Origin of the sequence: Anaerostipes sp. 494a (assembly GCF_001940315.1) — a bacterium.
Taxonomy (GTDB): domain Bacteria; phylum Bacillota; class Clostridia; order Lachnospirales; family Lachnospiraceae; genus Anaerostipes; species Anaerostipes faecalis.
Window position 1 is genome coordinate 2,068,034 of the sequence record NZ_MJIF01000001.1, and the last position, 46,967, is coordinate 2,115,000.

The window sequence follows — 46,967 nt, forward strand, 5'->3', positions numbered from 1 at the left end:
TATAGGAAATATTGCGGAGAATATAAAAGATGTATCTCGTTCATATAAAGAGGCGCAGATTGCATTGGAAGTTAGTAAGATTTTCTATGAGGATGCTACAGTTATTGCATATAATCAGCTGGGAATCGGACGTTTAATCTATCAGCTGCCGCTGCCATTATGCAAGATGTTTATCAGAGAGGTATTTGGAGATTATTCTCCGGATTCAATTGACGAGGAAACTTTATCTACCATTGATAAATTTTTTGAAAATAATCTTAATGTTTCAGAGACATCAAGGCAGTTGTTTATACATCGAAATACGTTGGTATATCGCCTGGATAAAATTCAGAAAAATACCAATCTGGATCTCAGAAATTTTGAAGATGCAATTGCTTTTAAAATCGCACTGATGGTAGTAAAATATATGAAATATATGGATACGATGGATTAATATTATGATAACGTTAAATCAGGTGACAAAAGAGTATAAAAAGGGAAATGTTGGTCTGGAAGATGTATCGCTTCATGTTGATAAGGGTGAGTTTGTCTTTGTTGTAGGTAAAAGCGGATCGGGGAAGACAACACTGGTGAAACTGCTCTTAAAGGAGTTAGAGCCTACCAAAGGTGAAATTATAGTAAATGGATATCATTATAATAAAATGAGACGGCGGGAGTTACCATACTTGCGCCGTCAAATGGGTGTGGTCTTTCAGAATTTCCGTCTGTTAAAGGACCGGAATATTTTTGAAAACGTTGCTTTTGCACAAAAGGTCGTAGAGGCACCAAACCGCCATATCAGACGTCAGGTTCAAAGTGTTCTGGACCTGGTTGGTTTAGGAGATAGACTTAAGGCGTTTCCAGGGGAATTGTCAGGTGGAGAACAGCAAAGAGTAGCAATTGCAAGAGCACTGGTAAATCACCCTGTTGTTTTACTTGCTGATGAACCTACAGGAAATCTGGATCCGGTCAATGCGAAGGAAATTATGGCGCTTCTTGAGGATATTCAGCATAGAGGAACCACAGTTATGGTAGTAACACACAATAAAGATATGGTAAATAAAATGGGAAAAAGAGTAATCTCCTTGAATCAGGGTCATGTAGAACAGGATGAAGCAAGGGGGTATTATGAGATTATTTAGAAGATTTGTTTATGGAGTTAAAGAAGGGATTCGAAATATTTTTCGTAATAAGATATTTTCTCTGGCATCAATTGGAACCATTGCGGCATGTGTATTTCTCATTGGAGTGTCTTTGGCTGTTATTTTAAATGTTCAGTCCACCATGAGACAGATGGAAAATTCTGTTGGTGTTTCAGTTTTCTTTCAGTCAGGAATTTCAGAAGAACGAAAGAATCAGATTGGAGAAGAAATTAAGGCAAAGAAGGAAGTAGATCAGATTCGATATGTTTCTGCGGAGGAAGCATGGGCAAAGTACAAGAAAGATGTATTTAAAAACAACCAGGAGCTTTTGGAGGGATTTGAAGGGAGCAATCCTCTTAAGGAATCGGATTCTTATGAGGTAACCCTGAGAGAAATCAGCAACTATCAACAGCTTGTTAAAGAGCTGGAGAAAATCCATGGAGTTCGAAAGGTCAGGTATTCAAAAGTTGCGGCAGAAGGCGTATCTAAAATGAATGTTCTAGGTACTTATATGGCGGGAGGTTTGATTCTTATCCTGCTTCTTGTATCAGTATTTCTGGTAAGCAATACGGTTTCTCTTGGAATTTCTGTGCGAAAAGATGAAATTGCAATTATGAAATTTATTGGCGCGGCAAATGGATTTATTAAAGCACCATTTCGAATGGAAGGAATCCTTATTGGAATTATAGGATCAGCACTTCCTATTACAGTGATTTATTTTGGTTATCACAAAATTATTTTATGGATGACGGAGCGATTTCACGTGATTACAGCATTTATGAAGTTTGTATCAGTAGAGAAGATTATGTTGTATCTGATCCCGATGGCATTGATTGTAGGACTGTTTATTGGTCTTATGGGAAGTTTTATAACGATTAGGAAATATTTGAGAGTATAAGGGGGAAGAATCATGCCTGAAAGATGTATATGGAAAAAGGTATTGATTTTTGCGGCAGCTTTATTTTTGATGACAGGATCTTATCATCAGGTTATTGATGCGAAGACCAGTAAAAAACAGATAAAAGAAGAAAATCAGAAATTAGATAAACTGAATCAGCAGATGCAGGCAGAGATTGAGCAGCTGGATAAAAAAATGGTGAAAAGTGATATAAAATATGAAAAGTATTCTCAGAGACTTGAGACGTTACAAAAGAAAGTCCAGAAGACGGAAAGGAAACTAAAAGAAGCCAGAGAATCCAGAGTTAATCAGTATAAGATTATGGATAAAAGGATTAAATTCCTCTATGAAAATGGAAATACGGCATATTTAGAAATAATTTTTGAAGCAAAATCATTTCAGGAATTTCTTACAAGAGCTGAATATATTTCAAAGATTTCCCAATATGATAGTACTATGTTCCAAAAGCTGAAAAATACAGAAAAGAAAATTGAGCTGTCGTCTAAACAATTGAAAAAAGAATATAAAAATGTTCAGACAGTAACTATTCAGGCAAAAAAAGAAAAAGAGCAGCTTAATAAGATGGCATTGGCGAAAAAACAAAAGCTGGCTCAGTACCGAAAGAAACTGGCCGCAAATAAAGTATTACTGGCACAATATGAGGTAGAAGAAAAACGTCAGCAGGAGACTGCAGGTGCAAAGAATGAAATATCTTCAGGAAACGGGGCATCCTCAGGAAGTGGGTATTCTTCAGCAGGTACTTCATTTTCAGGAAATAGTTCATCTGGGGGACAGAGCAGTATGGTGGGGAGCGGAAATCTCATATGGCCGGTTCCATCTTGTCATTCAATTTCTTCAGGATATGGATACCGTATCCATCCTGTAACCGGAGAAAGAAAATTACATGCGGGTATCGATATCCCATGTTCTACCGGTTCCACTATTGTGGCATCAGATAGTGGGACAGTCATTGCGGCAGGGTATAATGCATATAATGGAAACTACATAAAGATTAGCCATGGAAATGGAATTGCTACCATGTATCTTCATTGTTCAAGACTTCTTGTATCTTCTGGAAGTCATGTGAGCAAAGGACAGATAATTGCAAAATCAGGAGCAACAGGAATGGTTTCCGGTGCTCATTTACATTTTGTTGTACAAAAAAACGGGAATTATGTTAATCCAGTAAATTATTTATAAAAAATTTTTATATCTAACTCTTAGGAAATACAATATCTTATGTTATTGACAATTTTTTTTCAACGTGAAATAATATCATTATTTTGAAATATATTAATTTACTAGGAAAAGTAGAAAATACCAAGCGGAGGATATTAGTATGGATGAGAAGAAAAAAGAAGGAATATCTGATGAAATTCTTATTCAGATTAAGAATGAATTAGAAGCATTAAGATACGGATCGTTAACAGTTATTGTTCAGGATGGACGAGTGGTTCAGATTGAAAAAAATGAAAAAATCAGATGTCGATAAATGGAAAAATTGTTACACCAATGTGTTAAGAGGACAAGTTCCCCTATTGATGAGGGACTTGTCCTCTTTGTTTTTGGAAAGTAATAAAAAAATTAAAAAAGTTACTTGACAAAGCGGGTTCTTACCAGTATAATCTAATTCATATAAAACCTAGCAGTTAAGTATGATATTAAAGAAAGGATATAAAATTATGAGCAAGATTACAGAAAGTGCATTAGAATTAATCGGAAATACACCATTATTAAAATTAAACCGCTATGCAGGTGATGCAGAGGCTACAATTCTTGGAAAACTGGAATATCTGAATCCGGCAGGATCTGTGAAAGATCGTATTGCATTAGCTATGATCAAAGATGCAGAAGAAAAGGGAATCTTAAAACCGGGGGCTACTATTATTGAACCTACATCAGGAAATACAGGAATCGGTCTTGCAGCAGTTGCAGCGGCAAAAGGATATAAAGCGATACTTACACTTCCAGATACAATGAGTGTGGAGAGAAGAAATCTTTTAAAAGCTTATGGAGCTGAGCTGGTATTGACAGAAGGTGCAAAAGGTATGAAAGGTGCCATTGCTAAAGCAGAAGAATTAAATAAATCTATTGAAGGATCTGTGATTCTTGGACAGTTTGTTAACCCGGCAAACCCTGAAGTTCACAAAGCAACAACAGGACCTGAAATCTGGGATCAGACAGAAGGAAAAGTTGATATCTTTGTTGCAGGTGTAGGTACAGGCGGAACAGTAACAGGTGTCGGAGAATATTTAAAATCTCAGAATCCTGATGTAAAAGTAGTGGCAGTAGAACCTGCAAGCAGTCCGGTATTATCAAAAGGAACACCAGGACCACATAAGATTCAGGGAATCGGTGCCGGATTTGTACCAGATGTGTTAAATACAAAGGTTTATGATGAAGTTATTACTGTAGAAAATGAGGATGCATTTGCAGAAGGTAAAGCATTTGCAGTAAGTGAGGGAATTCTGGTTGGAATTTCTTCTGGTGCAGCATTAAAGGCAGCAAAAGAACTGGCAGCAAGACCGGAAAACAAAGGTAAAACAATTGTAGCACTGCTTCCAGATTCTGGAGACCGCTATTTATCTACCCCACTGTTTGCTGATAATTAGAACATGGTAATGTCGTGAAACTCCTTAAATAAATATAGTATAGCTGACTGAACGACCGGAGATTCGCATGAATATTAGCTTATTCTGCGAACTCTGACCGTTCTTTTTTATACATTTGTCGATGCTGTAGCCAGATGGGAAAAGGCAAAGGTCTGCAAAACCTCAGAATGTTGGTTCGAATCCAATCAGCATCGTTTATATATCAGATGAGGGATGACTCCCGCCTCTGTAGGCGGTGAGCAACAATTATGTATCAGTGGCGGGTTTCAATCCCCCATCTGATACACGCTCCGCGAGGATGCGCAGGAATTCGGATTGGAAGTATGTCTGCTATGCAGACCCGAATTCCGCGCCAAAACTCGCGAGCGAGTCTTGAACTATTATTGTGTTTACTAAAGAAAGTTTAATTGCAAGGAGGAAGAAATGAAATACGATTTCCATACTATTCCAAATCGAAAAGGAACCATGTGCCTGAAATATGATTTTGCAAAACGCAAGGGGAAACCGGAAAATATACTGCCTTTATGGGTGGCAGATATGGATTTTGTGACTGCTCCGGAAATATTAAAAAGGCTGGAAGAAAGAGTCCAGAATGGAATTTTTGGATATACAGAAGCGACGGAAGAATATTTGAATGCTGTTTCAAAATGGTATCAGGAACATTTTCAATGGGAGATTAAAGCTAATTGGGTGATTAAGACTCCGGGAGTTGTGTTTGCACTGGCAGCAGCAGTTCGGGCATTTACGGAAAAAGGAGATGGTGTACTGATTCAACGGCCGGTATATTATCCTTTTTCTAAAATTATTGAAAGTAATAACAGAGTTGTTATTAATAGTTCCTTAAAACTGGTAGCAGATCATTATGAAATTGACTTTGATGATCTGGAAAAAAAGATGGCGGATCATAAGGTTAAACTGTTCTTATTCTGCAGTCCGCAGAATCCTACAGGAAGAGTCTGGAGAGAGTGGGAATTAAGAAAAATAGGGGATTTATGTGAAAAATATGGTGTATTAATCGTCAGTGATGAAATACATAATGATTTTGTAAATGAGGGATATACTCATCATATCTTTGCCAATCTGGATAAGAAGTATGCAGATATGATAATCACCTGTACTGCCCCCACCAAGACCTTTAATCTGGCTGGATTACAGATTTCGAATATCGTTATTTCTAATACCAGGCTGCGCAGAATATTTCGAAAGGAAGTAAATGCCATGGGATACGGCCAGCAAAACACAATGGGGGTGGTTGCATGTCAGGCTGCATATGAAGAAGGAGAAGAATGGTATCGGCAATTAAAACAATATTTAAAAGGAAATCTTGATTTTCTGAGAGAATATCTGCAGGAAAAAATTCCGGAAATTCATTTAATTGAACCTGAGGGAACTTATTTAATATGGATTGATTTCCGACAACTGGGATTGACAGAAAAAGAAAGAGAAGAACTCATTGTTAAAAAAGCAAATTTGTGGTTGGACAGTGGTGTGATTTTTGGACCGGAGGGAGAAGGTTTTGAAAGAATTAATATTGCCTGTCCGAGAAAAATATTGAAACAGGCATTAACACAGCTGGAACAGGCAATTCATCAAAGTTAATAAAACGAAAAAAGCTCTTGACAAAATATGAACATGCCAGTATAATCTAATTCATATAAAACCTAGTAGATAAGTATGAATATAAAATTAAACCGATATACAGGTAATGAAAAGAATGGGTGGAAGAATTTATGAAATTTTCAAAAAAATGCAGATATGGGTTAAAAGCTTTGATTGATTTAGCTGCCAATTTTAAAAATACTCAGGTATCACTGGGAAGTTTAGCAAAAAGAAACGGAATTCCCTGTCAATATCTGGAGCAGATATTTGGAAGTCTTCGAAGAGTAGGAATTATAAAAGGAATGAAAGGACCTCAGGGAGGCTATTCCCTGAATGTTGATCCTGCCAGAGTAACAGTATCAGAAATCCTGGTAGCTTTGGAAGGTCCTTATCAGATCGAAGATGAAGAAACTTTCAATGAAAATGATGAAAACAAAATCTCAATGGTTATACAGCACAGCATCATTGATAAAATCAATGAACAGTTGGATGAAACGTTAAACTATTTAACATTGGAAGATCTGGAAAAAAGTTATTTTGAATATACGCAGGATGGGCTGAATATGTATTATATCTAATAACTTGTCTGTATATCACAAGAAACATAAGAACAATAAAAAATAGAAAAAAAACTGACTGGAAAACCAGAGGTTGCAATAAGAAAGCAGTATCGCTTTGAAGTGTTGTAATCTCTGTTTTTTTTATAAATTTTAGGAGGAAAGAAAATGAGTAAAGTAAAATCACCGCAGGAACAGCGGATTCAATATGAAATTGCACATAAAATACCACCATTTGTGCATAGAAATCGTGCAACAAAGATATTAAATGAAATTAGAGGACAGAAGCCTCAGATTGATATTGAAAGAGGACGGTATTTTACACAGTCATTTCGAGAAACAGAAGGGGAGCCTTTAATTTTAAGATGGGCGAAAGCCTTATTACATTATGCAGAACATGCAACGGTCTATATTGATAAGGACCAGCTTTTGGTCGGAAGAAGCGGAAAACAAGGACGCTATGGAATTCTTTATCCTGAACTGGATGGAGACACATTAAAAGAAGCAATTGAAACACTTCCAACCAGAACGGTTTCTCCTTTTAGCATTTCAGAGGAAGATGCGAATCTTCTCTTCAATGGGTACATGACTATGAAGTAGTACTGGAAAAAGGTTTCCAGAAAATTAAAGAAGAAGCAGAGGAAAGAATTGCACAGTTAGATGAATACAGCCCTATTGATTATACAGAGAAACTTCCGTTTTTGCAGGCAGTTGTTTTAACCAGTGATGCCATTATTTTATGGGCAGAACGACATGGAGATTTGGCAGAAGAACTTGCAAAAGAGGAAAATGATCCAGTACGGAAAGCAGAATTACTAAAAATTGCAGATACATGCCGATATGTTCCCAAATATCCGGCAAGGACATTCTATGAAGCAATGCAGGCACAATGGTTTACTCAGATGTTTTCCAGAATCGAGCAAAAGACAGGAACCATCATTTCCAATGGAAGAATGGATCAGTACTTGTATCCATTCTATCAGCATGATATAGAAGCAGGCATTATTACAGATGAAGAAGTGCAGGAATTATTTGAATGCATGTGGGTTTCCATGGCCCAGTTTGTAGATTTATATCTTTCTGAGGCGGGAGGTTCTTTTAACGAAGGATATGCCCACTGGGAAGCAGTTACCATTGGAGGAGTAACGAAAAAGGGATATGACGCAGTTAATGAATTAACATATATTCTTTTGAAATCCAAAAGGGAATTTCCATTAAATTATCCTGATCTGGCAGCAAGGATCCATACGGGAAGTCCGAAACGTTATTTGTATGAAGTGGCAGAAACCATTAAAGATGGAGCGGGATTTCCGAAATTAATTAATGATGAAGAAGTTGTACCGCTGCTGTTATCCAAAGGTGCATCCTTTGAGGAAGCATATGATTATAGTGTATCTGGGTGTGCGGAATGTAGAATGCCAAATCGGGATACTTATACGAGTCCAAACGCGTACATTAATTTTGCTGCAGCATTGGAAATGGTAATTTACAACGGAAAAATGCAGAAATATGGTGATGAGGTTATTGGCCTTCAGACAGGGAAATTTGAGGATTTTCAGTCCTTTGATGAAGTCTTGGAAGCTTACTTAAAACAACAGAGATATTTTATTAAACATGCATTTATTCAGCAGCATGAAATTATCCGTCTTCGTGGAGAACATTTTGCAACGCCGCTGGGTTCAGCTCTGCATAAGCTTTGCCAGGAGACTTGCACAGATTTGCATCAGCCGAAGATTGAGGGTGGTATTGATTTAGGATACTTTGAATTTATTGGATATGCGACGGTGGTTGATTCATTAGCAGTATAAAGTTATACTTAAGTATGTACAATAAATATTAAATAAGAATGTACAAATGTTATGATATATGAGTTACAAGGAGGAACTCATAATGATATTAAAGAATCAGATCATAACAAACATAAAAATAGAAAGTGTCAATGACCTGTACAAACTAAAACCATTTTTGGAGGATGGGACATTGAAAATCAATAAAAGTCAAATAGCAAGAGAATTGGAGGTAGACAGACGTACAGTAGATAAATATATAAACGGATATACGAAACCAGAAACAAGGAACTGTAATGATTGCATTACACCATTTTATGATATTATTGCTGAATTGTTATCAGACAGAAACCAACAGGTATTTTACTACAGAAAAGTTTTATGGCAGTATCTTGTAGATAACCATGGCTTTACAGGTGTTTACTGCAACTTCTGCCATTACCTTAGAAAATATCCTGAATTCGATTCATATTTCAGAAAAGGCAGACCTTCCAACACTAATCAGGTAACCGTTCGATATGAAACGCCTATGGGTAAGCAGGCTCAGCTAGATTGGAAAGAGTCGATTCCGTTTACTCTTTCTTCTGGAGAAACTATAGATGTAAATGTTTTTGTTTTATTGCTTTCATATTCAAGATTCAGGGTATACAGAGTATCACTTTCCAAGACGCAGGATATACTCTTCTCGTTTCTTGATGATGCATTTGAAACATTTGGTGGTGTACCGGCTGAAATAGTTACAGATAATATGAAAACTGTTATGGATGAAGCAAGAACAGAATATTCTGCCGGCAAAGTAAATAATAAGTTTCAGCAATTCGCTGATGATTATGGTTTTAAAGTTCAGCCGTGCATTGCAGGGCATCCCCATACGAAGGCCAAGGTTGAGGCTCCTATGAAGATACTTGATGAAATAAGGGCTTATAATGGAAAGTTAAATTACCAAGAACTGGTTGAACTAGTAACAAGAATTAACAATCGTGTGAATGCACAGGTGAACCAGGGAACCGGAAGAATTCCGCTGATGTATTTTAACAGAGAAAAGGCTTTCCTAAACAGCCTACCCGCTGATACCATAAGAAAGCCTTATCAAATCACCACAAATACCGTAAAAGTCAATCATTCAAGCATGTTTTATTACAAAGGATGCCAGTACTCTGTCCCACCAGAGTACGTAGGAAAGATTGTTTCTTTACAGGTATATGATGGTTATATACATGTGTATTGTAACACAGAATTAATAACCATTCATCAATTAAGTTCAAAAAAATTGAATTATATTTCTGAACATTATGCTGCAATTGCTAGAAAATCCCATATTTTCAAAGATGAACACATAATGGACAGAGCAAAAGAAAATCTTGAGATAATAGGAAAGGTTTATGATTATGAGTAATAGTACATACAATCAGTTAACAGCAAATCTGGAATTGTTAAAGTTAACCCAGATGAAACTTCATCTTGATGAAATAAGAGATTTTGTAACAACAAACGGATTATCATTTACGGAGGGTCTGTTAAAGCTCAGTAATTATGAAGTGGATTTTAAAGAACAGAATGCTTCACGGTCTATGATAAAGGCCGCAGCATTTCCATTTGTAAAAGAGCTTAAAGATTACGACTTTGGATTTCAGCCAAGTGTGAATGAACAGGAAATGAGGGAGCTTGCAAGTCTTGGCTTCCTCGAAAAGAATGAAAATATAGTATTTCTTGGACCGAGTGGAGTCGGAAAGACACATCTTGCAACTTCTATCGGTATTGCAGCCGCAAAAAAGCGAGTAAGCACATATTTTATAAAGTGCAATGATCTGCTCCAACAGCTAAAGCGGGCAAAACTGGAAAACAGGCTTGATGCAAGATTAAAGCATTTTTGTCATTACCGCCTGCTTATCATTGACGAGCTTGGATATCTGCCTATTGATAAAGAGGATTCAAATCTATTCTTTCAGCTTATAGATATGCGATATGAAAAGAAAAGCACTATATTAACAACAAATATGAACTTTAATGAGTGGGATGGAATATTTTATGATGCGGTTGTTGCAAATGCCATTATGGACAGAGTTTTGCATCATGCACATGTAATACCAATATCAGGAAAGTCATACAGGTTAAAAGACCACTTAAAACAAACAGACTAATTGTACATTTTTATATAATATTTTTTGTACATTAGGTCTTGACATTTTATAATTAGCAGCTATCAAGAAACTGGTATTTGAAGATAAAAGAATTACTGCAGCTCAGTTAAAAGAGGCTTTAGAACATAACTTTGAGGGTTATGAGGCAATTCGTCAAATGCTTGTCAATGCACCGGCCTATGGAAATGATGATGATTATACGGATGAAATAGGAAAACTGCTTGATTTTGAAGCTCAGGAATTTACCGCACGTTACGGAAAAGAACTGGATGTACATATGGATTTACGACTGGTACCATTTACATCTCATGTGCCATTTGGAAAAGTTGTCAGTGCTACACCAAATGGAAGACTTGCTTATACACCATTGTCTGATGGATCTAGTGCATCTCAGGGAGCAGATAAAAACGGACCAACAGCTGTATTACTTTCCAATTATAAAACGAAGAATTTTGATCGAAGAGATCATGCAGCAAGGCTTCTAAATGTAAAATTAAGTCCTTCTTGTGTTAAGGGAGAAGAGGGAACAGAAAAATTGGTACATTTCATAGAAAGCTGGAGAGATTTAAAACTTTGGCATTTACAATTTAATGTATTGAATACGGATACCTTAAGGGAAGCGCAGAAACATCCTGAATTGTATGGCAATCTTTTGGTTCGCATTGCAGGATACAGTGCATACTTTACAGAATTATCGAAGGATCTTCAGGATGATATTATTGCAAGAACAGAACATGAGGCAGTATAGGTATGGAACAATCAGCTTTGGTATTTAATATACAGAATTATTCACTACATGACGGTCCGGGTATTAGAACTATTGTGTTTTTAAAGGGATGCCCATTGCGATGTCGCTGGTGCTGTAATCCGGAATCTCAGGATGTGCGGGCTGAAATTTCTTATGTGGAACAGAAATGTATAGGGAAAACAGAGTGTACTTTTTGCCAGAATATTTGTGGAGAAAATGCAATTAAATTTGAAGCATCAGGGAAAGCTTTCATTGAACGAAGCAAATGCAGCAGATGTCTTGCCTGCGCCGGAGTTTGTCCATCTAAAGCAATAAAGGTGGAAGGAAAAGCAAAAAGCATATCATCCATTTTAAATCAGGTAGAAAGAGAGTCTGCTTTTTACCGTCATGGAAGTGGAGGATTGACAATTAGCGGTGGAGAACCTTTGATTCATAGAGACTGGCTGCTGTCGCTTTTAAAAGAAGCGAAAAGAAGAAGAATCCATACAGCAATAGAAACCTGTGGCTATGCAGATTACGGGGTTATGAAGGAAGCAGCAAAATATCTGGATGTGATTTTGTTTGATATCAAGTCAATAAATGAAGAAAAACATATCGAATATACAGGAAAGTCCAATCAAAATTTTCAAAGATTATGTGAAGACTTTCCTGATTTGCAAAAATGGGTGAGGACCCCGGTAATTCCTGGGTTTAATGATACGTTGAAAGAATTAAACGAAATTCAGATTTTTTTAAAAGGTAAGACCAATGTTACTTATGAAATGCTTCCATATCATCGATTTGGAGAGGGAAAATATAAGATGCTTGGACTAAATTATGAAATGGGCAGTCAGATTCTTTCAGATGAAATGAAAAATTATATAGAAAATCAAAAGAAAATCGGAGGAAAAAATAATGTCAAATTTGAATAGAGAGTTAACCGTTGCTTACGATCAGAAATATAATCAGCATCCATGGCTTCCAGGAAATGTTGATGCGATTCCCATTGAGCGGGCAGAAGGAATTTATTTTTATGATTTTAATGGAAAAAAATATTTCGATATGTCTAGTCAGCTTTCTTGTGTAAACATTGGATATGGAAATAAAGATGTTATTGAAGCAATACAGAAACAGGTAGAAATTCTTCCATATATCGCACCTGCTTATGCATCTGCACCAAGATCTGAATTGGCGAAAATGCTGGTGGATCTGGCACCAGATAATATGAAAAAAGTATTTTTTACCTGTGGAGGATCTGATGCCAATGAAGCAGCAATTAATATGGCAAGAACAGTCACAGGAAGAAGTAAGATATTTTCCAGATATCGAAGTTATCATGGTTCAACGCTTGGTTCCGGAAATTTATCAGGGGATCCTAGAAGATTTTCGCTGGAAAATCCATCTGCCACCGGATTTATAAAATTTAAAGATCCATATGTATATAGAAGTACTGTGAAATTTGCAAATGATCAGGAAGCATCAGAATACTATCTTCAGAAAATAGAAGAACAGCTTGCCTATGAGGGACCGGAAAATGTTGCAGCCATTTTTGTGGAATCTATTACAGGAGCCAATGGAGTAATCATTCCTCCAGATGGATATCTGCAGGGACTGCGTAAGATTTGTGATAAGTATGAAATTCTTCTTGTTTGTGATGAAGTTATGGCCGGATTTGGAAGAACCGGAAAAATGTTTGCTTTTGAAAACTGGGATGTAAAGCCGGACATGATTACTTTTGCAAAAGGGGTTACAAGTTCTTATGTTCAGCTTGGAGGAGTAATTATTTCTGATAAAGTTGCCGAGTACTATAGTGATAAAGTTTTCCAGTATGGATTGACTTACAGCGGACACTCTCTTGCATGCGCAGCGGGCGTTGCCTGTGTAAATTACTATAAAAAAGCTAATCTTCTGGAAAATTCTAGAAAAGTTGGGAAAGTATTAGGAGAGATTCTGGAGGAAATAAAACAGAAACATGCCTGTGTTGGGGATGTACGCTATATAGGTCTGTTCGCAGCAGTAGAGTTTGTGAAGGATAAAGAGACGAAAGAACCATTGGTGCCTTATGCAGATAAATCAGGAACCATGGGCAAAATAGTAGGACTTTTAAAGGAACGTGGTTTTGCAACTTTTGGCAGAGAAAATAATATAAATATTGCTCCACCATTGATTATTACCGAAGAGGAACTTCGGACAGCAATGACGATTTTTGATGAAGTTCTGGATATTGTTGATAAAGAGTTTTTGTAGGAATCCATTCCTGCAGTAATAGTTTTTACTTGAAAAGATGGGAGGAAATATATGATGGTGAAAAGCAAAACTGGAGTATTAGAAACAGCCATAAGCTTTGGTGTTGTTGCAGTATTTCTAATTGCATGGTTTGCTGTTACTTCTGCAGGAATTGTATCGGAAACTTTGATACCAACTCCGCAAAGTGTATGGGAAAGTTGTGTAACAATTGTGAAAGAAGGGTATAAAGGTTCCACACTGCTGGAACATCTTGGAGCCAGTATGAGTCGTCTGATCAAAGCATATCTGATTGCGATTGTGACAGCGGTACCACTTGGCCTTCTCAGTGGATATAATTCTAAGATAAAGGCTTTAATTGAACCTATCGTGGAGTTTTACAGACCTCTGCCACCATTAGCATATTATACACTGTTGGTATTATGGATGGGTATTGGTGACGGTTCTAAAATTATGCTTTTGTTTCTTGCAGGATTTGCACCAATTTATATTGCATGTGTTTCTGGAGTAAATCGAATTAAAGAAGATTATATTTTAGGAGCTAAGACATTGGGGGCTGACAGTCGTCAGGTATTCTTTTTCGTAATATTCCCTGCGGTGCTTCCGGATATTTTTACAGGTCTGAGGACATCCCTTGGAGTGGAATACACAACATTGGTGGCAGCAGAAATGGTAGCAGCAGTTAGCGGAATTGGATGGTTAGTTTTGGATGCAAGTAATTATTTAAGAAGCGACATTATGTTTTTTGGAATTATCTTAATGGGAATTACCGGTATTTTGCTAGATCAGATTATTCGCTTATTAGAAAAAAGAATAATTCACTGGAAAGGAAAAAATTAAAGGGAGGGATATAAAATGAGAATAATTAGGAAGAAATGGATTGCAGGAGTATTGGCAGTTATGGTGATTACAACACTGGGATTTACCGGATGTGGTTCATCTAAAAAAGAAGAAAAATCTGCAAAGACAACAGAAATTAAGATTGGAACCATGGATCTGGTAAATGGAGATCTGGTAGCACGTGCAGAAAAATATTATGAAGAAGAGCTGGGAGTTGATGTAAAAATTGTAAATTTTGATTCAGGAAAAGACGTGAATACAGCGTTGGCGGCAGGAAGTATTGATGTATCGGAGCTTGGATCAAATCCAACGGCTTTGGGTATTTCTAACGGTTTAAAATATGATGTGATTTATATTGGAGATATTATTGGATCTGCCGAATCACTGGTTGTAAAAAACAGTGCAAATGTAAAATCAGTCAAAGATCTTAAAGGTAAAAAAATAGCAACACCGTTTGCCTCTACTGCACATTATAGTCTGTTAAACGCTTTGAAATTTGAAGGAGTAAAAGAAACAGATGTAAAACTGCTGGATATGGAACCAGATGATATTAATGCAGCATGGAGTCGCGGAGATATTGATGCAGCTTATGTGTGGTATCCGGTTTTAAACAATCTGTTAAAAGATGGAACCATTCTTACAGGAAGTGACAAGATTGCTAAAAAGGGAGCAGTTACAGCTGACTTGGTTGTAGCAAGACAGGATTTCGAGAAACAAAATCCAGAGCTGGTTACAAAATATGTGAAGGCTTTAAACAAAGCTAATGATCTGGATCAAAGTAATCCTGAAAAAGTGGTCAGTGATATTGCAGATGTATTAAAAATCAGTAAAGACGATGCAGAATTCCAGAGAAAAGGCTTTGAATGGATACAGGGAGAAGATCAGCTGAAAGAAGAATATCTAGGAGGAAATATTGCAAAAGTACTGAAGAACACAGCTGATTTTCTGGCAGAACAGGGAAGTATTAAAAAAGCACCAGACCTGCAGACATTTAAAGATCATGTGAATACAACTTATCTTGAAGAGGCACTGGGAAAATAGGAGGTTCTTATGGGAAAGAAAAAGGGAGATTGGAAGGAACAACTGTATGAACCTGCCAATGAACTACTAAGTGTTTCTGGAATTAATTTTCATGGAGAAGAACCAGAAGTTCCTGAAGAAGGCGGGGATCCTTTGATTCATGTGAAAAATGTAAATTTGGATTATTCTGCAGCCAATGGTCCTGTGAGAGCATTGGAAAATATTAATTTTAACATTTACAGGGGAGAATTTATTTGTGTATTAGGTCCCAGCGGCTGTGGAAAATCTACTTTGCTAAAAATTCTGGCAGGATTTATTCCACCATCTGGTGGTGAAGTGCGATTGGAAGGACAATTAATCCATGGAATTGACTGGCAACGAGGTGTTGTTTTTCAAAATCCTCCATTGTATGAATGGTATTCTGTAAGAGATAATGTCAGCTTCGGACCTAAGATGCGAAAAGTACCGAAAAAAGAATATGAAGCATTGACAGATACATACCTCAAAAAAGTTGGTCTGCAGGAATTTGCAGATAAAAAAGTATATGAGCTGTCAGGAGGAATGCGTCAGAGAGTGTCAATTGCCAGAGCACTGATTAATAATCCGGAAATTCTTCTTATGGATGAACCTTTTGGGGCACTGGATGCCTTTACAAGAGAAACCATGCAGGGATTGATTCGAAAAATCTGGTGGGATACTGGAAAAACGATATTTTTTATTACTCATGATGTAGAGGAAGCATTGTTGCTTGGAAGTAGGGTTTTAGTTTTAAGCAGACATCCAGGGAAAATTGTAGATGACGTACCGGTTCGGTTTTCTAGACAGATTGTAGAAGAAGGAATTGAAGATATACAGTTTACAGAAGATTTTTATAAATACAGAGAAAGACTTCTGAAGCTGATTCATAGTCAGCATGACAAATAAAATTGAAATTCTCTGTTGCAGCAGGAAAGGAGATAATATGAACTGGAAATATTCACAGCCGGTATCCATTTACTTTGGAAATGGAGCATTGGGAGAATTATCTCAAAGAATAGCAGAAAGAGGCTATCAAAGAGGAGTGCTTATTACCACGACCCATTTTTTGAAAAATGGAACAGCTAAGAAGTTGTTATCAAATTCAGAAAATCATCTAATCAACAGTTTTACTGGATTTTCGCAAAATCCGGATGTATCAGAAGTTGATGGCTGTGCACAACTTTTAAGAAAAGAAAAAGCAGATTTTATTGTTGCACTGGGAGGCGGAAGTGTTATGGATGGGGCGAAAGCAGCTTCAGCCATGGCGTTAACCGGAAATTCTATCAAAACATACTATGGAAGCCAAATTCCAGTACCGGAAGAACATCTTCCGGTGATTGCGGTTCCAACTACAGCAGGAACAGGCAGTGAAGTAACGAGTGTGGCGGTTTTGACAAATCGAGAAAAGGGTACAAAAGCACCAATGTCATCCAATAGTTTTTATCCGGAATGTGCTGTGATTGATCCTAGACTTACCTGGTCAATGTCTCCGTATTTAACAGCGTGTACTGGAATTGATGTATTGTCTCATGCAATTGAAGGATATTGGAGCAAAGGACATCAGCCAATTTGTGATGCTTTGGCAATTCATGCAGCAAAACTTGTTTTTGAAAATCTGAGAGTTGCATATAAAGATGGGACCAATGTGACAGCAAGGGAGAAAATGTCAGAAGCATCCGTAATTGCCGGATTAGCATTTGGATTGCCTAAAACAACATCCTCCCATGCATGTTCATTTCCGTTGACGAATTTATATGGAATTCCCCACGGGGAAGCCTGTGGACTGACTTTAGATTTTTTTATTCAAATCAATGGGAAAAAAGATGTACGGACGCAGGAATTGTCAAAAATACTTGGATTTAAAAATAGTGAGGAAATGGCCATGGAAGTTAAAAATTTGAAAAAAGAGTTAGGACTTCGCATGGACTTAAAAGACAAAAATCTGACAAAAAAAGAGAAAAATCAATTGATTGCTTTAAGTCATTATCCTAATCTCTGCAATAATCCGGTAGAAATTACAGATAGAGTTTTAAGAAAACTATATGATTATCTGTGTGGTGAATGGCAATAAAGAGGAGTAGGATAAAAAAGTTAACAGAATGGTAAAGCAAGGAGTTGGAATATGAAATTTAATACACAATTGCTACATGGTGAAGGAAACCATGCAGGATATCATCAAGCCACACTTCCGCCGATTTTCCAGTCAAATGCATTTGAACACTCATCAGCAGAAAAACTGGAAAAGATATTTCAGAACAAAGCACCAGGATTTTCTTATTCCAGGATTAATAATCCTACGGTAGATGCTTTTGAAAAAAGAGTGACAATTTTAGAGGGTGGAATTGGAAGTGTTGCCTGTTCTTCTGGCATGGCGGCTATTTTTAATGCCATTGTAAATATTTTGGAGACAGGAGACGAAATTTTGTCTTCTGCCAGTATTTTTGGAGGAACTATAGGTCTGTTTCAGGACTTACAGGCATTGGGCATAAAGATTACATACATAGAACATTTGTCCAAAGAAACAATTGATGCAAACGTAAATAAGCATACAAAAGTTATTTTTGGAGAAGTCATCGGAAATCCTAAATTGGATGTACTGAACATTAAAGAAGTTGCAGATGCAGCTCATGAACATGGAATTGTCTGTATCATAGATAATACGGTGACCACACCGTTTATCGTACAGCCATTATCTTTGGGAGCTGATATTGTAATTCAGTCTTCCAGTAAATATATCAATGGAAGCAGCAATTCCATTAGTGGAATTATTACTGATGGTGGAAAATTTGACTGGAATACAGATAAATATCCTCAGATGAAAGAATATAAAAAGATGGGGCCTTACGGATATATTGCAAAATTAAGAAATACCCTGTTTCGTAATACCGGAGCCTGTTTATCTCCAACCAATGCTTTTTTGAATTATATCGGTTTGGAAACTTTAGGAGTTAGAATGGAAAAAATCTGCAGCAATGCAGAAACATTGGTAGAATGGCTCAATCAAAATGAAAAAATTATAAAGGTACAGTATCCGGGCCTTCCGGATAATCCATGTTATGAAATTGCAAAACAGCAGTTCCGGAATGGATTTGGCGGCTTGATCACGATTCGGTTAGGAACCAAAGAAAAAGCATTTACTGTGTTTAATGCTTTGAAAATACCATTAAAAGTATCGAATATCGGGGATACAAAAACTTTAGTGATTCATCCTTCTTCTACGATTTATGCACACAGTACAGAAGAAGAAAGAATAAGTGCAGGAGTATATGATGATTTAATTCGAATCAGTGTAGGGCTTGAGGATGTGGATGATTTAATAGAAGATTTTGCACAGGCGTTAAACCAGATAGAAAAGGAGAATTAATATGGCAGTAGACTATGCAGCATTAAAAAAAGGCGGATTTATGCGCCAGAAACAAAAAAATCATTTTTCTTTGAGATTGAAAAGCACTGGTGGTCACGTGACAGCCAAACAGCTGGCAAAGATTGCAGAAGTTGCAGAAAAGTATGGAGAAGGATATATTCATCTAACTTCCAGGCAGGGAGTGGAAATACCTTTTATTAAACTGGATCAGATTGATGAAGTGAAAGAAGAACTGGCATTGGGAGATGTGACGCCAGGTGTTTGTGGACCAAGAGTTAGAACTGTTACAGCCTGTCAGGGACAGGAAATCTGTCCAAGCGGTTGTATTGATACATATACATTGGCAAAAGAACTGGATGAGAGATATTTTGGACGAGAACTTCCTCATAAATTCAAATTTGGTATCACAGGTTGTCAAAATAACTGTTTAAAAGCGGAAGAAAATGACCTTGGTGTAAAAGGTGGAATTAAAGTTGAGTGGAAAGAAGATGCCTGTATTCAGTGTGGAGTATGTGAAAAGGCATGCCGAACCAATGCTATTTCCATTGAAGATGGAAAAATCAAGGTAAATGACGATCTTTGTAACTTCTGTGGAAGATGCTCAAAATCATGTCCAACAGATGCATGGGAAGAGACTCATGGATATATAGTTTCCTTTGGAGGATTATTTGGAAACAGTATTAATAAGGGAGAAGCAGTAATTCCGTTTATTGAAGATCATGAAAAATTGCTGAAGGTCAGTGATGCAGCCATTAAATTTTTTGAAAATCATGCAAAACCAGGGGAGCGGTTTAAATTTACCATTGATCGGATTGGAAAAGAAAAATTCGAACAGGTGATAAAGGAGGCATATGAAAATGACTGATTTTAAAATAGATGACACAGTAGATATCACGGACGTTGTATGTCCAGTAACATTTGTAAAGGCAAAAGTTGCATTGGAAGAATTGGATGAAGGAGAGATTTTGTCTATTCACTTGAATGATGGAGAACCAGTCCAGAATGTACCAAGAAGTATTAAGGAAGAAGGACATAAGATCTTAAAACTTTTAAATAATGAAGATGGAACATACGATTTAATTGTTGAGAAAGTTGGTGAATAAAATGAGTGTGAAGCTTGGAAAAGACAATTTTGAGACCAATGTGCTTAAGGAAGAAAAACCGGTTTTGGTTGATTTCTATTCTGACAGCTGCATACCATGTAAAAGACTTTCTCCGATTTTAGCAGATTTGGAAGATACTTATGGAGACAAGATTATCGTTGGAAAAGTGAATGTTTTATTTGAGCAGGAACTGGTAGAGAAATATGACATTATTAGTTCTCCAACAGTTTTACTTTTCAAACAGGGAGAAATAAAAGAAAAATTTGTTGGGAAAATCCAGAAAGATGATTTAGTTGAAATAATAGAAAAAAATATTTAGAAAGAGGAAATAAAAATGAAAATTGTAGTAGCAGGAGAATCAAAAGAAGTAGCAGAAACAACAACAGTAGAACAGTTAATTGTCCAGGAAAATGTTGAAACACCAGAGTATGTTACAGTATCAATTAACGATGAGTTCATTGACCGTGCAGATTTTGCTTCTCATGTTTTAAAAGAAGGGGATAATGTAGAATTTCTTTACTTCATGGGAGGTGGAATGTAATGGCATTTACCAATGAACAGCTGGAGAGATACTCCAGACACATTATTTTAAAGGAGGTTGGTGCCAAAGGACAGAAAAAGCTTCTAAATGCTAAGGTATTGATTATCGGGGCAGGTGGACTTGGAGCACCGGCAGCCATGTACCTGGCAGCAGCTGGTGTTGGAACCATCGGGATTGCCGATGCAGATGAGGTGGATTTATCCAATCTCCAGCGTCAGATTATCCATGAAACAGGTGATGTAGGAAAGGCAAAGGTATTGTCTGCCAAAGAGACAATGAATCAAATGAATCCGGATGTGACAGTGAATACATATCGTACCTTTGTTACATCAGAAAATATTATGGATCTGATTGCCGATTATGATTTCATTATTGATGGAACGGATAATTTTCCGGCAAAATTTTTAATCAATGACGCCTGTGTTATGGCAAAAAAACCATTTTCACATGCAGGTATCATTCGCTTTCAGGGCCAGTTAATGACATATGTTCCTGGAGAAGGCCCATGTTATCGTTGTGTATTTCAGGATCCGCCTCCAAAAGATGCAGTGCCAACCTGTAAACAGGCTGGTGTCATTGGTGCCATGGGTGGAGTTATTGGAAGTCTTCAGGCAATGGAAGCAGTTAAATATATTCTTGGAGTTGGCGATTTGCTGACAGGATATCTTTTAACTTATGATGCACTGAAAATGGAATTTCGAAAAATAAAGTTACCGAAAGAAGTTAAGAATTGTAAAGTATGTGGAGAGCATCCAACAATTACAAAACTGATTGATTATGAAATTGCCCAGTGTGATGGAATATAGGAGCAGATATGAAAATAACAATAAAAAAAGCAGATTATGAGAAGCTGGTCGCATATGCCAGAGAGCATCTTCCAGAAGAAGCATGTGGATTGATCGCAGGACAGATTACAGAAGGTAAAAAGTCCATTGAAAAAGTTTATTTTCTTACAAACATCGACCATTCCAGAGAACATTTTTCACTGGATCCTAAGGAACAGCTGACAGCAATCAAGGATATGCGCAGTCTTGGAATTGTACCCCTTGGAAACTGGCATTCTCATCCGGAATCTCCTTCCAGACCATCACAGGAAGACAAAAGGCTTGCTTACGACAGCAGTGCCAGTTATTTGATTTTATCTTTGATAGAGAAAGAGCCTGTATTGAATTCTTTCCATATTCAGGGAGAAATTACGGAGAAAGAAGAACTTAGTATTATATAAATATAGCTGATGAAAACAAGAGTCGCTGGTTCATAGATGAATATTTATCTATGAGCCAGCGGCTTTTATTTCATATGAGGAAAGATACGGTTACACATAGGTATGAAATCTGCTATAATGGAGGAAACTTTTATTTGATAACGTGATAACGACTGGGAGGGAATCATTCATGAAGAAATTATCAAAGATTATTGTTGGTATCCTGGTAGTTACTTGTATTGCAGAAGGATTTTTCCTGTATCGAGCTTATGCGATACCAAGTGACACTTTAAAAACGGCACAGAAAATCAATAAGATTGAAAAAACCATTGAAAAATATTACAAAGGAAAGATTAATAAAGAACAATTAGAAGATTATACTTATAAAGGACTGGTCGCAGGACTTGAAGATCCTTATTCTGATTATTATTCCAAAGAAGATTTTGAGGATTTGATGGAAAGTACCAATGGGGTTTATTCTGGTGTGGGAATTTATATGACACAGAATCTTACAAGTGGAATCATTACGGTTGTGAAGACTATCAAAGGAAGTCCTTCTGATGGAAGTGGATTGAAAAAAGGTGACATTTTAACGAAAGTAGATGACCATGATGTAACAGCGGATGAGGAATTAAGTGAAGTCGTGGACCGGATCAAAGGAAAAGAAGGAACGGAAGTTACTCTTTATTTTCTTCGTGGAAGCAAAACCATGAAATATACTTTTACAAGAAAATCCATCGAGACTCCAACAGTTGAAACAAGGATGCTTGACAATGGAATAGGATATCTGTCCATTTCAGAGTTCGATGAAGTAACAGTGAAACAGTTTGAAGATGGAATGAAGAAGCTGAAAAAACAGGGAATGAAATCTCTGATTATTGACCTGAGAGATAATCCAGGCGGATTGCTGAATGCAGTTGTGGATATTGCAGATGATCTGCTTCCGAAAGGAAAGATTGTCTATACAGAAGATAAAAACGGGAAGAAAAAAACATATAATGCTGAGGATGACGATCAGCTAAATATGCCACTGTGTCTGCTGGTAAATGAAAATAGTGCCAGTGCATCAGAAATTCTGGCTGGAGCAATCAAGGATCGTAATGCAGGGACTCTGGTTGGAGAGAAAACCTTTGGAAAAGGAATTGTGCAGGGATTCTTTGATCTGGGGGATGATTCATATGTTAAACTGACATATTCATCTTACTATACCCCTGCTGGACATAATATCCATAAAAAAGGAATTCAGCCAAATGTTTCAGTGAAGGATAACGAGAAAACCAAACAGGATGAACAGCTTCAAAAGGCTGTAGATATTTTGAGTAAAAAGTAGGAGGAGAAAAGCGATGAATCAAGAGTGGAAAAAAGAAATACCGGAATTTAAAGAAAAGACATTACAATTTTACAATGGAGAAATGAAAAAGGCCGATTATAAAGGTTTTTCCGGTAAATTTGGAAGTTATGCACAAAAAGATGGAAAATCAAGTATGCTTAGGCTTCGTATGGCAGGCGGACGACTGACAAAAACAAAATTAAAGTTTATTGCAGAAAAGATAGAAAAACATCAGGTGAATAAGGCTCATCTGACAACATGTCAGACAGTGCAGCTGCATAATCTTCAGCCGGAAGCTATTTTTGATATTATGGAAGATGCATTGGACGTAGGAATTGTTACCATGGGAGGTGGTGGAGATTTTCCACGAAATACAATGGTATCCCCTTTATCAGGTGTTGAAAAAGGAGAATATTTTGATGTTCTGCCATATGCGGAGGCTACAGCAGATTATCTGCTTGGATTTATCAATGCAGAAAAAATGCCAAGAAAATTGAAAGTATGTTTTTCCAGCAGCCCTTCTAATGTACCACATGCCACATTCCGTGATCTGGGGTTTGTAGCTCGTCCGGATGGTAAATTTGATGTATATAGTGCCGGAGGACTGGGAAATAATCCTAGATTTGGATTAAAAGTAGCAGAGGCGATTGATCCTGAGAAAGTTCTTTATTATATTTGCGCCATGAGAAATACTTTTATTTCATATGGAAATTACGAGCAGAGAGGAAAAGCACGTACAAGATATATGCAGGAAACACTTGGTGAAGAAGGTTATATTAAAGCTTATCAGGAAAAACTGGAAGAAGTTTTTGCATCAGGAGAGAATCTTGATCTGAATGTTTCTCCACAGATTATAGAGAAAAAAGGTGATGGAACCACTGCAGAAGGCAGAAGAATTATTTCCCAGAAGCAGGATGGTTTATATGCAGTAAAATATCATCCGATCGGAGGATGCCCTGCTCCTGAAAAATTTGCACAGCTTTATGATGTAATAAAGGATATAGAGGAAGCTGAAATTCGATTAAGCCCTGATGAAAGCATGTACATCATTAATCTTACAGGTCAGGAAGCTGATAAAGTACTGGAAGCAACAGAGGATGGAGCCAAAACAGTATTTGAAACTTCTGTTTCCTGTATCGGAGCATCTATCTGTCAGGTAGGATTGAGAGATTCTCAGGCTTTGCTTCATAAGGTAATTGAGGAAGTCAGAAAAGCAGGATTAAAAGATGGAGCTTTGCCACAGATTCATATTTCAGGATGTCCTTCTTCTTGTGGAACCCATCAGACAGGAGCTATAGGTTTCCACGGTGCGGTAAAAGTCATCGATAAAATAGCAAATCCTGCATTTACTTTGCATGTAAATGGATGTGATCTGCAGGGGCAGGAGAAAATGGGAGAACAGATTGGTGTCATTTTGGAAAAAGATATTCCGGCATTCCTGGTAGAATTGGGACAGACGGTGGAAACAGCTGGGATGACATATGACCAGTGGATGAAAGACCATGCAGAAAGTCTAAAGGAGATTGCAGAGAAATATATCGTAAAATAGAGTTAAAATAAGGCTGTCATAAGTGCAAGGTAAGAACCTTGCATTTATGATAACTCTATTTCATACTAAATAAGTAGAAATAATATGAATAAAAATGGTATCAAGTGAACTTATTGTGAATCTGTCTGAAGTGAGATATAATATGCAAAAGAAAAGCAGAAAGGAGTATTATGTCATATTTTCCAATGTTTATTGATCTAGGGGGCAGAAAATGTCTGGTCATCGGTGGAGGAAAAGTTGCCAGCCGGAAAATACGGGTATTAAAAGATTTTGGTGCGGATGTTTTTGTTGTGGCACCTGATATTATAGATGAGATAAAAGAAATTCCCCATATTCAATGGGAGGAAAGGGAATTTCAGGAAAAAGATCTGGAGGCAGCCACACTGGCAGTTGCAGCTACGGGAGATTCCAATCTGAATCATAAGATCAGTATTTTGTGTCAGAATATGAATATTCCGGTAAATGCTGTTGACCAGATTGAGGATTGTGATTTTATTTTTCCATCCTATGTAAAATGCGGAGAGGTAACAGGAGCTTTCACCAGTGGAGGACAAAGTCCTGTCATAACCCAGTATTTAAAACAGCAGACACAGACATACCTGACAGAATTTATTGGAGAACTTGCAGAAAGCCTTGGAGATATTCGACCAGTGGTTAAAAAAAGAACAAAATCAGAAGGTCAGCGTAAGAAAATCTATCAGGAAATCCTGCAGAAAGGACTGGAAGAAGTCCGGTTGTTGAAAATGGAAGAAATTGATAAAATCATAGAAAAATATAGTCAGGAATCAGAGGAGGAAACATGGACAGAACAAGGAGACTAAGAAAAAATGCCATTATCCGTAAAATGGTAAGGGAAGAACATGTCAGGGTAGATGAATTGATTTATCCGATTTTTGTTATAGAAGGAGAAAATATTTGTGAACCGGTGGAATCTATGCCAGGAATTAATCAGTATTCCATGGATCGGATTGGAGAGGAACTGGATCGTGTTGTAGAAGCAGGAATTCCGGCAATTCTTATATTCGGGATTCCGGCGCATAAAGATGAAGTGGGAAGCGGTGCTTATGATGATCATGGCATTGTACAGGAGGCCATTCGATACATAAAAAAAGAATATCGTGATTTGCTGGTCATTGCAGATGTCTGTCTGTGTGAATATACTTCTCATGGTCACTGCGGCTTAGTAAAAGACGGAGAGATTTTAAATGATGAAACATTGCCGCTACTGGCGAAAACAGCAGTTAGCTATGGAAAGGCAGGTGCAGATATTATTGCACCAAGTGATATGATGGATAAACGTGTAGAGACAATTCGAAATGCTTTGGATCAGGCTGGTCTCATAAATACACCGATTATGTCCTATAGTGCCAAGTTTGCATCTGCATATTATGGACCGTTTCGAGATGCTGCTCATTCTGCTCCAGGATTTGGAGACAGAAAAACATATCAGATGGATCCGGCAAATGGACAGGAGGCTCTCAGGGAAGTTGAGGAGGATATTCTGGAAGGTGCAGATATGATTATTGCAAAACCGGCCATGGCTTATATGGATATTATTAAGGAAATTTCACTGAATTATAATATTCCTGTTGTTGCCTATAATGTCAGCGGAGAGTATGCAATGGTCAAAGCAGCTGCTGCCAATGGATGGATTGATGAAAAGAAAATCGTCATGGAAAATTTAACAGGAATGAAACGTGCGGGAGCAAAAATGATTATTACTTATCATGCACTGGATGCAGCCAGATGGATCAGGGAAGAGGAATTATAATGGAAACAAAATCAAGAGAATTATTTGAACGTGCTAGAAAACATATGCCAGGAGGGGTTAACAGCCCTGTCAGAGCCTTTGGTGCTGTTGGCGGGACTCCTAGATTTATTGCATCTGCCAGCAAAGACAGAGTGGTGGATGTGGATGGAAATGAATATATCGACTATGTATGTTCATGGGGACCTGGAATTCTGGGACATGCACATCCTCGTGTTATCGAAAAAGTTCAGGAAGCCTGTGAAAAAGGGCTGACATTTGGAGCCCCTACAGAAAGAGAAGTAATCCTTGCAGAAATGATTTCTGAATTGATGCCATCTATGGAAGTCAGCCGTCTGGTCAATTCAGGAACAGAAGCGGTCATGAGTGCTATTCGTGCAGCCAGAGGATATACAAAAAGAGATAAAATTATCAAATTTAAAGGATGTTATCATGGTCATTCCGATGGACTTTTAGTAAAAGCAGGATCAGCAGCATTAACAACATCAGTACCGGACAGTGCAGGTGTTCCTGCAGATTATACGAAAAATACTCTGGTGGCAGCCTATAATGATCGCAGATCTGTAGAAGAATTGTTTGAAGCAAATCCAGAAGAAATTGCGGCTGTTATTGTAGAACCAGTGGCAGCAAATATGGGAGTGGTACTTCCGGAAGATGGGTTTTTACAGTTTTTAAGAGATATAACAGAAAAATATGGATCATTGCTGATATTTGATGAGGTCATTACAGGATTTCGTCTGGCCTTAGGCGGTGCCCAGGAATATTATCAGGTAACTCCTGATTTAACAACTTTAGGAAAGATTGTCGGTGGTGGAATGCCGATGGGCGCCTATGGTGGAAAACGGGAAATTATGCGGATGGTGTCTCCAGATGGTCCGGTATATCAGGCAGGAACTTTATCCGGAAATCCGGTAGCAACGGCAGCAGGAATTGAGACATTGAAGATTTTAAAAGAAGATCCAGCTATTTATCAGCGGCTGGAGATTAAGACAAAAAAACTTGCTCAGGCAGTAAAAGAAGCAGCAGGAGACAAAGTTTATGTAAATCAGATCGGTTCTCTCATGAGTGTTTTCTTTACTTCCAGAGAAGTGAAGAATTATGAAGATGCAGTTTCTTCTGATACTGAAAAATATGCAAGATATTTTCAGGATATGCTTGAAAGAGGAATTTATCTTGCACCAGCACAATTTGAGGCAATGTTTGTTTCAGATGCTCATACTGAAGATGATATTGAAAAAACATGTCATATGATGAAGGAAAGTTTATGCAGTTTGGATTTATAGGAATCAATTATGAAAAAGCAGATTTAAATATTCGTGATAAGGTTGCTTTTACCGATCAAAAAAAAATAGATTTTCTCAAACAGGCAGATCAGGCAGGAATTGAACAGTGTATGGTGCTGTCCACCTGTAATCGCAGTGAAGTGTATTATTTCTATGAAGAAGATGCCCAGATAGAAGTGATCGGTCATTTATATCAGGAAATGTTTCCGGATATTGATCTGACTGAATATATGATGACTAAAACTGGGGAGTCTGCGGTACATTATTTAATGAGGATCGCAGCAGGACTGGAATCTATGGTGCTGGGAGAAGATCAAATCCTTGGACAGGTAAAAGATGCATTGGATTTTTCCAGGACCATGGGAAGCTGCGGGAAACAGCTCAATAAGGTGGTTCGGGATGCAGTGACCTGTGCAAAGAAAATTAAAACACAGCTAAAAATCAGTGAAAAACCTTTGTCAGTCAGCTATATAGGAATTCAGAAAGTGAAAGAAACCTGTGGAATTCAAGGGAAAAATGTTTTAGTGATAGGAAGTGGAAAAACAGCAGTTCTTGCTTTACGGTATTTGAAGGAGTATCAGGCAGGAAAAGTCTGGATCTGCAGCAGAACATTGTCTCATGCAGCAAAAGTACAGGAAGAATTTCCTGAAATACAGGTTTGTGAATATAAGGAACGGTATCGGGTTATGAAATTTTGTGATATCGTGATTTCAGCAACGTCTTCTCCACATTTGGTTATTCGTCAGGAGGAAGTTCAATCAGAGAATTCTTTAGTATTTCTGGATCTGGCAGCTCCAAGAGACATTGATGTTCGTTTGGCAGATATACCGAAAGTGATACTTTTTAATCTGGACACATTAAAAAATATTTCCATGGAAAATCAAAAAGAACGGGAGCGTCTTGTAGAAGAGAGCAAAGATATGATTTATCAGGCATGCAGGGAAACTATGGAATGGCTGTCAGTCAGTCGTATGGATGAAACTATTGAATCCCTGCAGCAGAGATGCAGGGAAATTGTGGAGGATAGTTACGGATATCTGTCCAGAAAGATAGATTTAAGTAAGAGGGAACAAAAAATTCTAAAAAAAGTGCTTAATGCTTCTTTGCAGAGATTGTTGAAAGAGCCGATTCAGGAATTAAAGCATTTGGATACAAAAGAAGAACAAGACCAGTATAAAGAAATCGTGCAGAAACTGTTTCAGATATAGGAGGATAAAATATGCACTATAAAATCGGTTCCCGCGGGTCTAAATTAGCATTGATTCAAACAGAGTATGTATGTGAAAAATTAAGAAAAGCATATCCAGAGCATACGTTTGAAATTGTGATTGTAAAGACAAAGGGAGATAAGATTCAGAACCGGCCGTTAAATAAAATCGGTGGAAAAGGTTTATTTGTAAAAGAAATTGAAGAAAAAATCTTAAATGGAGAACTTCATATGGGAGTCCACAGCATGAAGGATATGCCGGCAGAACCTGCCGATGGTCTGGTATTTACCAGACCTTGGAAACGTGAAGATCCAAGGGATGTATTGATTTTGCGGGAAAAAAATTCTCTGGAAGAATTATCAGAAGGAGCTGTCATCGGGACTGGAAGCAAACGGCGTGCATATCAGTTAAAAAAACTTCGTCCGGATCTGCGTATTGTAGATATTCGAGGAAATGTGGATACCCGTCTTCGTAAAATGGAAGAGCAGAAGATGGATGGAATTGTACTGGCAGCAGCAGGGCTAAAACGTTTGGAGATGGAAAATCGAATTACCCAGTATTTGTCACCATCACAGATGATCTCTGCACCGGCACAAGGTGTTCTGGCATTGGAGGTCAGGGAAAATGACAGTCAGTTGATTGAAATGCTGGATGCATTTTGTGATGAGGAGATGGAACTGGCAGTCAGAGCAGAACGTGCATTTTTGAAACGAATGGGTGGCGGCTGTCATATGCCTGTAGGTGCAATCTGTCAGAAAAAAAATGATGAAACGTTCCATATGGAAGTAATGTTTGGTGATGAGCAGGGACAGAAATTGTCTTTTGCAGCGGTAGACGGTGTCAATCCGGAAGAAATGGCAAAGGAAGCAGAACAAAAGATCCGCCATCAAATGGCAGGAACGGTTACTTTGGCAGGAGCAGGACCTGGAGATCCTGGGCTTTTGACTCTCAAAGGGAAAGAAGCTATTGGGAAAGCAGATTGTATTATTTATGACCGTCTTGCAGCACCGGAATTGTTAAACTATGCAAAAGAAGATTGTGAAATGATTTATGCAGGAAAAGAAAATCATCATCATACATTGAAGCAGGATGAAATTAATCAGCTTCTGGTAGAAAAAGCTATGGAATATAAACAAGTGGTTCGTTTAAAAGGTGGAGACGTGTATGTCTTTGGCCGTGGTGGTGAGGAAGGATTGTATTTGACGGAACATGGAGTTCCTTTTCAGGTGATTCCTGGAATTAGTTCTTCCATTGCAGGTCCTGCTTATGCGGGGATCCCAGTGACCCATCGAGGACTGGCTTCCGGATTTCATGTGGTAACTGCACATAACCGGAGAGATGAGCTGGCAGAGATTGATTTTGAGGCAATGGCAAGGTCAAAGGATACTTGTATATTTCTAATGGGATTATCAAAAGTACGTGAAATTGCACAACGCCTGATGGAAGAGGGAATGCCATCAGAAACTAAAGCTGCGGTGATTTCCAAGGCGACAACACCAGAACAAAAGGTATGCAGCAGTGATCTGGGACACATAGCAGAGGATGTAAAAGAGGCTGATTTACCTTCTCCGGCACTTATTGTTGTAGGAGAAGTAGTGGCTTTGAGAGATTCATTAGATGTGATAAGAGAAGAAACAGGTACGAGAAAAAGTTGTATTGTTCCCAAAATAGGGAAGGAAATATCTCGATTGACGAAACTTCTCAGAGACAGAAATGTTTTTGCTCAGGAAATCCAGGTTGGTGAAATCTGCAAAAAAGATTGTTTTATTGAAAAGAAATCATTGCAGCAGGTACAATGGCTGATTTTTACCAGCAGCAATGGAATCTGCGGTTTTTTTGAAAATCTTTATGCCTCAAATATGGATGCCAGAGATTTATCTGGAATCAGAATTGCAGTGATTGGAGAAAAAACAGGGGAATATTTAAAAAATTATGGAATTCGGGCGGATTTCATACCAGAGGAATTCCATGAAACCGGGTTTGTAAAGGAATTCTCGTCAATTGTTCAATCTACAGATATTGTTTGGTATGCAGGCGGTGTCATCGGCGGAGAAATTTTATGTGAGAAACTGAAATCTATTTGCAACATTCAGAAAATGTGTGTATATGAAAATCGAGAGATTAACATAAGTGAAAAGACAGTTCAGGAAAATGTATTGTTTACTTGTGCCTCCTCGGCAGAACGATGGATAAAATCCTTGGATTCTGAACATGCAGAGCAATGGAGGCAGGAAGGAAAAGCCTATTCCATTGGACCGAAAACCAGTGAAAAGCTTCGAAAGATGGGTGTGGAAAATATTATAGAAGCACCGAAATCCACATATGAGGAATTAGTGAAAATATTTATAGAAAAATAAAGGATACAGGCAGTAAATAAAAATTTGCTGCCTGTTTTGTTGTGGTATATCAGATGAGGGATGACTCCCGCCTCTGTAGGCGGTGAGCAACAATTATGTATCAGTGGCGGGTTTCAATCCCCCATCTGATATACGCTCCGCGAGTCTTGAATTTGCAGAACGAGATTTAAAAGATGAACATATCCTTATAGTGTAACAAAGAATCCGAAAGGATGAATATGAAAGATTTTTTTCAACAATCAGTGGAGCTACATCTTTTCTTTGCAAGAATCATGAAGGAACATGCAGTGTTTCTTCAGACAGGATTTCAAATGACAAATATGGAGCAGGTTCACAGAGCACAATGGTTTCGAAATCAGTTTGAGGAGTTACTAAGGGAAGTTGTAAAAGTTTCCCATGGAGAGGTTTCTGAGAGAATCCTGGAATCAGGAGAAGTTGTCACAGACTTTACTTTTTTTGCAGAAAGAAAAACCAGCCGGTTGACAGGAGTATCAATTGACAGCCGGATTACAAGGGATGAACAGAGAATGAAATCAAAATCCCATAATAGCTGCAACATGAAGCAAAGAAACAGGAAAGTCTGTGAAATCAACCGGAGGGCATTGAATCTGCTGGATGGTCTGATTGCATTTAAAGAACATCTTTATCGTGAAGTGACCCAATGTGGATTGTTTACTGCCAATTATCCTTTGTTAATACAGCATATTACACGAGAAGCTAAATTATACCGTTCTTTTGTAAGGATGCTGGAAAGGAAGGGAAGAATCTGTCGGGAGGATATGTGTAAAACAGAGTTGTTCTGGAATCAGATCATGATGGAGCATGCACTTTTTATCCGTGGCTTATTGGATCCAACCGAAGAAAAATTAATTGATACTGCCGATCAGTTTGCAAAAGAATATTGTCATCTTTTAGAGGAAGCAGAGAAAAAGAACTGTGCAGTAATGGAAGAAACCACGGGAAGGACCATTGAGATAACAGAAAAATACCGGGATTTCAAAGAAGCAGGAACAAAAGGTATTACAGAATGCCAGATTCAGTCCATTATCCTGCCTTTGCTGGCAGACCATGTACTTCGAGAGGCTAATCATTATCTAAGGCTTTTGAAGGAGCAGAAAGGATTAGCTTATGGATCTGTGTAGATATCCGGTAAAGCAGACGGTCCGTACTTTTCAGATTGAGGCCATAGAAATCCCGATAGTTTACAATAAATACGGAGATTATGATCCCAATGGCTTGATTTATGTACTGGAGAAGGATGCAAAGGAAGTAAAACAAAAAGCACTGGAAAAATTTCATCAGAAAATCCCACAGCCTTGTGATCTTGTAAAACCGTTGGTAATCCGGGCAAACCTGGGAGATGAAATTGTTGTTGAATTTCATCATTCCCTAAAGAGAAAATTGTCCATTCATGTGCAGGGCCTTTCATATGATGTAAAGACATCAGATGGCACGGCAGCAGGAAGGAATCCGGACAGCACCACGGGGAACAGAATTATTTACCACTGGTATGCCCAAAAAGAAGGTGTCTATCTGTTTTCGGATATGGGAGATACCAGAAGTAGTGAGGAAGGTACCAATGTCCACGGATTATTTGGAGCGATTATTGTAGAAGCACCAGAGTCTGTATGGAGAGACCCGGAAACAGGGAAGGAACTGGAAAGTGGATTATTTGCTGATATCTATCATCCGGCGAAGCCTGCATTTCGGGAATATGCGGTATTTTTTCATGATGAACTAGAAATCAGGAACAAGGACGGTCAGCAGCCGGTAGATCCTCATACAGGATTACCGTCAGCTACGACAGGTATCAGTTATCGCTCAGAGCCCATGAGGAATCGGCTGCCATTGACAGAAAATCATGCAGATACCGGGGAAGATATATCTATGAGTTCCTGGGTGTATGGAGATCCGGCACCACCGATCTTGAAAGCTTATGTGGGAGATCCTTCCAAAATCCGTCTGATTCATGGAGGAGTAAAAGAAACACATGTATTTCATCTTCATAATCATCAATGGAGGAAAGAGGGAGAAGATGTTCGTTCAACTATTATCGATTCTATTTCTATTGGTCCTCAGGAGTGTTATACTCTGGAAATTCTTTATGGAGCCGGAAGCCTGAACGGAATGATTGGAGATGCCATTTTCCATTGCCATCTGTACCCTCATTTTCATGAAGGAATGTGGACCTTATGGAGAATTTATGATCGATTAGAAGACGGAACAGGAAAGTTGCCAGATGGAACACCGATTCCACCATTGATCCCACTAAAAGATCGGCCTTACCCGCCCAAGAAGGACCGGTGTCATCCTGGATATCCAAACTTTATCAATGGAATCTTTGGAGAACGGCCATTACAGCCTCCTTTAGGGATTCTTACGGAGGATGGTGAAAATAAAATTGATCCCACACCTTTAGAGCAGGCCAATTTTGTTAAAGATTTTGAAAGAGGAGCTTTATATACGGATACATGCCCGTGTCATACGGATGGATGTGACTGTGAATCTGTAAAAGATGTGAAACTATTTGAGATTGCTGTTGTTCAAGCGAAAATTGTTTATAACCGCTATGGGTGGCATGACCCACAGGGAAGATTTTTTGTCTTAAAAGAGGAGCTGGAACGTCACGGTGGGCTGGATGCATATATAGATAAGGTGGAAAAAGGGAAAATATGTGTAGAACCGTTGGTAATCCGCGCAAATGCAGGCGATTGTATTGAAATAAGGTTTACCAATCTTCTGCCGGAATATATAGAAGAAAGTCCTTTTCAGTTAAAAACTTTGACTGACATTGTGGGATACCATATTCACCTTGTGAAATTTGATACCATTGTATCAGATGGAGCTGCAAACGGATGGAATAATATTGCTGGAGCAAGAAAATATGAAACATTGGTGGAACGGTTTTTTGCTAATACAGAATTAAATACGGTATTTTTCCATGACCATTTATTTGCCAATTCTCATCAGCAACATGGTATGTTTGGAGCACTGATTATTGAAGAAGCAGGGGCAACATTTCATCATATTCGTACTGGAAAACCATTGAAATCTGGAACAAAAGCAGTGATTAAGAGGAGAGATGGAACATCTTTCAGAGAATTTGCATTGTTTGTTCATGATTTTGCATTCTTGTTTGATAAAGACGGAAGACCATTGAATCCGCCAGAAGTACCGGGATCCCATGATGATCCGGGAGTTATGGGAATTAACTATCGTTCAGAACCTATGAGAGAGCGTCTTGATGGAAAAGAAGATCCTGCATATCTTTTCAGCTCTCTTGTTCATGGTGATCCTGCAACACCGATCCTGGAAACATATCCGGGAGATGAGATGGTCATACGTCTTTTGGATGGAGCCCATGAAGAGCAGCATGCATTAAATATTACCGGTATGTCATGGAGAAAAGAGATTGGCAATGGGGATTCTCCGTTTACTTCATCTCAAACTCTGGGAATATCTGAAGTTTTCAATCTGCATATTGATAGAAACTATGGCAGTGGAGACTATCTGTACTTCTTTGGAGGCATTGATGATACGTGGCTTGGACTATGGGGAATCATACGTGTTTATGACAGGAAAAAGAAACGATTGAAGCCATTGTGTAAAGGAAAGGGACAGATTTTACCATTGCCGCCATGTCCGGAAAAAGGTGCTGTTATACGAAAATATGAAGTTGCGGCGATCAGCCGTAATATTGAATACAATCGCTATGGAGATCATGATCCCAATGGTCTGATGTTTGTACCAGTGGAAGATATGGATATGATTTTATCGGGAAAGACAGCCCCTAAACCGTTAATTATCCGGGCCAATGCAGGAGATTGGATTGAAATTATCCTCCACAATGAACTGAAAGAGCAAATTCCTTATTTTGATTATCCAAGTGTGCCTTTGGATAAAAAATACAGGCCATCCATGAGAGTTTCTTTGAATCCTCAGTTTCTGCAATATGATGTGGTGTGTGATTCTGGAATCAATGTAGGATATAATAACCGGGAGCAGACGGTAGGTCCGGGAGAAAGCAAAAAATATCTTTGGCATGCAGATAAAGAATACGGCTCCTGTATCATACAGTCTTTTGGAGATATGAGAAATCACCGGTATCATGGATTGTTTGGAGCGATTATCATTGAACCTCCGGCATCAAAATGGTATCAGAGTTTTACAAAATTAAATGGAGTTCATGAAGAACAGGCAGTCATAACTGCCCCAGGGGTTGGTAGTTTTCGGGAATTTGTCGTTTTTGTTCAAAATGGAATCCGCCTGTTAGATGAAGATGGAAATTTGATTCAGACGGCAAAAGGAGAAGACGGAGAAGGTGTTGATCATGAAGATACCGGGGAAAAAGGATATAATTATCGTTCTGAGCGATTTGAGAACCGGCTGGAACGAGACCCGAGAATATCTAAAGTGTTCAGCAGTAAAATCCATGGGGATCCGGCAACGCCTGTTTATAAGGCATATACAGGAGAACGTGTTGTATTCCGAACCATGATGCCGGCAGATAAACCTAGAAATACAGGTTTTGCTGTTCATGGACATATGTGGAGGGAACAGCCGGAGAATCCTTATTCCAGAGTGATTCCTTTACAGGGAGCAGTCAGTATTGGAAATAAATTTGACATGGAACTGGAAAATGGTGCTGCCTGTCCTGGAGATTACCTTTATCGGTCCGGCAGTCTCAAATGGGATGTGGAATCCGGTATGTGGGGAATCTTCAGGGTTCTTAGACAGGGATTTGGATGTAAATGTAAAAATTTATGCAGACGGGTTATCGGACGATTTAGTGGAGAATAAAAAAAGCCGGTCATTATTTGACCGGCAACCACATTTAAAGCTGCAATTCTATAATCTCTTTGATATTAAAAAATTCTTTTTCATATTTTGGATGAAATGAACGCAGTTCATCTATAATGTATTGTTTTGGAAAATGCTGCAGATATTGCTGTTCTTTATAAATGGCATCTATATACTGTTCAATCAGATCAATCCCGGTAAGATTCATATCCACTCCAAATACAGGATAGTCCATGGTGATAATATGTTCCATCGGTGCAAACTGTACATCATAGTACATAAAAAATCCGGGAAGAGCTTTTTCTACGGTATCACGGTAATTTATATTGCCGTAATCACAGAAAAATGTCATCAGAGTATTGTATTTCTTTTGTGTATTCTTTACTTTTTCTATTACAGCCTTATAGCCTAGTTCATATGCTGATTTTGCCGATGGAATATATGAAGAAACCAATGCTTTGCTTTTTTGATTAAGAAAGTGTGCAATGCAATACTGCACGGATTCCATTAATATTTTAGCTCTTTCATAAGTAATAGAACTACTCTCTTTTGATGTATATCTTTCAGCCAGCTCTGCCACCAATGGAATTAAGTCCTCCATTGTATAAAAATCTGTTACATCGGTTTTATTTTTCATTATCAGAATATCTCCCTATAAATTTATGTGTCTTAGCACGAATATCTCTGGCAAATCGTTCCATACAGGTGCTTTCTAAATACTCAAGAGATCCCTGGCATTCTCCATCAAAAGCCTCTCTCATGTAAGAAAGTAATTCATCATCTGTTAGTTCATCCATAGACTCATTTTTGTATAAATAGAAAATTTCCTGTAAGGCTGCGACTGTTTCTGCATAATTCTCCTGAAAAATAAAATCAAAATCGCAAAATGCAAATATAAGATTTTCAAGAATTCCTTTACCGAATTCCACTCGCTGCTGTTTGATTAAACATTCTTGTCGTTCCACGATCAGTTCAGAAATTTCAGCATCTGTTAATTGTAATCCAAACTGCCTGGTGTATTCATTTGTCTTTTGTAATACTTCCAGTTGCTTTTTACTCTCAAAAGCTATCATAAAATTATCTTCCATAACAAAGCCTCCACTGCCATGTAGTTAGGAGATTATACTGTGTAATTCAGCCTATGACCAGTCTTGAAAAATTTGTAATTTTGTGGTAATATAAACACATAAAGCAAGAGAAAATTTTGAGTATTTCATGATTTTCTCTTGCTTTTTATTGGTGACTTTAGACAGCAGGATGATCAAGCATATGGTCCGTGAAGAAAGTACAGAACAAAAGTTCGATTTTGTTCTGTACTTTCTTTTTGCCCTCTGATATAATAAGCGAAAGAGAAAATGCAAAGAATAAGATCAATAGATTCATAAAGGAGGAACTTTCATGGATCATTTTGAATTAGTATCAGAATATGAACCTACCGGTGATCAGCCGCAGGCCATAGAGAAACTGGTAAATGGATTTAAAGAAGGAAATCAGTTTGAAACTTTGCTGGGAGTTACAGGTTCCGGAAAGACATTTACTATGGCCAATGTCATTCAGGCACTGAATAAGCCTACGTTGATCCTGGCACATAACAAGACACTGGCAGCTCAGCTGTATAGTGAGTTCAAGGCTTTCTTCCCGCATAATGCGGTGGAGTATTTTGTGTCCTATTATGATTATTATCAGCCTGAGGCCTATGTTCCATCTACGGATACGTATATAGAGAAGGATTCCTCTGTCAATGATGAGATTGATAAGCTGCGCCATAGTGCTACGGCAGCGTTGATCGAGAGAAAAGATGTCATTGTTGTTTCCAGTGTTTCCTGTATTTATGGAATTGGAAGTAAGGAAAGTTACACGGAAATGATGATTTCCCTTCGACCGGGGATGATCCGGGACAGAGACGATGTGATAGATGATCTGATCAATATTCAGTATGTACGTAATGAGCTGGATTTTAAAAGAGGAAGTTTTCGGGTTAAGGGTGATGTGTTGGAAATCCTGCCGGTTTCTACATTTGAAGAGGCAGTCAGAATTGAATTTTTTGGCGATGAGATCGATCGAATTGTTGAATTTGATGTTCTGACCGGGGAGGTTAAGAGAAGTCTGAACTTTATTGCCATTTTCCCAGCTTCACATTATGTGGTTCCTCAGGAACAGATTGAGAGAGCAATTAAAGGTATCAAAGAAGAGCTGGCCGGGCAGGTTGAATATTTTAAAGAGAACGATCAGTTAATTGAAGCACAGAGAATTGCAGAGAGAACAAATTTCGATATTGAAATGTTAAGAGAAACCGGTTTCTGTTCAGGAATTGAAAATTATTCCAGACATCTTTCCGGGTTAAAACCCGGAGAACCGCCAAATACATTAATTGACTTTTTCGGTGATGATTTTCTTATGATTATTGATGAATCCCATATTACAGTTCCGCAGATTGGAGGAATGTATGCAGGAGATCAGTCCAGAAAATCCACTCTGGTGGATTTTGGATTTCGCCTTCCTTCGGCAAAGGATAATCGCCCTTTGGAATTTAGTGAATTTGAACAAAAAATTGACCAGATGATGTTTGTATCAGCAACTCCGGGGAAATACGAAGAGGAACATGAGCTTCTCAGGGCAGAGCAGATTATACGTCCTACAGGATTGCTGGATCCGGCCATTGATGTTCGTCCGGTAACCGGACAGATTGATGATCTTCTCAGTGAGATTCACAAAGAAACACAGCAGGGTCATAAAGTACTGGTTACAACACTGACAAAACGTATGGCAGAAGAACTGACAGATTATATGAGGGAAGCCGGAATCCGGGTAAAATATCTCCACTCTGATATTGATACACTGGAGCGTATAGAAATTGTCAGAGATTTGAGAATAGGTGTTTTTGATGTTCTGGTTGGAATCAATCTGCTGAGAGAAGGTCTGGATATTCCTGAAATAACGTTGGTTGCCATACTGGATGCAGATAAGGAAGGATTTCTTCGTTCAGAGACTTCACTGGTGCAGACCATTGGACGTGCGGCACGAAACAGCGAGGGACATGTTATTATGTACGCAGATACTATAACGGATTCTATGAATGCTGCAATAACAGAGACAAACAGGAGAAGGAAAATCCAGGATCGATATAATCAGGAACATGGGATTATCCCTAAAACAATTCAGAAAGATGTGAGAGATCTGATAAAAATTTCCGATGATCGGGAAGAAGAATCTTGTGGATATGATAAAGATATCGAATCAATGAGTAAAAAAGAATTAAAAGAAATCATAGAACGGCTGACTAAGAAAATGAATCAGGCGGCAGCAGAGTTAAATTTTGAGCTGGCTGCTGAGCTGAGAGATGAACTGAAAGAATTTAAGATAGCTTACAGAGATTATGATGACTAGGAGAAACCATGAAAAAAGATGTAATAAGAATAAGAGGAGCGAGAGAACACAATTTAAAAAATGTTGACGTTGAGATACCGAGAAATAAGTTTGTAGTGCTGACGGGACTAAGTGGTTCAGGAAAATCTTCACTTGCTTTTGATACCATTTATGCAGAAGGGCAACGAAGATATATGGAATCTTTGTCTTCCTATGCAAGACAATTTCTTGGACAAATGGAAAAACCAGATGTTGACAGCATAGAAGGCCTGTCACCGGCAATTTCTATTGATCAGAAATCAACCAACAGAAATCCCCGTTCAACAGTAGGGACAGTTACAGAGATATATGATTATTTTCGACTGCTATATGCAAGAATTGGAATTCCTCATTGTCCTAAGTGTGGAAAACCAATCAGCAAGCAGACTGTTGATCAGATGGTGGATAAGCTGATTCAGTTACCGGAAGGTACAAAAATACAGATTTTAGCACCGGTAGTCAGAGGACGAAAAGGAGAACATGCTAAGATTTTCCAGAGTGCCCGAAAGAGTGGATATGTTAGAGTTCGTGTTGATGGAAATATTTACGATCTTTCAGAAGATATTCCTATGGAAAAAAATATTAAACATAATATAGAAATTGTTGTAGACCGGCTGGTAATCAGGGAAGGAATTGAAAAGCGTCTGACGGATTCCATTGAAACAGTGCTGAATCTCACCGATGGACTTATGATGGTCGATGTGATTGGCGGGGAACCGATGAATTTCAGTCAGAGTTTTTCATGTCCCGATTGCGGAATCAGTATTGATGAAATTGAACCAAGAAGTTTTTCATTTAATAATCCGTTTGGAGCATGTCCGGTTTGTCACGGGCTTGGATATAAGATGGAATTTGATGTGGATTTGATGATTCCAGATCAGAAGCTAAGTATTGATGAGGGAGCCATACAGGTAATGGGATGGCAGTCCTGTACGGATAAAAAAAGCTATACCAGAGCTATTTTAGATGCTTTGGCAGAGGAATATAAATTCAGTCTGAATACACCGTTTTGCGAATATCCGGACAGTGTGAAAAATATTATCTTATATGGAACCAATGGAAAAGAGGTTAAAGTTCACTATCGCGGACAGCGTGGAGAGGGTGTATACGACGTTGCTTTTGAAGGACTGATCCGAAATGTTGGACGTAGATACAGGGAATCTTCCGAACGGATGAAGGCAGAATATGAGGCATACATGACCGTAACTCCTTGTGAGGAATGTCATGGACAGCGATTAAAAGAGGAATCTCTGGCTGTAACTGTTGCAGGGAAAAATATTGCCGAGATGTGTGATTTATCCGTTGGAGAGATGGTTGAATTTTTAAGTGAAATGGAATTAACAGATCGTCAGATGCTGATCGGGGAACAGGTATTAAAGGAAATAAAAGCCAGAATTGGCTTTTTAAATGATGTAGGACTTGATTATCTGACCTTATCCAGAGCTACTGGAACTCTTTCCGGTGGAGAAGCCCAGAGAATCCGCCTGGCAACTCAGATTGGCTCCGGACTGGTTGGAGTTGCATATATTCTTGATGAGCCAAGTATCGGGCTGCATCAAAGAGATAATGATAAACTGATCCGTACATTGAAGAATCTCAGAGATCTGGGAAATACGCTGATTGTGGTAGAACATGATGAGGATACCATGCTGGCAGCAGATTATATTGTGGATATCGGACCGAAGGCAGGAGAATTCGGTGGAGAAATTATAGCCCAGGGAACAGCAAAGCAGATTATGAAAAATAAGAATTCCATTACAGGGGCTTATCTAAGTGGAAGGATTAAAATACCGGTTCCTGAAGAAAGAAGAGAACCATCTGGATTTATGAAGGTAATAGGAGCCGCTGAAAATAATCTGAAGAATATTGATGTGGAAATTCCACTGGGAATATTTACTTGCGTTACAGGAGTATCAGGCTCAGGGAAAAGTTCTCTGGTAAATCAGATTCTTTATAAAAGATTAGCTAAGGAGTTAAATAGAGCCAAGATTAAAGCCGGGAAACATAAGGATATTGAAGGATATGATCAATTGGATAAGATTATTGCCATTGATCAGTCTCCGATTGGAAGAACTCCAAGATCAAATCCGGCTACCTATACAGGTGTATTTGATCAGATCCGTGAATTATTTGCCATGACAAAAGATGCAAAATCCAGAGGTTATAATAAGGGCCGTTTTAGTTTCAACAAAAAAGGCGGACGGTGTGAGGCATGTACAGGAGATGGAATTATTAAGATTGAGATGCATTTTCTGCCAGATGTTTATGTACCATGCGAAGTTTGCCATGGAAAACGTTACAACAGAGAAACTCTGGAAGTAAAATATAAAGGCAAAAGTATTTATGATGTACTGGATATGACCGTAGATGAGGCATGCGACTTTTTCTCTAATTTACCTTCTATCAGCAGAAAAATGGAAACCTTAAGAGATGTCGGTCTCGGGTATATACGTCTGGGACAGCCTTCTACAGAACTGTCTGGAGGAGAGGCTCAAAGAATTAAACTGGCCACAGAGCTGAGCAAGCGAAGTACAGGAAAAACAATTTATATTTTAGATGAGCCTACAACAGGACTTCATTTCGCAGACGTTCATAAACTGGTTGATATTTTAGGAAAACTAACAGAAGGTGGAAATACGGTTATTGTAATCGAACACAATCTTGAAGTGATAAAAACTGCAGATTATATTATTGATATGGGTCCTGAGGGAGGTGCTGGAGGCGGAACAGTAGTTGCCCAGGGAACACCTGAAGAAGTATGTCAGGTAGAAGAATCTTATACAGGACAATATTTAAAGAAATATCTTGAGAATAATTAAATAATCTATTAAATTTTATTTTAAATAAAAAAAGCGGAGTATCCGCTTTTTTTATGTTTCCATCTGCCTGCCAAGAAAACTGGCACCTATTTTTGTTATCATAAGATCCTGGTCAGTTAAAGGTCCTTCATTGGATATGATACATACTAATCCAATGGCATCGCCTTCAGCGATAATTGTAGAAAGGGCGATTCCGGTAAATTCTTCAGGAAAGTCTGATACAAGAGGGATAAATTCAGAATCATTTTGATCGGCAAGCAGATATTTCCGTTCATGTAAAGCTTCTTCTGCTTTTTCATGTAGTATTTTTCCCAATAACTTTTTGTGGTTTGGACCAGCTGCTGCAATAATAGAATCCTGATCACATATGCAAATTGTATGCGGAAGAGATGCAGCAATGGAATCGGCATATTGCTTTGCAATAATGCCCATTTCCCCGATAGGAGAATATTTTTTTAATATAATGCTGCCGTCTCGTTCTGTAAAGATTTCTAAGGGATCACTTTCCCGGATATGCATGGTCTTTCTGATTTCTTTAGGAATGACAATTCTGCCAAGGTCATCGATTCTTCGTACAATACCTGTAGCTCTCATTAAATAATTCCTCCATTTACAAGTTTTAGTACTATTTTTGTATGAATATTATCTGTAAAATAAGAAAATGTATGCATGTTTTTTATAGTCAATCTTACATAAGCCCATAAGAAAAAAGCAAATTATTCATGGAATTTAAAAAATGATTATGCTATAATTACTTTCTACTTGAAGGAAGGAGAAATCATTATGAAATTTAAAACACAGTTAACGGCAAAAGAAATTTTTAAATTCTCATTTGTATATACTTATTTAGGAAGTTCAGGGATATTGGCAATTCTTATGATTATCATAGGTGCATTAATGTGTGCAAGAGCAATTGTACAGGGGCAGGGAGCAACCTATGTGGTCTTAGGAGCGCTGATTGTAATTCTTTTTGTTGTTGTCAATCCGATCATGCTTTATATGAAAGCCAAGAAACAGGCTTTGACTAATCCTGTATATCAGCAACCTTCATATTATACGTTAAAAGAGGAAGGCATCTTTGTTGAGATAGGTGAAGAAAATGGAACAATAGAATGGGCGAGAGTCCAGAAAATCCGTCATTTGATGGGGCTATATATACTGTATACAGGACGTCAGCAAGCTTTCGTATTTCCAGAAGAGGCAATGGGAAGTCAAAAGGAAGCCATGGCAAAATATATAGAAGAGCATGTAGAGGCAGCAAAGAATCATCAGAAATCAGCTTCTGCAAAAGAGAAAAATGTTTCTTCCAGTATTTCTGAATATGCAAATGGAAAACAGAAGAAAGATGATGAAGAATAGAATGATATGGAGAAGGGTCATAGGACCCTTCTTTATTTTTACACAGGAAATTGCATTTGGACAGATTGAAAAAAGTTTTGACGATTGATATAATAATAGCTAACGAAAAAAGGAGATTGAAATGATAATTCAAAGTTATAGTACTCAGGATACATATGAATTGGGAAAGAAAATCGGTGAGGAAGCCGGTGCAGGACAGGTTTTATGTCTGTATGGTGATCTGGGAGTTGGGAAAACTGTGTTTACCCAGGGACTGGCAAAAGGACTTGGAATTGATGAACCAATACAAAGTCCTACTTTTACAATTGTCAGAGAATATGAAGAAGGGCGTCTGCCACTTTATCATTTTGATGTATATCGTATTGGTGACATAGAAGAAATGGATGAAATAGGATATGAAGATTATATCTATGGTGAAGGAGTCTGTCTGATTGAATGGGCCAATCTGATAGGGGAGATTCTTCCTGATCATTATAAAAAAATTGAAATTCGAAAGAATCTTGAGAAGGGATTCGATTATCGGGAAATTGAGATTGAGGAGATTTAGATGAAATTATTAGTTTTGGATAGTTCCGGATTAGTTGCATCCGTGGCGTTAATTGAAGATGACCGTTTGATTGCAGAATATACTACAGGGAATAAACTGACTCACTCCCAGACATTGCTACCAATGTTAGATGAAGTGATACATAGAACTTCATTTGATATAGAAGACATCGACGCTATTGCAGTTGCCATGGGACCAGGATCTTTTACAGGCCTGCGTATTGGAGCAGCAACGGCAAAAGGTTTAGGGCTTGCATTGAATAAACCAATCGTTCCGGTTCCTACTGTTGACGGGCTGGCTTATCAGTTGTTCGGATCTTCATCAATTATCTGTCCAATGATGGATGCCAGAAGGAAACAGGTTTATACAGGTTTTTACAGATTTCATGGAGCAGAAATGTCAGTATTAAAAGAACAGTGTGCACAGAGTGTGGAAGATACCCTTAGCCAGTTGAAAGAATATGGTGAGCCGGTTATCTTTCTTGGAGATGGAGTGCCGGTATACGAAAATGAGATCAAAGATGCAATGGGAAATCTTGCAATTTTTGCTCCGGTTCATGCAAATAGACAACGGGCAGGTGCAGTAGGTGCTTTGGCAAAAGTATATTTTGATAAAGGTATTTACCAGAGTGCAGATGAGTTTGCACCAGAGTATTTAAGAAAATCACAGGCAGAGAGAGAAAGAGAAGAAAAAATTAATGGAAAAAGAGAAAGCAACCGCTAGAGAATGGCATGTTCACAGGGCAATTCCTGAAGATCTTCCTATGATTGCAGAACTTGAAAAAGTATCTTTTCATAGACCGTGGAGTTTGAGTAGTATTGAATCTTTTTATTATAAAAAGACCAGTGATATATATGTCTGGAGAGATCAGAACAAAATCAGCGGTTACATAATGGCAGAGCATGTACTGGAACAGGGGGAACTGCAAAGAATCGCAGTGGTGCCATTTATACGTAAAAAAGGCATCGGTACATTGCTTTATCAGGAATTTCGTGAGAGATACAGGAAAATGGGAGTAGAAACTATTTATCTGGAGGTGCGGGAGTCAAATACTGTAGCGAGAAATTTTTATGTAAAATGTGGATTTGAAGAGCATGGACGGAGAGCTAAATATTATACAGACCCTATGGAAGATGCTATTTTAATGTTTTGGGACGATCCAAATCCTCACCAATCATTTCCACTGGAATCCATGGAAGATGCTCCTTATAATAAGCGGTGTGAGGAGGATAAAAGAATGGTTTGTAATGTCTGTGGAAATGAAATAAAAGAAAAAAGTGATTTTGTTGAAATAAAAAAGGAATGGGGCTATTTTTCAGAAAAGGATACGCAGATTCATGAATTCCGGATTTGTGAAAGATGTTATGATCGTATTGTGAAACAATTTGAAGTCCCGCCTAAAGTAACTGAAAAGACAGAAATTTTATCATAAAGGACGATATATGTTAGATGTATGTTTATTAGGGACAGGGGGAATGATGCCCCTTCCTTATCGAAAGTTAACAGCATGTATGACCAGATTTAATGGTCATAGTCTGCTGATTGATTGTGGAGAAGGAACACAGGTTGGAATCAAAGAAAGAGGATGGAGTGTGAAGCCTTTGGATGCAATTTGTCTTACACATTTCCATGCGGATCATGTAAGCGGGCTTCCAGGTCTTTTGCTGACTCTTGGAAATGCAGAACGCACGGAACCTTTGCTGATCATTGGACCTAAAGGCGTAGAAAAGATTGTTAATTCTCTTCGTGTTATTGCACCAGACCTGCCTTTTCCTATTAAATTTTATGAACTAAATGAAAAAGAACACGTGATACAGATGGAAGGATATGCTATTGAAGCTTTTCAGGTAAGGCACAATATTACCTGTTATGGATATAATGTTGTAATTCCACGTGCAGGAAAGTTTGATCCTGAGAAAGCCAGAGATAATCATATTCCAATGAAATACTGGAATCGCCTTCAAAAAGGCGAAACTTTAGAAGATGAAGAGGGACGTATCCTTACCAGTGATATGATATTAGGTGAACCCCGTCAGGGAATCAAATTAACATATTGTACAGATACAAGACCAGTCCAGAACATTGCTGATCATGCAGAAAAAGCAGATTTGTTTATCTGTGAGGGAATGTACGGGGAAGATGGAAAAGAGAAAAAGGCCAGAGAATATAAGCATATGACTTTTTATGAGGCAGCAAGACTGGCAAAAGAAGCAGATGTTAAAAGGCTTTGGCTGACTCATTTCAGCCCGTCTTTGGTATGGCCAGAAGAATTTATGGGAAAAGTAAAGAAAATTTTCCCAAAAGCAAAAGCAGGAAAAGATGGAAAAACAATTACATTAGATTTTCAGGATAATTAGGAGGTTGTGATGGACAATAAGATTAAAATTCTGGCAATTGAATCTTCCTGTGATGAGACAGCAGCAGCGGTTATTGAGAATGGAAGAACTGTAAAATCAAATATTATTTCATCACAGATTGAGCTACACAAATTGTATGGAGGTGTGGTTCCTGAAATTGCGTCCAGAAAACATATTGAAAAAATTAATTATGTAATCGAAGAGGCATTGAAAGAAGCAGGGGAAACTTTGGATTCTGTTGATGCGATTGCAGTTACCTATGGGCCTGGTCTTGTAGGTGCACTTTTGGTTGGGGTAGCAGAAGCAAAAGCAATTGCCTTTGCTAAAAATAAACCACTGGTAGGAGTTCATCATATCGAAGGGCATATTTGTGCAAATTATATTGAACATCCAGATTTGGAGCCTCCAT

45 protein-coding genes, 1 tRNA gene and 1 pseudogene (2 of these 47 running past the window's edge) are annotated in these 46,967 nt (G+C 38.1%); 44 read left to right on the forward strand and 3 right to left on the reverse strand.

The genetic code is table 11. The features are described from left to right. The 36 genes and pseudogenes from BHF70_RS10455 to BHF70_RS10630 all read left to right on the forward strand — a co-directional run. Positions 1 to 433, forward strand: partial view of a PucR family transcriptional regulator gene (locus BHF70_RS10455; protein ID WP_075760171.1) — the 3' portion only. It extends 653 nt beyond the left edge of the window; the window shows 433 of its 1,086 coding nt (coding positions 654-1,086); its start codon lies beyond the left edge, outside the window; it ends in the stop codon at positions 431 to 433. A 4-nt stretch (positions 434 to 437) separates the two neighbouring features. Beyond that, positions 438 to 1,121, forward strand: coding sequence for a cell division ATP-binding protein FtsE (gene ftsE / locus BHF70_RS10460; protein WP_075760172.1), 684 nt, complete (start codon positions 438 to 440; stop codon positions 1,119 to 1,121). Further along, positions 1,108 to 2,019, forward strand: coding sequence for a permease-like cell division protein FtsX (gene ftsX / locus BHF70_RS10465; RefSeq protein WP_075760173.1), 912 nt, complete (start codon positions 1,108 to 1,110; stop codon positions 2,017 to 2,019). Before ftsE ends, ftsX begins: the two co-directional genes overlap by 14 nt. A gap of 12 nt (positions 2,020 to 2,031) precedes the next feature. Further along, entirely contained in the window at positions 2,032 to 3,219 is a 1,188-nt protein-coding gene (locus BHF70_RS10470) for a murein hydrolase activator EnvC family protein (RefSeq protein WP_075760174.1), read from the forward strand. Between the two features lie 139 nt (positions 3,220 to 3,358). Then, the gene (locus tag BHF70_RS10475; RefSeq protein ID WP_075760175.1) at positions 3,359 to 3,511 is read left to right on the forward strand and encodes a YezD family protein; all 153 of its coding nucleotides are present in this window, start codon (positions 3,359 to 3,361) and stop codon (positions 3,509 to 3,511) included. Positions 3,512 to 3,701: 190 nt separating this feature from the next. Next, positions 3,702 to 4,631 (forward strand): cysteine synthase A, encoded by a 930-nt coding sequence (cysK, locus tag BHF70_RS10480; RefSeq protein WP_075760590.1) that lies wholly within the window; start codon positions 3,702 to 3,704, stop codon positions 4,629 to 4,631. A gap of 120 nt (positions 4,632 to 4,751) precedes the next feature. Next, positions 4,752 to 4,825 (forward strand) — tRNA-Cys (locus BHF70_RS10485). A 229-nt stretch (positions 4,826 to 5,054) separates the two neighbouring features. Further along, the gene (locus BHF70_RS10490) at positions 5,055 to 6,230 is read left to right on the forward strand and encodes a MalY/PatB family protein (protein ID WP_075760176.1); all 1,176 of its coding nucleotides are present in this window, start codon (positions 5,055 to 5,057) and stop codon (positions 6,228 to 6,230) included. Between the two features lie 131 nt (positions 6,231 to 6,361). Next, positions 6,362 to 6,808: an Rrf2 family transcriptional regulator gene (locus BHF70_RS10495; RefSeq protein WP_075760177.1), complete on the forward strand. Its 447-nt coding sequence runs from the start codon at positions 6,362 to 6,364 to the stop codon at positions 6,806 to 6,808. Between the two features lie 147 nt (positions 6,809 to 6,955). Next, positions 6,956 to 7,387 carry a pyruvate formate lyase family protein gene (locus BHF70_RS12910; protein ID WP_075760178.1) on the forward strand — a complete coding sequence of 144 codons (432 nt, stop codon included), beginning with the start codon at positions 6,956 to 6,958 and terminating at the stop codon, positions 7,385 to 7,387. A 23-nt stretch (positions 7,388 to 7,410) separates the two neighbouring features. After that, positions 7,411 to 8,595 (forward strand): pyruvate formate lyase family protein, encoded by a 1,185-nt coding sequence (locus BHF70_RS12255; protein ID WP_330390980.1) that lies wholly within the window; start codon positions 7,411 to 7,413, stop codon positions 8,593 to 8,595. Between the two features lie 82 nt (positions 8,596 to 8,677). Then, positions 8,678 to 9,960 (forward strand): annotated as a pseudogene (gene istA, locus BHF70_RS10510) (IS21 family transposase). Between the two features lie 2 nt (positions 9,961 to 9,962). Beyond that, entirely contained in the window at positions 9,963 to 10,715 is a 753-nt protein-coding gene (gene istB, locus BHF70_RS10515) for an IS21-like element helper ATPase IstB (protein ID WP_075760473.1), read from the forward strand. Positions 10,716 to 10,776: 61 nt separating this feature from the next. Next, a complete protein-coding gene (locus BHF70_RS10520) occupies positions 10,777 to 11,463 on the forward strand; it encodes a glycine radical domain-containing protein (protein ID WP_330390981.1) in 687 nt (228 codons plus the stop codon). 2 nt (positions 11,464 to 11,465) lie between these two features. Further along, on the forward strand, positions 11,466 to 12,374 hold the full coding sequence (locus tag BHF70_RS10525; protein ID WP_075760181.1) for a glycyl-radical enzyme activating protein: 909 nt from the start codon (positions 11,466 to 11,468) through the stop codon (positions 12,372 to 12,374). Further along, complete coding sequence (locus BHF70_RS10530; RefSeq protein ID WP_075760182.1) at positions 12,358 to 13,689, forward strand: aminotransferase class III-fold pyridoxal phosphate-dependent enzyme; 1,332 nt, start codon at positions 12,358 to 12,360, stop codon at positions 13,687 to 13,689. Before BHF70_RS10525 ends, BHF70_RS10530 begins: the two co-directional genes overlap by 17 nt. Before the next feature lie 51 nt (positions 13,690 to 13,740). After that, positions 13,741 to 14,526: an ABC transporter permease gene (locus tag BHF70_RS10535; protein ID WP_075760183.1), complete on the forward strand. Its 786-nt coding sequence runs from the start codon at positions 13,741 to 13,743 to the stop codon at positions 14,524 to 14,526. Positions 14,527 to 14,541: 15 nt separating this feature from the next. Next, complete coding sequence (locus BHF70_RS10540) at positions 14,542 to 15,567, forward strand: taurine ABC transporter substrate-binding protein (protein WP_075760184.1); 1,026 nt, start codon at positions 14,542 to 14,544, stop codon at positions 15,565 to 15,567. A 9-nt stretch (positions 15,568 to 15,576) separates the two neighbouring features. After that, a complete protein-coding gene (locus BHF70_RS10545; RefSeq protein WP_083638426.1) occupies positions 15,577 to 16,470 on the forward strand; it encodes an ABC transporter ATP-binding protein in 894 nt (297 codons plus the stop codon). 37 nt (positions 16,471 to 16,507) lie between these two features. After that, entirely contained in the window at positions 16,508 to 17,635 is a 1,128-nt protein-coding gene (locus BHF70_RS10550; protein ID WP_075760185.1) for an iron-containing alcohol dehydrogenase family protein, read from the forward strand. Between the two features lie 51 nt (positions 17,636 to 17,686). After that, on the forward strand, positions 17,687 to 18,928 hold the full coding sequence (locus tag BHF70_RS10555; RefSeq protein WP_075760186.1) for an O-acetylhomoserine aminocarboxypropyltransferase/cysteine synthase family protein: 1,242 nt from the start codon (positions 17,687 to 17,689) through the stop codon (positions 18,926 to 18,928). 1 nt (position 18,929) lies between these two features. After that, positions 18,930 to 19,793, forward strand: coding sequence for a 4Fe-4S binding protein (locus BHF70_RS10560; RefSeq protein WP_075760187.1), 864 nt, complete (start codon positions 18,930 to 18,932; stop codon positions 19,791 to 19,793). Continuing rightward, on the forward strand, positions 19,786 to 20,031 hold the full coding sequence (locus BHF70_RS10565) for a sulfurtransferase TusA family protein (protein WP_075760188.1): 246 nt from the start codon (positions 19,786 to 19,788) through the stop codon (positions 20,029 to 20,031). The genes BHF70_RS10560 and BHF70_RS10565 overlap by 8 nt, the downstream gene beginning before the upstream one ends. A 1-nt stretch (position 20,032) precedes the next feature. Then, on the forward strand, positions 20,033 to 20,350 hold the full coding sequence (locus BHF70_RS10570; protein ID WP_075760189.1) for a thioredoxin family protein: 318 nt from the start codon (positions 20,033 to 20,035) through the stop codon (positions 20,348 to 20,350). A gap of 15 nt (positions 20,351 to 20,365) precedes the next feature. Then, on the forward strand, positions 20,366 to 20,572 hold the full coding sequence (gene thiS, locus BHF70_RS10575) for a sulfur carrier protein ThiS (RefSeq protein ID WP_075760190.1): 207 nt from the start codon (positions 20,366 to 20,368) through the stop codon (positions 20,570 to 20,572). Beyond that, positions 20,572 to 21,378 (forward strand): thiazole biosynthesis adenylyltransferase ThiF, encoded by an 807-nt coding sequence (gene thiF, locus BHF70_RS10580; protein WP_075760191.1) that lies wholly within the window; start codon positions 20,572 to 20,574, stop codon positions 21,376 to 21,378. The genes thiS and thiF overlap by 1 nt, the downstream gene beginning before the upstream one ends. Before the next feature lie 8 nt (positions 21,379 to 21,386). After that, positions 21,387 to 21,797: a M67 family metallopeptidase gene (locus BHF70_RS10585; protein WP_075760192.1), complete on the forward strand. Its 411-nt coding sequence runs from the start codon at positions 21,387 to 21,389 to the stop codon at positions 21,795 to 21,797. A 169-nt stretch (positions 21,798 to 21,966) separates the two neighbouring features. Further along, on the forward strand, positions 21,967 to 23,106 hold the full coding sequence (locus BHF70_RS10590) for a S41 family peptidase (RefSeq protein ID WP_075760193.1): 1,140 nt from the start codon (positions 21,967 to 21,969) through the stop codon (positions 23,104 to 23,106). 13 nt (positions 23,107 to 23,119) lie between these two features. After that, positions 23,120 to 24,655 carry a nitrite/sulfite reductase gene (locus BHF70_RS10595; RefSeq protein ID WP_075760194.1) on the forward strand — a complete coding sequence of 512 codons (1,536 nt, stop codon included), beginning with the start codon at positions 23,120 to 23,122 and terminating at the stop codon, positions 24,653 to 24,655. A 170-nt stretch (positions 24,656 to 24,825) separates the two neighbouring features. Beyond that, the gene (locus BHF70_RS10600; RefSeq protein ID WP_075760195.1) at positions 24,826 to 25,476 is read left to right on the forward strand and encodes a precorrin-2 dehydrogenase/sirohydrochlorin ferrochelatase family protein; all 651 of its coding nucleotides are present in this window, start codon (positions 24,826 to 24,828) and stop codon (positions 25,474 to 25,476) included. Beyond that, entirely contained in the window at positions 25,455 to 26,426 is a 972-nt protein-coding gene (gene hemB / locus BHF70_RS10605) for a porphobilinogen synthase (protein WP_075760196.1), read from the forward strand. Before BHF70_RS10600 ends, hemB begins: the two co-directional genes overlap by 22 nt. Further along, complete coding sequence (gene hemL / locus BHF70_RS10610) at positions 26,426 to 27,706, forward strand: glutamate-1-semialdehyde 2,1-aminomutase (protein ID WP_192846106.1); 1,281 nt, start codon at positions 26,426 to 26,428, stop codon at positions 27,704 to 27,706. The genes hemB and hemL overlap by 1 nt, the downstream gene beginning before the upstream one ends. Beyond that, entirely contained in the window at positions 27,688 to 28,914 is a 1,227-nt protein-coding gene (gene hemA, locus BHF70_RS10615; protein ID WP_075760197.1) for a glutamyl-tRNA reductase, read from the forward strand. Before hemL ends, hemA begins: the two co-directional genes overlap by 19 nt. Before the next feature lie 11 nt (positions 28,915 to 28,925). Continuing rightward, a complete protein-coding gene (gene hemC / locus BHF70_RS10620; protein ID WP_075760198.1) occupies positions 28,926 to 31,271 on the forward strand; it encodes a hydroxymethylbilane synthase in 2,346 nt (781 codons plus the stop codon). A gap of 218 nt (positions 31,272 to 31,489) precedes the next feature. Next, positions 31,490 to 32,413, forward strand: coding sequence for a DUF2935 domain-containing protein (locus BHF70_RS10625; RefSeq protein ID WP_075760199.1), 924 nt, complete (start codon positions 31,490 to 31,492; stop codon positions 32,411 to 32,413). After that, the gene (locus tag BHF70_RS10630) at positions 32,400 to 36,071 is read left to right on the forward strand and encodes a multicopper oxidase domain-containing protein (RefSeq protein WP_075760200.1); all 3,672 of its coding nucleotides are present in this window, start codon (positions 32,400 to 32,402) and stop codon (positions 36,069 to 36,071) included. Before BHF70_RS10625 ends, BHF70_RS10630 begins: the two co-directional genes overlap by 14 nt. A gap of 34 nt (positions 36,072 to 36,105) precedes the next feature. Here the strand turns inward: BHF70_RS10630 and BHF70_RS10635 are convergent, their stop codons facing one another. Next, positions 36,106 to 36,708, reverse strand: a complete 603-nt coding sequence (locus BHF70_RS10635) for a DUF6179 domain-containing protein (protein WP_075760201.1) — start codon at positions 36,706 to 36,708, stop codon at positions 36,106 to 36,108. After that, the gene (locus BHF70_RS10640; RefSeq protein WP_075760202.1) at positions 36,698 to 37,159 is read right to left on the reverse strand and encodes a DUF6323 family protein; all 462 of its coding nucleotides are present in this window, start codon (positions 37,157 to 37,159) and stop codon (positions 36,698 to 36,700) included. Before BHF70_RS10640 ends, BHF70_RS10635 begins: the two co-directional genes overlap by 11 nt. 310 nt (positions 37,160 to 37,469) lie before the next feature. On the opposite strand from BHF70_RS10640, the gene uvrB reads away from it, so the two are divergent. Then, positions 37,470 to 39,458 (forward strand): excinuclease ABC subunit UvrB, encoded by a 1,989-nt coding sequence (gene uvrB, locus BHF70_RS10645; RefSeq protein ID WP_075760203.1) that lies wholly within the window; start codon positions 37,470 to 37,472, stop codon positions 39,456 to 39,458. 8 nt (positions 39,459 to 39,466) lie between these two features. Then, complete coding sequence (gene uvrA / locus BHF70_RS10650; protein ID WP_075760204.1) at positions 39,467 to 42,295, forward strand: excinuclease ABC subunit UvrA; 2,829 nt, start codon at positions 39,467 to 39,469, stop codon at positions 42,293 to 42,295. Between the two features lie 51 nt (positions 42,296 to 42,346). Here the strand turns inward: uvrA and BHF70_RS10655 are convergent, their stop codons facing one another. Next, positions 42,347 to 42,889: a stage V sporulation T C-terminal domain-containing protein gene (locus BHF70_RS10655; RefSeq protein ID WP_075760205.1), complete on the reverse strand. Its 543-nt coding sequence runs from the start codon at positions 42,887 to 42,889 to the stop codon at positions 42,347 to 42,349. A gap of 189 nt (positions 42,890 to 43,078) precedes the next feature. Here BHF70_RS10655 and BHF70_RS10660 point away from each other — a divergent pair, with 189 nt between their 5' ends. The 6 genes from BHF70_RS10660 to tsaD all read left to right on the forward strand — a co-directional run. Then, positions 43,079 to 43,654 (forward strand): YcxB family protein, encoded by a 576-nt coding sequence (locus BHF70_RS10660; protein ID WP_075760206.1) that lies wholly within the window; start codon positions 43,079 to 43,081, stop codon positions 43,652 to 43,654. Between the two features lie 121 nt (positions 43,655 to 43,775). Beyond that, positions 43,776 to 44,201: a tRNA (adenosine(37)-N6)-threonylcarbamoyltransferase complex ATPase subunit type 1 TsaE gene (tsaE, locus tag BHF70_RS10665; protein ID WP_075760207.1), complete on the forward strand. Its 426-nt coding sequence runs from the start codon at positions 43,776 to 43,778 to the stop codon at positions 44,199 to 44,201. Continuing rightward, positions 44,202 to 44,924 carry a tRNA (adenosine(37)-N6)-threonylcarbamoyltransferase complex dimerization subunit type 1 TsaB gene (gene tsaB, locus BHF70_RS10670; protein ID WP_075760208.1) on the forward strand — a complete coding sequence of 241 codons (723 nt, stop codon included), beginning with the start codon at positions 44,202 to 44,204 and terminating at the stop codon, positions 44,922 to 44,924. Next, on the forward strand, positions 44,899 to 45,633 hold the full coding sequence (rimI, locus tag BHF70_RS10675; RefSeq protein WP_075760209.1) for a ribosomal protein S18-alanine N-acetyltransferase: 735 nt from the start codon (positions 44,899 to 44,901) through the stop codon (positions 45,631 to 45,633). The genes tsaB and rimI overlap by 26 nt, the downstream gene beginning before the upstream one ends. A gap of 10 nt (positions 45,634 to 45,643) precedes the next feature. Continuing rightward, entirely contained in the window at positions 45,644 to 46,558 is a 915-nt protein-coding gene (locus BHF70_RS10680; RefSeq protein WP_075760210.1) for a ribonuclease Z, read from the forward strand. A 9-nt stretch (positions 46,559 to 46,567) separates the two neighbouring features. Beyond that, on the forward strand, positions 46,568 to 46,967 hold the 5' portion of the coding sequence (gene tsaD, locus BHF70_RS10685; RefSeq protein ID WP_075760211.1) for a tRNA (adenosine(37)-N6)-threonylcarbamoyltransferase complex transferase subunit TsaD. 623 nt of this gene lie beyond the right edge of the window; 400 of the gene's 1,023 nt are visible here — the first part of the coding sequence; its start codon is at positions 46,568 to 46,570; its stop codon lies off the right edge, out of view.

Coding starts and splice junctions, on each gene's coding strand:
- BHF70_RS10635 (WP_075760201.1), bottom strand. CDS start 36,708: ATGAAAAATAAAACCGATGTAACAGATTTTTATACAATGGAGGACTTA.
- uvrA (WP_075760204.1), top strand. CDS start 39,467: ATGAAAAAAGATGTAATAAGAATAAGAGGAGCGAGAGAACACAATTTA.
- BHF70_RS10535 (WP_075760183.1), top strand. CDS start 13,741: ATGATGGTGAAAAGCAAAACTGGAGTATTAGAAACAGCCATAAGCTTT.
- tsaE (WP_075760207.1), top strand. CDS start 43,776: ATGATAATTCAAAGTTATAGTACTCAGGATACATATGAATTGGGAAAG.
- BHF70_RS10565 (WP_075760188.1), top strand. CDS start 19,786: ATGACTGATTTTAAAATAGATGACACAGTAGATATCACGGACGTTGTA.
- BHF70_RS10525 (WP_075760181.1), top strand. CDS start 11,466: ATGGAACAATCAGCTTTGGTATTTAATATACAGAATTATTCACTACAT.
- BHF70_RS10490 (WP_075760176.1), top strand. CDS start 5,055: ATGAAATACGATTTCCATACTATTCCAAATCGAAAAGGAACCATGTGC.
- BHF70_RS10660 (WP_075760206.1), top strand. CDS start 43,079: ATGAAATTTAAAACACAGTTAACGGCAAAAGAAATTTTTAAATTCTCA.
- hemB (WP_075760196.1), top strand. CDS start 25,455: ATGGACAGAACAAGGAGACTAAGAAAAAATGCCATTATCCGTAAAATG.
- tsaB (WP_075760208.1), top strand. CDS start 44,202: ATGAAATTATTAGTTTTGGATAGTTCCGGATTAGTTGCATCCGTGGCG.
- cysK (WP_075760590.1), top strand. CDS start 3,702: ATGAGCAAGATTACAGAAAGTGCATTAGAATTAATCGGAAATACACCA.
- rimI (WP_075760209.1), top strand. CDS start 44,899: ATGGAAAAAGAGAAAGCAACCGCTAGAGAATGGCATGTTCACAGGGCA.
- BHF70_RS10630 (WP_075760200.1), top strand. CDS start 32,400: ATGGATCTGTGTAGATATCCGGTAAAGCAGACGGTCCGTACTTTTCAG.
- BHF70_RS10625 (WP_075760199.1), top strand. CDS start 31,490: ATGAAAGATTTTTTTCAACAATCAGTGGAGCTACATCTTTTCTTTGCA.
- BHF70_RS10680 (WP_075760210.1), top strand. CDS start 45,644: ATGTTAGATGTATGTTTATTAGGGACAGGGGGAATGATGCCCCTTCCT.
- thiS (WP_075760190.1), top strand. CDS start 20,366: ATGAAAATTGTAGTAGCAGGAGAATCAAAAGAAGTAGCAGAAACAACA.
- BHF70_RS10570 (WP_075760189.1), top strand. CDS start 20,033: ATGAGTGTGAAGCTTGGAAAAGACAATTTTGAGACCAATGTGCTTAAG.
- BHF70_RS10655 (WP_075760205.1), bottom strand. CDS start 42,889: ATGAGAGCTACAGGTATTGTACGAAGAATCGATGACCTTGGCAGAATT.
- BHF70_RS10600 (WP_075760195.1), top strand. CDS start 24,826: ATGTCATATTTTCCAATGTTTATTGATCTAGGGGGCAGAAAATGTCTG.
- uvrB (WP_075760203.1), top strand. CDS start 37,470: ATGGATCATTTTGAATTAGTATCAGAATATGAACCTACCGGTGATCAG.
- BHF70_RS10540 (WP_075760184.1), top strand. CDS start 14,542: ATGAGAATAATTAGGAAGAAATGGATTGCAGGAGTATTGGCAGTTATG.
- BHF70_RS10555 (WP_075760186.1), top strand. CDS start 17,687: ATGAAATTTAATACACAATTGCTACATGGTGAAGGAAACCATGCAGGA.
- BHF70_RS10495 (WP_075760177.1), top strand. CDS start 6,362: ATGAAATTTTCAAAAAAATGCAGATATGGGTTAAAAGCTTTGATTGAT.
- BHF70_RS10550 (WP_075760185.1), top strand. CDS start 16,508: ATGAACTGGAAATATTCACAGCCGGTATCCATTTACTTTGGAAATGGA.
- BHF70_RS10475 (WP_075760175.1), top strand. CDS start 3,359: ATGGATGAGAAGAAAAAAGAAGGAATATCTGATGAAATTCTTATTCAG.
- BHF70_RS10595 (WP_075760194.1), top strand. CDS start 23,120: ATGAATCAAGAGTGGAAAAAAGAAATACCGGAATTTAAAGAAAAGACA.
- thiF (WP_075760191.1), top strand. CDS start 20,572: ATGGCATTTACCAATGAACAGCTGGAGAGATACTCCAGACACATTATT.
- BHF70_RS10470 (WP_075760174.1), top strand. CDS start 2,032: ATGCCTGAAAGATGTATATGGAAAAAGGTATTGATTTTTGCGGCAGCT.
- BHF70_RS10585 (WP_075760192.1), top strand. CDS start 21,387: ATGAAAATAACAATAAAAAAAGCAGATTATGAGAAGCTGGTCGCATAT.
- istB (WP_075760473.1), top strand. CDS start 9,963: ATGAGTAATAGTACATACAATCAGTTAACAGCAAATCTGGAATTGTTA.
- hemA (WP_075760197.1), top strand. CDS start 27,688: ATGCAGTTTGGATTTATAGGAATCAATTATGAAAAAGCAGATTTAAAT.
- BHF70_RS10640 (WP_075760202.1), bottom strand. CDS start 37,159: ATGGAAGATAATTTTATGATAGCTTTTGAGAGTAAAAAGCAACTGGAA.
- BHF70_RS10545 (WP_083638426.1), top strand. CDS start 15,577: ATGGGAAAGAAAAAGGGAGATTGGAAGGAACAACTGTATGAACCTGCC.
- ftsE (WP_075760172.1), top strand. CDS start 438: ATGATAACGTTAAATCAGGTGACAAAAGAGTATAAAAAGGGAAATGTT.
- ftsX (WP_075760173.1), top strand. CDS start 1,108: ATGAGATTATTTAGAAGATTTGTTTATGGAGTTAAAGAAGGGATTCGA.
- hemL (WP_192846106.1), top strand. CDS start 26,426: ATGGAAACAAAATCAAGAGAATTATTTGAACGTGCTAGAAAACATATG.
- BHF70_RS10590 (WP_075760193.1), top strand. CDS start 21,967: ATGAAGAAATTATCAAAGATTATTGTTGGTATCCTGGTAGTTACTTGT.
- BHF70_RS10560 (WP_075760187.1), top strand. CDS start 18,930: ATGGCAGTAGACTATGCAGCATTAAAAAAAGGCGGATTTATGCGCCAG.
- hemC (WP_075760198.1), top strand. CDS start 28,926: ATGCACTATAAAATCGGTTCCCGCGGGTCTAAATTAGCATTGATTCAA.
- BHF70_RS10530 (WP_075760182.1), top strand. CDS start 12,358: ATGTCAAATTTGAATAGAGAGTTAACCGTTGCTTACGATCAGAAATAT.
- BHF70_RS12910 (WP_075760178.1), top strand. CDS start 6,956: ATGAGTAAAGTAAAATCACCGCAGGAACAGCGGATTCAATATGAAATT.